This is a genomic window from Mycetohabitans endofungorum (assembly GCF_037477895.1).
Classification (GTDB): domain Bacteria; phylum Pseudomonadota; class Gammaproteobacteria; order Burkholderiales; family Burkholderiaceae; genus Mycetohabitans.
In genome coordinates this window covers 2130884-2188554 of sequence record NZ_CP132744.1, presented here as the reverse complement: position 1 = coordinate 2188554, position 57671 = coordinate 2130884, and the positions used below count along the sequence as shown (strand labels likewise).

Here is a 57671-nt window from a genome sequence, read left to right as displayed (position 1 = left end):
CGCGTCGGTGAGCCGGTTCGATTTTTCTGATGCAGACATTTCTCGCGTTTGTTGCTGCCCTGCTGCTGGTCTTTCTCAATGGTTTCTTCGTTGCCGCGGAATTCTCGCTGGTCAAGCTGCGCGGCACGCGGGTTGCGGCCATTTCCCGGCAATATGGCTGGCGGGGCCGCGTATTGTCGCGCGTGCATGCCCATCTGGACGCTTACCTGTCAGCCTGCCAACTCGGCATCACGCTTGCATCGCTCGGCCTGGGCTGGTTGGGAGAGCCGGCGTTTGCCCATTTGTTAGCCCCGCTGTTCGGCATGCTGCAAATCGTGCCGCCGCTTGCCGACGCAATCGCGCTGGCGCTGGCGTTCCTGATCATTTCGTTCCTGCATATCGTAGCGGGTGAGCTTGCGCCGAAATCGCTCGCCATTCGGATGCCGGAGCGCGCCGGCCTGCTGACCGCCGTGCCGCTATACCTGTTCTACTGGATCATGTATCCGGCCATTGCCCTGCTCAATGTTAGCTCGAACCGGATGCTCGCGTGGTTTGGCCTGTCGGACGCCGGGCAGGCTGAAGCCCCGTATGGTCGTGACGAGCTGAAGCTGATCGTGCGTGCGAGTCGGTCCCATCGGCAGTTCTCGAGCGACGAGCTTAGTACGTTGTCGCACTCGCTGGAGTTCGGCGAACTGACCGCATCCGACCTGATGCGTCCGCTGCGCGACGCGGTGAGCTTCAACGTGAGTCTGTCATTCGACGCGAATCTGGCGTTGGCGGCAAAGAGCCGCTACAGCCGGTATCCGCTCTTCGACGAAAGCGGCGACAAGGTGCTTGGCATGGTCGATGTGAAAGACTTGCTGTTTCGTCGTCTCGAAGGGCATACATCGCGCGACCTGCGCGAACTCGCGCGCCCCGTGCTCGAGGTGTTGCCTGAGATGCCCGCGCTCGAACTGCTGCGGCGCTTTCGCTCGGGTGCGCCTCACTTTGCGGTGATCGGGCGTCCCGGGCTGAAGCCGGTCGGCTTCGTCACGTTGCCGGACCTGCTTGCAGCGCTGGTGGGCCAAATCCGGGACGATACGCGCGCAACTGACGTTGAATGGCAACGGCAGCCGGATGGCAGCGTGATCGGTCGCGGCAGCCTGTCGATCGTTTCGCTCGAGCACCTGCTGGGCGTGGATTTTGGTGAGCAGTCGGCCGAGTCGGTCGGCGGCATGATCTTGGACAAACTGGGCGAATTACCGCAGCAGGGGCAGAGCGTGGACTTCGGCTCATGCCTAATCACCGTCAACGAACGAGTCGGTCCGCGAATCGTGACGGTTAAGGTCTGGCCGAAAACGCCGCAAGGTGCGACAGCTTAGCAGCGCCGATCCCATTGTCCGCGTCAGCCTGCCTGGTGCTTCACGCCGCCGCGGCAAAACCGACGCAGCGGCATCAGGCGGTCCTCGAACCCGTCGCGGCGCAGCAAATAATCGCGTATGAGGCCAAGCCATTGCCATGCTGTGCTCGATGCGCGCGCACTGGAGCCGGCGGAGCTGATGGTCAGGGTGCTCGCCGCTTTATGCCCACTGCCATCGGGAAACTACCTGAGGAGGTCGATCGGCCGTTGAGCGTGACGCGGAAATGGTTGCCGCGGGCAGTCCATGTGTCGAGCTGGAATACCGACGAAAGAAAAACCCCGTGAAACCTTGATCTCACGGGGTTTGTCCGAATACTGCGGCTTAGCCGAAATATCTGTTGGTGCCCGGGGCCGGAATCGAACCGGCACGCCTTGCGGCGGGGGATTTTCTTCCCACTTCGGCTTTCGCCGCCGCCCTCTCGAGAGAGGACGTTCGTGGTCTGGAGCACGCCTTCACCTTAGCCTTCTGGCCTTAGGTGCCCGCCGTCTGCTCTCTACACCTTCCAAGACACCTCTCGGCGCCAAGGCTTGGCTCGGCATTAGCTCGGACTTGCGTCCAGGGCCTTCACCGAGTTTGACGGGCTTCACCTCCAGGGTTTCCCCTGAAGGGCTCAAATTTGGTCTGAGTCCCCTGCGTCTACCAATTTCACCACCCGGGCAAAACGGTGAAGCAGTTTGCAACACTACTTCACATTCACTATCTATGAGTGATGCTAATCCGCGTAGGACCGAGGTCACCGCGCGACGCAAACCGTGATTATGTCGCAATTCGGCACGCTCGGCAAGCATGTCAACGCAGATGTTCGCTCACCTCACCCTTCATACGCATTGGCGTTGCCCCGCATCGCCTGTTCGACCCACTTGCGGTTCAGCGCCGGCGAGAGCAATTCGATAAATGTATAGACATAGCCGCGCAGGTAGGTGCCTTGTTTTAATGCAACCCGTGTGGTGTTGGTGCCGAACAGGCGACCAACGGGAATCGCGCGTAGCTGCCGGTCGCGCTCTGCGTTGAATGCGACGTCGGCCATGATCCCCACGCCCAGGCCTAGTTCGACATAGGTCTTAATGACATCCGCGTCGATCGCCTCGAGGATGATGTCCGGTGTGAGTCCGTGCAAAGCGAACGCCTGGTCGATCTTCGAGCGCCCCGCGAACGCGTTGTCATAGGTGATCAACGGAAATTGCGCGAGATCGTCCAGCGTGATCTGTTGCTTTCTGTCAAGCAACGCATGTTCGGGCGGCGTGACCGCCAAGTGATGCCACTGGAATGCCGGCAGCGAGACTAGGTCCTTATACGTCGAGACGGCCTCGGTCGCGATGGCCAGGTCGGCCTGGTCGTGCAGGACCATGTCGGCAACCTGGGTCGGGTTGCCTTGCAGAATGGACAGATGCACCTTTGGAAACCGTTTTTTGAACTCGGCCACCGCCTGTGGCAATGAATACCGCGCTTGCGTGTGGGTCGCGGCGATCACCAAATTGCCTTCGTCCTGCGCTGCGTAGTCTTTTCCGACCCTTCTTAGGCTTTCGACTTCTTGCAGGATTTTTTCCACCGAGGACAAGATGATCCTGCCAGGTTCGGTCAACGAGCGCACGCGCTTGCCGTGCCGGGTGAAGATCTCGACGCCAAGTTCGTCCTCCAACTCGATGATCGCCTTCGATACGCCAGGCTGCGAGGTGTACAGGGCTTTGGCCGCCTCGGTTAAGTTGAAATTCTGACGGACGGCCTCGCGCACGAACCGGAACTGATGCAGGTTCATATATAACCCCTCCGCATATAGACAGAATTTTTTAGTCGTTTGACGTATAAAGCGAGTCTATTACGATTTCCCCAGCTTTTCCAATATCGATATCTGTTTTTGTGCTTTGCAAATGGCGGATTATCTGAACGGGGCGGCGGCGCGCATGTTATCCGGGAAGAGTGGGCCGGCGCAGTGCACTGTCGGCGCGCAACGCACACGAAAGACTGGGGCCCTACATGTATCAATACGACCCGTACGACCAGACGATCGTCGACGAGCGCGTTCGGCAATATGCCGATCAGGTCCGCCGGCGTTTGTCCGGAGAACTGACCGAGGAGGAGTTCCGCCCGCTGCGACTGCAAAACGGGTTGTACATGCAGCGGCACGCCTATATGCATCGTATTGCGGTTCCGTACGGCAACCTGCGCAGCGACCAGTTGCGAATGTTGGCGCGCATTGCACGCGAGCACGATCGCGGCTACGGCCATTTCTCGACGCGCTCGAACATGCAGTTCAACTGGATCAAACTGGAGGAAACGCCAGAGATCCTGCGCAAGCTCGCGTCGGTGCAGATGCACGCGATCCAGACCTCGGGCAATTGCATCCGTAACATTACCGCTGACCAATTCGCCGGTGTCGCGCCGGACGAGATTGTCGATCCACGTCCATGGGCTGAGTTGCTACGCCAATGGTCCACATTCCATCCCGAATTTGCGTGGCTGCCGCGCAAGTTCAAGATCGCTGTTGCCGGCGCGACGCAGGATCGTGCCGCTGTGCAGTTGCATGACCTGGGCATTTATCTAAAGCGCGACGCCGATGGCGAGGTGGTGTGCAGCGTGCTGGTGGGTGGCGGCATGGGCCGCACGCCCATTCTGGGCACGATCATCAAGGAGGATTTGCCGTGGCAGCACCTGCTGACGTACTGTGAGGCCGTGCTGCGGGTGTATAACCGGTTCGGCCGTCGCGACAATTTGTTCAAGGTGCGGATCAAGATCCTGGTCAAGGCGCTGGGCAAAGACAAGTTCTCGCAGCAGGTGGAGCAGGAGTGGCAACACTTGAAGGACGGCCCCTCGACACTGACCTGCGACGAGGTGCAGCGCGTCGCGCAGCATTTCGTGCCGCCCCCGTATGAAAAGCTGTCCGATACCGACGCGTTGTTCGAAAAGCACTTGCTGGAGAACCGAGCATTCGCGCGCTGGGTCGAGCGCAATGCGCACCCTCATCGCGTACCAGGCTATGCCGCGGTGACGTTGTCATTGAAACCCGGCGCCATGTGGAAATATCAGCCGCCGGGCGATGTGACCGATACGCAGATGGAAGCGCTTGCCGATTGGGCCGATGCGTACAGTTTCGGTCAGCTCCGCGTGTCGCATGAACAGAACCTGATCCTGGCGAACGTGAAGAAGCGCGATTTGTATACGCTGTGGGAAAAGGCCCGCGAGATCGGCTGCGGCGCGCCGAACATCGGGTTGCTCACCGACATCATCGCCTGCCCGGGCGGCGATTTTTGCTCGTTGGCCAACGCGAAGTCGATCCCGATTGCACAGGCAATCCAGCAGCGCTTTGACGACCTGGATTACGTGTACGACCTCGGCGAGCTGTCGTTAAATATCTCCGGCTGCATGAACTCGTGCGGCCACCACCACGTCGGCAATATCGGCATTCTGGGCGTGGACAAGGATGGCGCCGAGTGGTACCAGGTCTCGCTTGGCGGCGAGCAAGGCAACGCGTCGGCATTGGGCCGGGTGATCGGGCCGTCGTTTGCGGCCGATGAGGTGCCGGAGGTCATCACTAAGGTGATCGATACGTTCGTCGAGCATCGCGTCGATGACGAACGTTTCATCGATACATATAAGCGGATCGGCATTGCGCCGTTCAAGGAACGGGTGTACGCGGCGCGCCAACCGGCGCACGCGTGAGGTGGAAGATGACTCAAGCCATTGAAAAAATCATCCGACAACGCCAGGTCGTGGACGACGACTGGAGCGTCGTGCGTGCCGCGCAGGACGGTTCGCTGCCGCCCGTCCGGTCATTGCCGGCGGGCCGCGTCATCGTGCCGCTGTCGTACTGGCAAGCCGAGCGCGGTGCGTTGCTCGCCGCGCGCGACAAGTCGCAGCGCGGCGTGTGGCTCGCGCCGGACAGCGAGCCGGCCGAATTGGCCGACGACCTGGAGCACATTGCGCTGGTTGCCGTGGACTTTCCGGTGTTCCGCGACGGGCGGGGCTACAGCATTGGGCGGCTGTTGCGCGAGCGCTATGACTGGAAGGGGCAGCTGCGGGCGATCGGTGATGTGTTGCGCGATCAACTGCTGTACCTATCACGCTGCGGCTTCGATGCGTTTGCGGTGCGCGCGGACAAGGACATCCATGACGCGTTGAAGGCGTTCGACGAGTTCAGCGTGCGCTATCAGGGTGCGTTCGACGAGCCGCGTCCGTTGTTCCGGCGCCGTGCGCAAGCCGCGGTGGCCAGCCACGCGGGCGCGGCGGGCCAGTCATGAGCGAAACTGTCGTCACGTTCGGGCGTGCGGCGCCGCGCGATCCGCTCGTACACGCCGAGCCGCTCACGCCGCAGCGCAAGCAGCGCATCGAGAAGCTCGATGCACTGCTCGCCACCGTTGTGGCGAGCCACACGTGTGTGAAGTTTGCCAGCAGCCTGGCCGCCGAGGACATGCTACTGACCCACGCGATTCTGTCGTGCAAACGGTCGATTATTATCTTCTCGCTGAATACCGGACGGCTGCATGCCGAGACGGTCGGCATGATTGAGCAGGTCCGGCAGCGCTATGGTTACGTCATCGAACAATGGCATCCGCAGCAGGATGCAGTCGACGCGTATGTCAGCGAGCATGGGCTAAATGCGTTTTACGACAGCATTGAGCTGCGCAAGCGGTGTTGCGAGATTCGCAAGGTCGAACCATTAAATCGCGCGCTGGCTGGCGCGCAAGCGTGGATGAGCGGACAGCGGCGCGAGCAATCGGTCACCCGTGCTCGGCTCCCTGAACGAGAGCAGGATGGGGTGCGCGGCATCGCGAAGTACAACCCGCTTGCCGACTGGACCGAGGCCGATGTCTGGGCATACCTGAAGGCGTATGACGTGCCGGTCAATCCATTGCATGCGCGCGGTTACCCAAGCATCGGCTGCGAGCCGTGCACGCGTGCGATCCGCGTTGGCGAGGGTAGCCGCGCCGGACGCTGGTGGTGGGAAAGTCGCGACTCGAAGGAGTGCGGGCTGCATCCGGGCGCGCCAGCCCAATCTTGAACCGAATCGAAGCATTGAGGACGACTATGAGCACGTTGCTCGAACCGACGGACATCACTCCCCGCCGCAACATGGCCACGCGCATGGACCACCTGGATTGGCTCGAGGCGGAATCGATCCATATCCTGCGAGAGTTGGTGGCCGAATGCGCAAGGCCGGCACTGTTGTTCTCAGGCGGCAAGGATTCAGTCGTCGTGCTGCATCTTGCACTCAAGGCCTTCGGCCTCGGCCCGGGGCGCCGCACGCAGTTGCCTTTTCCGCTGGTGCACATCGACACGGGACACAACTACCCGGAGGTCATTGCATTCCGGGACCGCCGCGCTGCGCAGATCGGCGTGCAACTGGTGGTGGGTCACGTCGAGAACTCGATCCGGCGCGGCACGGTACGGCTGCGGCGCGAAACCGATTCGCGCAACGCCGCGCAGGCGGTGACGTTGCTGGAGACGATCGACGCATACCGCTACGACGCGATGATCGGCGGCGCGCGCCGTGACGAGGAGAAGGCTCGGGCAAAGGAGCGGATTTTCTCGTTTCGGGACGAGTTCGGCCAATGGGACCCGAAAGCGCAACGGCCGGAGCTGTGGAGTTTGTTCAACACGCGCCTGCATCCGGGCGAGCACCTGCGAGTGTTCCCGATCTCGAACTGGACCGAACTTGACGTCTGGCAGTACATCGCGCGCGAAAACCTCGAGTTGCCGTCGATTTACTATGCGCACGAGCGCGAGATCGTGCGCCGCAACGGCCTGCTGGTGCCGGTCACGCCGCTCACGCCCAAGCGCGACGCAGAGACCAGCGAGTCCTTGCTGGTGCGATTTCGCACCGTCGGCGACATCAGTTGCACCTGCCCAGTCGCCAGCGACGCGGACACGGTCGAGAAGATCATTGCCGAGACCGCGGTGACGCAGATCACCGAACGCGGCGCGACCCGAATGGATGACCAAACCTGCGAGGCGGCGATGGAGCAGCGCAAGAAGCAAGGGTATTTCTGAGCGCCCGCACCGGTTCCCTGTCCCGATACGAATTGACGTAAAACACCATGAGCCTGAACCAGACTGAAGACCTCGGCGTACTGCGTTTCATTACCGCCGGCAGTGTCGATGACGGCAAGAGCACGTTGATCGGGCGCTTGCTGTATGACAGCAAGGCCGTGTTGTCCGACCAGTTGTCGGCGCTGTCGCGCGCGAAGAACAAGCGCGCCGTCGGCGAGGACATCGACCTGTCGCTGTTGACCGATGGGCTGGAGGCCGAGCGCGAGCAGGGTATCACGATCGATGTGGCATACCGGTACTTCGCCACGGCCAAGCGCAAGTTCATCATTGCGGACACGCCGGGGCATGAACAATACACGCGCAACATGGTGACTGGCGCGTCGACCGCGCACGCGGCGATCATCCTGGTGGACGCAACGCGGGTCAGCGTGGACGATGCGGCATGCACGCAGCTGCTGCCGCAGACCAAGCGCCATAGCGCGATCGTCAAGTTGCTGGGCTTGTCGCATGTGATCGTCGCGATCAACAAGATGGATCTGATCGAGTTCAGCGAGGAACGTTTCAACCAGATTCGCGATGCGTACGCCGAGCTGGCCGCGCAGCTGGGTCTGGCCAACGTGCGCTTTGTGCCGGTCTCGGCGCTCAAGGGCGACAACATTGTCGCCGCGAGCGAGCGCATGCCGTGGTATGCCGGCGAGCCGCTACTGGATATGCTGGAGTCGCTGCCGGTAGACCCGCAGGTGAACGCGGCGTTGCGTCTGCCGGTGCAGTGGGTTGCGCGGCAGGACGGCGCGCAGGCGGATGATTTCCGCGGTTACATGGGGCGCGTCGAATCCGGCGAGATCGAGGTCGGGCAGACCGTGACCGTGCTGCCGAACCCGCGCCGGGCGAGCGTGGCGGAGATCATCGCGCCGGTGCCAGGTGGCACCGCTTCGGTCGATCGCGCGTTTGCCGGCCAATGCGTGACGGTGCGTCTGGCCGAGGATATCGACGTATCGCGCGGCGATACGCTGGTTGCCGCGGACGATGTTCCGACGCCGGCCCGCAAGCTGCAGGCGGACCTGTGCTGGTTCGACGACGCGCCATTGACGCCGCAGCGCAAGTACCTGCTCAAGCAGACGAGCGCGACTGTGTTTGCGCGCGTTAGCGCGATCGAGCGGGTGCTCGATGTGCATACCTTGTCGCATGCCACCGGGCGGGAAGCATTGGCAATGAACGATATCGGCACGGTGTCATTGACGCTGCAAAAGCCGGTGGTTGTGGACACATATGATACCCATCCAGGTACCGGGGCGTTCGTGCTAATCGACGACGTGACCCACCATACGGTCGCCGCTGGCATGATCCGTGCCCATTCGGCGTGATATATCACATTGTGAGCCATTGATCGCGCGAACGGACAGGAACGATGATGGGCAAGGTGTACTTGATCGGTGCGGGACCCGGTGCGTTGGATCTCATTACGGTGCGCGGCGCACGCATTCTGGGCATTGCCGATGTGGTGCTGCATGATGCGCTGGTCGAGCCCGGCATGCTCGAGCACGCGCCGCAGGCCTCTAAGATTGCGGTCGGCAAGCGGTGCGGCCAGCGCTCAAGCGCACAGCATTTCATCAACAAACAGATCATCGATGCAGCGCGCGAACACGCGCTGGTCGTGCGGCTCAAGGGGGGTGACCCGATGTTGTTTGGCCGCGCCGATGAAGAAATCCGTGCGCTGGAGGCGGCTGGCATCGACTACGAGATTGTGCCCGGTATCACCGCTGCACTGGCCAGCGCGGCGACGCTGCGCCGCCCATTGACGCTGCGCGGTGTCGCGCGCAGCGTCGCATTCGCGACGCACAGCCGGGCGTCCGGGTCCGACGAGGTCCGCGAGCGCGTCAATGCGGATTCGCTGGTCTACTACATGGGGCGCGACAGTGCAGTGACGATCGCGCGACAACTGATTGATGCCGGCCGTTCGCCGCGCACGCCGGTGGCGATCGTCGAGGCGGCGAGCACCGAACGTGAGCGTACGCTGACATTGACGCTCGACGAGATGGCGCACGGTCGCGCACAGCTTTGGCTCGACCCATCCCAGCCGAGTCTGCTGATGATCGGCGACGCGTTTGCGCCGCGCGAGACTTTTGGTACAGGCGAGGCCATTGATACCGCATCGCAGGCACGGCCGGTCACACTGCCGGCGCTGCAGTTCGCTGCATGAGTCTTGCGCGCACCGCCGCGTAGCCATGCGCGCGGGGTGCTGCACGAGATCAACGGGATTCGCGCAGGGCGCGCTCGCAGTATCCCGCGAGCGCGTGCAACACCGCTTCGTCCTCGCCGACGGATGACGCGCAATCGATGTGCACGTGCGGATGAGTGGCGCGAGCTTGACTGAGCAACGCCGGCAAGTCGCGTTGCACGTGGCCGCCCTGGCCCATAAACATCGGCACGACAACGATCCGGTTGCATCCGTCGGCGACCTGCGCTGCAATCGCGGCCTGCAGCGGCGGTGTCATCCATTCCAGGAACGCGAGCGACACCGGGCCCTCGTCTTGCTGCGCACGGCGGCGCGCCCGCACGAGCGACGCGACCCGCTCGAACGGCTCGGCCCAGCGCGAATCACGCGCACCGTGGCCTAACAGAATCAATCCGCTGCTTGATGCTGACATGGCGATACTCCTGGTCGATCACGCACCGCGCTGGCACAATGGGGCTATCGAGATGACACCGGCGTGGGCATCAGTGGCGGTCGACCCAGCGCAGCGCAAGCAATCCCAACGCAAGATAGATCAGGCCAGGTGTTGCGGCTGTCAACGGCGCGGGCCAGGTGTTGAGCGTGCCGATGTGCGAGAACAGCGTGTTGAACAGCTGGAAGCTCATGCCGAGCATGATGCCGCCGAACACCTTGACGCCGACGACGCCCGCGCGCGTATGCAGGTAGGCAAACGGCAGCGACAGCACCAGCATCACGAATACTGCGAACGGATAGAGCAGCTTGCGCCACAGCGCAATCATATAGCGTTGCGGATCCTGGTGGTTCTCGCGCAAATGCTGCACGTACGAAAACAGGTTCGTCATCGACATCCGGTCCGGCGCAACCAGCAACACCGACAGGATCTGCGGTGTTAGCTCGGAGCGCATCTGGTACTCTGGCATCGAAACTTGTGCGGACTTGTACACGGGGTTGAGCACGTCCTTGGCTGTCGCGGCGGCCGGCGCCACATCGTGCAACTGCGTTTCCGTCACGCCCTTGAGTAGCCACTGGCCCGGTCGTACGTAGCGGCCGCTGTCGGCTGTGCGCACGTCCGCAAGACGGAACTGTGAATCGAATTCGTAGATCCGCACGTTCGAAATGGTCGCGTCCGGCTTTAGCTCTCCTACGTTCACGAAGCGCGTGACCTGCGCGGTGGTGCCATTGCCCGGCACCGTATCCTTGACCCACACGCCCGATTGGAAATTGCTCGATACCGAGGAGCCGAGCGCCTCCAGGCGCACGCGCTCGGACAACTGGTCGGTGTAGGGGCCGACGACTTCGCCGATCACGAAGGTTAGCACGACGATCGGCACGCCGATTTTCAGCAGGGAGCCGAGCGCGCGGTGCGTGGATAGCCCCGAGACGCGAAAAATCGTGAACTCGGAGCTGGCCGCCATCTGCGCGAACACATAGATCGCGCTGATTAGCGCAGCGACCGGAATGATCTCGTAGAACCGCGACGGCGTCTGCAGCATCACGCGCAGCACCGCATAGCTGAACTTATAGTTGCCGTGCCCGACGGAGTTCAGTTCGCTGATCAGGTCAAAGAAGAAAAACAACCCCGAGAACGCGAACAGGATGAACGCAAAGGTCAGGTAGACCTGCTTGGCGAAGTACCTTTCGTAGAGGCGCATCGGTCAGCCTCCGGACGCCGCGCGCAGCGCCGGGCGCCGCAGCAGTGGACGGTTGCGCACGCGCAACCAGAACACGAAGGCGACGATCGTCGAGACAATCACGTGCAGTCCCAGCAGCCCGGGCATGAACGCGATTTTGCCTTGCTCGACCCAGGCTTGAACCAGGTTCATTAGGTTCGAATACGTCAAGTAGATGAGCACTGCGAGCACCAGATTAATCGTGCGGCCGCGCCGCGGGTTCTGGTACGCGAGCGGAATCGCCAGCAGCATCAGGTTGAGCGCAGTCAACGGCAGGCCGGCCCGCCACGCGAACTCGGCCAGATTGGTCGTGTTCGGCTCGCGCAACAGCGTGGCCGTCGGCAGGCTGGTGGTCGTTGGCCGGTTCACCAGTTGTTGGCTCTGGATCTTGACCCCGTAGCGCGCGAATTCCATGATGCGAAAATCGGGCTTGCCCGGTTCGCCATCGTAGCGACGTCCGTTCTCCAACACGACGAAGCGGTCGCCATTCGGGTGGATCTCCGTATGGCCGGTCTTGGATACGACGACGTTGACCTTGCCGTTTTCCGTGCTCGTCACGAATACGTTTTCGACGCGTTTTTGATCGGGGCTCATCTTCTCGATGAAGAACACCCGATGGTTCGAGGCGGACTCGCGAAACTGGCCGGGCGCGAGCAGCGACACCTCGTCGCGCTGCTGGAAGCGCTCACGGATCAGCTTGCTTTGCTCGTTCGCCCACGGCCAGCCAACGAATGCAAAAAAGGCGATCAGTACGACGATCGGCGCCGCAAACGTCGCGATCGGTTTGATCAGCCGGGTCAGGCTCACGCCGGACGAAAGCCAGACCACCATCTCGGAGTCACGGTACCAGCGCGTAAGCACGAACAGGATCGACACGAACAGCGTTGCAATCAGCATCACCGCCACATAGCTGATCATCGTCAAGCCGATCAGCACGACGACGTCGCGAGGATCGATCTCGCCCGAGGCGGCAAAGCCAACGATGCGGATCATCATCGTCGTCAGCACGAGGGTGAGCAGCACGAGGAAAACCGCGCCGGCCGTATAGGCGAGTTCGCGCTGCAAGGAGCGTTCAAGGATCATCTGGTCACATCATGTTCGTGTCCCGGCTGCTGGCTTGGACCACGGTGGCGAGCCGGGATTGACAGCCCGTCCACAATGGGCGTTTCCATGCGCGTGACGCACGTGGACCGGTCCGTCGAAGACGGACATCCGGCGCCAGCAACGCCGCAGTAGAAAAAATAGCGGATAATTGCGGCTTGGTTTGACTAACAGCCCAGGATTCTAGCCAAGGACGAGCGCGATGGACTTTAGCACAAAAGCCTGTGATTGGAACAAAGCCGCGGACAGCGCCTTGCTCAACGCAAAGTCGGATTGCATCGTGGTCGGCGTATTCGATGCGCAGACGCTGTCCGGTGCCGCACAAAAGCTTGATGCCGCGACCAAGGGGCTGGTCAGCCGCCTGGTCAAGAGCGGCGACTTAGGCGGCAAGGCCGGCTCGACGCTAATGCTGCGCGAAGTGGCTGGCATTGGCGCGTCGCGCGTGTTGCTGGTGGGTTTGGGCAAGCAGGACGCGCTGGGCCCGAAGACGTTCACCGAGGCGGCGCGCGCGGCGTGGCGCGCGGTATTGGCCACGCGCGCAGCCAGCGTGACATGGGCGCTCGCGCAGGTGGCGGTCAACGACCGCGATGCCAGCTGGAGCGCGCGCATGAGCGCGTTGACGCTGCGCGAGCTAACCTACCAATATACGCAGACCAAGTCTAAGCCGGCGGCCGACGCGGCCAATGGCGGCGCAGTGAAAAAGGTGATCGTGGTCGTGGACCCCGCACACGAGAAGGCGGTGCGCGTCGCGTTAAAGGAGGGCGTGGCGATCGCCAATGGCATGGATCTGACCCGCGAGCTGGGCAACCTGCCGGGCAATATTTGCACGCCGACGTACCTGGCCGGTGTCGCGAAACAACTGGCGAAGGACTGGAAGCTCAAGGTCGAGGTGTTGGGCCCGAAGCGGATCGAGGCGTTGAAGATGGGCTCGTTTCTGTCGGTCGCCAAGGGCTCGGCGCAGCCGCCGCAATTCATCGTGCTGCAGCACCAGGGCGCTGGGGCGAAGCAGGCGCCGGTGGTGCTGGTCGGCAAGGGCATCACATTCGACTCGGGGGGCATCTCGATCAAGCCGGGTGAAGGCATGGACGAGATGAAGTACGACATGTGCGGTGCCGGCTCGGTGCTCGGCACGTTCCGCGCGATTGCCGAGATGGGCTTGAAGCTGAACGTCGTTGGCCTGATCCCGACTTGCGAGAACATGCCGAGCGGCAATGCGAACAAGCCGGGCGACATCGTGACCAGCCTGTCCGGCCAGACGATCGAGATTCTGAACACCGACGCCGAGGGGCGGCTGGTCCTGTGCGATGCGCTCACGTATGCGGAGCGCTTTAAACCGGCCGCCGTGATCGACATCGCGACGCTAACTGGCGCCTGCGTGATCGCGCTGGGGCACCACAATAGCGGCTTGTTCTCGAAGGATGACGCGTTGGCCGACGCGCTGCTCGCGGCCGGCCGCCGCGCGTCGGATCCCGCGTGGCGGTTGCCGCTGGACGACGAATACCAGGAGCAGCTGAAGTCGAATTTCGCGGACATGGCTAACATTGGTGGGCGGCCAGCCGGCAGCGTGACGGCCGCGTGCTTTCTCGCACGTTTTGCGCAAGCTTACCCGTGGGCGCACCTGGATATCGCCGGCACCGCGTGGAAGAGCGGCAGCGCAAAGGGCGCAACCGGACGCCCCGTGCCGCTGCTCACGCAATTTTTGATCGATCGCGCGAAGTGATGCCCGCCGAAGCGTACCGTGTCGCATCAATAAACCAGCGAGGCTCGGGCTGCCGATGACCCGTGTGGACTTTCACACCCACGTCGCGGATCCACTGGGCTATGCGTGCCGGCTGGCGCGCAAGGCCTACCAGGCCGCGCAGCCGCTCGTCGTGCTGGGCGAGCCCGCCGTGCTGCGCGCCTTCGACGAGCGGCTGTGGACGTTTTCGCCGCTGGACTTCATCCCGCATTGCATGGCCGGCTCGGCGCTGGCTGACGAGACGCCGGTGGTGCTGACCACCGACCTGGATCAGGCGCCACACTACGCGATCCTGCTCAACCTGGGCAGCGCGGTGCCGCCGCAATTCGCGCGTTTCGAGCGGTTGCTCGAGGTTATCGGCAATGACGAGCACGGGCTCGCGGCCGGGCGCGAGCGGTACCGTTTCTATCGGGACCGCGGCTACACGTTGAACATGTATAAGCAAGGCGAGTGACGGATGCTGGTTCGGCGCCGCAATCCGTATTGACCACGGAGTGGACCATGACTGACCCGATCGACGAATCCATCCCGGTGCTGACCAACGTGCTGGTCAGTGGCGCGCCCGAGATGGCCCGCAGCCGCGCGCAATGGCTCGTCGAGCGGTGCACGATGAAACCGGCGTGCACCCCTGCGTCCCGTATCGATGCCGATTTTGTGCCGGTGCCGCAGGACGGCGGATGGACTGCGCCCGACGTGGACCGTATCGTCGAACGGCTGCGTGCTCGTCTGGGCGCGTACCTGACCGGCGAGGGACGCGATGCGATCGAGGCGCGCTGCCGCGAGGCGTTCGCCGAGCATGCGGGTTGGCTCGTGAGCCAGGTCACGCGCGAAGTCGTGCTGACGCTCGAAACAGAATTGGAGCAGTGGATGCACGATGCGCTGGATGCCGAGATCGAGCAGCGCGCCGACCAGCACTGAACCGATGCCGCGGGCTATTGCAGCCGGAGGGTCCACGCGGCGAGTGCGGCCGCCTGCGCATCGGTGATCTGGGTATTGGCCGGCATCAGCACATTGCCCCACGTGCCTGCGCCGCCATCGAGGATCTTGTGCTGCAGCCGTACCGAGGCGTCCGGCTGGTGGGCATAGTGCGCAGCGATCTCCCGAAATGACGGCGCTAGCATCCGATGCGTGACGCGATTATACGGGTCCCGGCGCGGGACCGCCGGAACCTGCGCTTTGCGGCTCAGCCGGTGACGGCGCCTTGGTCGGCCGGGCGCGCGAGTTCGGCATACTTGGCAAGCACGCCGCGGGTATAGCGCGGCTTGGGCTGGGTCCATGCGGCGCGGCGGCGCGCCAGTTCGACCTCGTCAACGTTTAATTGCAGCAGCAGCTTGTGTGCGTCGATCGTAATCGAGTCGCCTTCCTGCACCAGCGCAATCGTGCCACCGGCGAAGGCTTCCGGCGCGACGTGGCCGACCACCATGCCCCAGGTGCCGCCGGAGAAGCGTCCATCGGTGATCAGCCCGACGGATTCGCCCAGCCCTTTGCCGATGATGGCGGAGGTCGGCGCGAGCATTTCCGGCATGCCGGGCCCACCCTTGGGGCCGAGATAGCGCAGCACCATCACGTCACCGGCCTTGATCCGGTCCGCCAGAATTGCCTCGAGCGCACTCTGCTCGTCATCGAACACACGGGCTGGCCCCGTGATGACGGGGTTTTTCAGGCCGGTGATTTTCGCGACCGCGCCAGACTCGGCCAAATTACCTTTCAGGATCGCCAGATGCCCCTCGCTGTACAGCGCCTTATCGATCGGGAAGATCACCTGCTGGTCCGCGCGGGGCTGGCTCGGCACGTCTTTCAGTGCCTCGGCGATCGTTTGGCCGGTGATCGTCACGCAGTCCCCATGTAGCAGGCCGGCGTCCAGCAGGATCTTCAGCACTTGCGGAACGCCGCCGGCGCGATGCAGGTCGGTGGCCACATATTGGCCGGACGGCTTCAGATTGCAGATCACCGGCACACGCTTGCGGATGCGCTCGAAGTCATCGATCGTCCACTCGACCTCGGCGGCGTGCGCGATGGCCAGATAGTGCAGCACTGCGTTCGTCGAGCCACCGGTTGCCATGATCAGCGATACGGCGTTTTCGATCGATTGGCGCGTGATGATGTCGCGCGGCTTCAAGTCATTTTTCACCGCTTCGACGAGCACGCGCGCCGATTCGGCGGCGGATGCGACCTTCTCGTCGTCCGGATTGGCCATCGTCGACGAGTACAGCAGCGACATGCCCAGCGCCTCGAATGACGAGCTCATCGTGTTCGCAGTGTACATGCCGCCGCACGAACCGGTGCTCGGACACGCGTTGCGCTCGACCCCATCAAAGTCCTCCTGCGTCATGCGTCCCGCGGTGAACTCGCCGACCGCTTCGAACGACGACACGATAGTCAAATCCTTGCCCTTCCAGTGACCCGGACGGATCGTGCCGCCGTAGATATAGATGCCCGGCACGTTCATCCGGGCCAATGCCATCATGCCACCCGGCATGTTCTTGTCGCAGCCGCCGATGACCGCCACGCCATCCATCCACTGCCCCTGCACGCAAGTCTCGATGCAATCGGAGATCACTTCGCGCGACACCAGCGAGTACTTCATGCCTTCCGTGCCCATCGACATGCCGTCCGAGATGGTCGGCGTGCCGAACGTTTGTGCATTGGCGCCGGCGTCCTTGATCGCGCCGACTGCCGCGTCGGCGAGCCGTTGCAACCCCGCGTTGCATGGCGTGATCGTTGAGTGACCGTTGGCGATGCCGATCATCGGCTTGTCAAAATCTTCCTTCTTATAGCCGAGCGCGTAATACATCGAGCGGTTCGGCGCACGGGCGACGCCTTGAGTGATGTTCTTCGAACGACGGTTGTATGGCATGGTGGGGAAACTCCTATGGCTTTGTGTAACAGCATGCAGTGGCGCGAATCAAATGTCCAATATATTATTTGAAGCTAATAAAGTCATAAAATGTATCAGTTTCCATTCCGCCTTCACCTATGTCCTTCGATTTGCGCCAATTGCGCTACTTTGTCACGCTGGCCGAGGAACAGCACTTCAGCCGGGCGGCGGCCCGTCTCGCGATGACGCAGCCGCCGCTGTCGCAGGCGATTCGTTTGCTGGAGGACGCGCTCGGCGTGCGTTTGTTCGAGCGCACCAAACGCTCGGTCGAGCTGACACCGGTGGGCGCCGCGCTGCTGCCCGAAGTGCGGCGGGTGCTGGCCGCCGCCGATGCGTTGGCGCCGCTCGCGCGCAGTCTGGCGCAGGGCGAGACCGGGGTGCTCGCGTTGGCGTTCGTGTCGAGCGCCGACTATGGGCTGCTGCCCGGTCTGTTGCGGCAATTCGGTGAACGTTTTCCGCGCGTCAGGCTCCAGTTGCTTGAGGCGACCAGTGACGTGCAGATTGACGAACTGGTGGCCGGACGCATCGACGCGGGCATCGTAATCCCGCCGATTCCGCCCCGTCATGCGGCCGCGCTGTCATATCTGCCGATCGCGCGTGAGCCATTGATCGTCGCCCTGTCGTGCGAACTGGCCCAGGCGCTGGACACGGCGTACAACCAGGCGGAAATCGAGCTGGCGCAGTTCGCCGACGTGCCGCTGGTGATTTTCCCGCGGCGTTTGGCGCCCGCGTTTTATGACATCATAATGGGCTGCTACAAGGCTGCGGGCATCGTGCCGCGGATCGGCCAGGAAGCGATCCAGATGCAGACGATCGTCAGTCTTGTGTCGGCCGGCATGGGCGTCGCGTTGGTGCCGCAATCGCTTCGCAACTTGCGGCGTACGGGCGTCGTCTACCGAGCGCTGCGCGGTGCGCTGCCGGTCGTCGAAACGGGCCTAGTATGGCGCACAGGCGATGTCAGCCCAGTACTGGCGGGCTTCATCGACGTCGTGCGCGCGCATGCGCTATTGACCCCCTGACATCCTACTGACCTCAGATTCCTATCGTGCTGATTCATCCGAATTTCGACCCCGTTGCGTTCCACCTCGGTCCACTCGCGGTGCGCTGGTACGGGTTGATGTACCTGGTCGCGTTCATCGCGGCGATCGTTGTCGGCCGGTTGCGGCTGCGCCTGCCGCATGTCGCGGCGCAAGGCTGGACGTTGCGCGACATCGACGACATGCTGTTCTATGGTGTGCTAGGCACGATCCTCGGCGGCCGCCTCGGCTACGTGCTGTTTTACAAGGCCGACTTCTACCTGGCCCATCCGGTTGACATCTTCAAGGTCTGGGAAGGCGGGATGTCGTTCCACGGCGGCTTCCTCGGCGTGACGCTCGCGATGCTCGTGTTCGCGTACCAACGCAACCGCACGTGGCTGCAGGTCACCGATTTCGTCGCGCCGATGGTGCCGACGGGGTTGGCAGCCGGCCGGTTCGGCAATTTCATCAACGGCGAGCTGTGGGGGCGCGTCACGGCGCCAGATGCTCCGTGGGCGATGGGATTCCCCGGCGCAGTCAATGAAGATCTGGGGTGGCTCGCGTCGCATCCGCTGCAAGCCGCGCAATGGCACTTGCTGGACGTGTTCCAGCGCTACTCTATGCTGCCGCGTCATCCGTCACAGCTTTATGAGATCGCGCTGGAGGGCGGTGTGCTGTTCGTCGTGCTCTGGTGCTTCGCACGCAAGCCGCGTCCGGTCGGCGCCGCCTCGGCGGTCTTCCTGCTCGGCTATGGCATGGCGCGCTTCACGGTCGAGTTTGCGCGCGAGCCGGACGACTTTCTCGGATTGCTCGCGTTCAATCTGTCGATGGGGCAGTGGCTTTCCCTGCCGATGATCGTGGTTGGCGCACTGGTGCTCGTCTGGTCCTACAGGCGCAATGCGCGTCTGCCCGGTGTCCGCTCGGCGGACTCGGCCGGCTGACGCACGCTGCGCACAGCCCACGCTCATGTGCCCGCACAGCCCATACTCATGTGCCGGCGCCCGCGACACGCGTGCGCGGCGAGGGCGGGCAGCGGCCGGCCGGCGATGATACGTCAGCATCAGCGCGTCATCTGGATCGAACCGGATACTTCGACCGTCACCGTGCTTTTGCCCGCCTCGATCGGCAGCGGCGCTGCGGCCTTCGCATCGGTCCTTGTGGGCGTGGCCATCAACATGAACGGCCGCGGGCTAGCGCCGGCTCCCTGGTTAATGCGCACTTCCCGAATCGTATAGCCGCCATAGCCGAAAGCCTGCGCGGCGGCTTGCGCCTGGTCGCGGAACGCCGCAATGGCACCCGAGGTCAGCTTGGTTTCCGCGTCGCGGCGCGCCTGCGGTGATAACGAGAACGCCACATTGTCCACTTGCATCGTGTTGCTCAACTGGCCCGCGAGCCGCGACGCGGCACCGAAGTCGCGCGACTCGAGCACGATCTCGGTTCGACCGCGCCAGGCGGCGATTTTGCCGTCGCGGCTAGTCGATGGATAGATCGTGAAGGCGCCGGTTTGCACGGTCACTTTGTCGTCGCTCCGCGCCTGCCGCAGCGCCTCGTCGGCACGTTTGTTCAGCGCCCGGGTCAGGGTGGCGGCATCCTGGCTCTCCTGCTCATAGAACAGCGTGATGCGCACGACGTCCTCTTGCACGTCGATGCTTCGCTCAGCGCTCAGCGATAGCACGCCGGACGGCGGTGCCACTGGCGCGGCCTGCGCAAGTGCGGCGCCGGGCGCCAGGCCCAGCGTCAGCGGAACACTCGCAAGCGCGCATGCGGCCACGATGCCGCGCATTCGACGCGCGACGTGCCGCGAGGGTAGGGACTGATTCATCATTCTTGGACTCCCAACGAGATTGTCGGCTCCAGCGCAGCACGCGCGGCGGACTGTGCTCTATTAGGCAATACGTGCGGCGGACCGTGCCCTATTAGTTGAGCGTGCGCGATGCGAAGTTCCGTGAAACGAAGGCCAGGTTGCACCGCGCCGGCTTTGAGCGGGCGTGGCGCCTCGCGATCTCGCTATTCGGCCTCAGCCAGCGTATCGGTGATATAGCACCATTGATCGGGCGTAACCGGCGTGATCGACAGACGGTTGCCGCGCGCCAGCACCCGCATGTCCGCCAGCGCGGTGTGCGCGCGCAGCTCGCCCAACGGAATCAGTCGTAGCTTCTTGACAAAGCGCACGTCGACCAGAAGCCAACGTGGTGCATCGCAACGCGACTTGGGATCGTAGTAAGGACTAGCGGCATCGAATTGTGTCGGGTCCGCATAGGGGCCGGAGGCGACTTCGGCCAGGCCCGCGATGCCGGGTTCGGTACAACTGCTGTGATAGAACAGCACACCGTCGCCGGGCTGCATGCTGTCGCGCATGAAATTACGCGCTTGGTAATTGCGCACGCCGGTCCACGGCAACGTGCGGGTAGGGGACGCGGCCAGATCGTCGATGCTCGCTTCGTCGGGTTCGGACTTCATCAGCCAGTAGCGCATCGCCGTGGGACGCTCGAATAAAAAACGGCATCGAACCGAAGTTCGATGCCGCCGAATAAAGTCCCCGCCTTGGCCGCTAGGCCGGCATCCTGAACCTGAGGTTCAGAATTGGTCGCAGTTAGCAGCACTTCGGGTACGTCAGACAGAGTGACGCGCACGCCCATGCTACAAATTTCCGCAACCGTGCACATGGCATTGGTTCAAGGAATCTATGACCTTGGCGAACCAGGCAGGGAAGCCAAAAAACGTATAAGCCGTATCGCTCGTGAACCGCAGGCTGCCTAAACAACGCAATGTGGCGCAACCTATGCTTGCGTCAGATCATGCTGGCGGATAACTGCCGCAAGCTGTTCATTCATTTGACGCATTGTACGCTGGATTTCCTCCGCGGGGAATGCCTCACCGTGTCGCACGCTCTTTTGCAATTGCAGCAGTTCGGAGGCGATCGACAGGGCGGCCATCACCGCGATCCGGTCATGGCCGCGCACGCTGCTCGCGGCGCGGACCTTGTTCATTTCTCGGTCCACGCGCTCGGCCGCTTCGTGCAGCGCGGACTCGTTTTCGGGCGAGGTGGCGAGCCGATACGATTGGCCGAGGATCGACACTTCGATCTGTTTCATCGTCATGCGGTTTCTCCTTGGCGCTCGTCCCCAGATGCGGGTGACGGTGACGGTACGTCACTGGCTTGTGATGGCTGCACGTCGAGCGGGGAATCCGGCAATCGCGTGTGCGGTAGTTTTTCCAGGATCGCGTTCAAGCGGACCTGGGCATCGTCAATCTTTGCGGACAACGCGTCGCGTTCGATGTGCAGCGCGTCGCGTTCGCGCTGCGCCTGTTCGAGTTGTGCTCGCAGCGCGTCGCGTTGCGCACGCGCGGCCTCGAGTTGCTGTTCGACGGCTAGCCGCGCTTGACGGTTCCGGTCGCTGATCTCGATCAGCCGACCGATGTTCTGGGACAAATTTTCAAGTTCGGTAAGCATCGTTGCGTCCTCTGCAGAAACGGCATTTTAGCGCGGTTCTGGCGGCATTCGACGCCTAAGCTCGTATCCAGACGTAACAGCGGCGTGTTCCGGCCATTGACGCCTCGCATGGCGCTACCTACACTTGCGGCACTTTCGGTGCCCATGCGCACGGTTCATGCGCGGGGTTAAACGGGAAACAGGGAGCGAAGTTCGCCACGAACCGGCCAACCTGTGCTGTCCCCGCAACGGTAAGCGACCCGCTTTTTGCACATCGAACCGCCCACCGCCGCATGCGTCAGCGTACGGCGGTGCGTGCCACTGCGCGTAGAGCGTGGGAAGGCCGGGCCGATGCGTCGCTAGCCCGGATACCGGCCGAGAGCGCGAAGCGCATGGTGTGGCCGTGGATTGCTACGCCGCGCTTTATCGTAGCGCATGGCCCGCGGGGGACGGGCGTCGCGCAGTCGCACAACAAGGAAAACATTATGCGTACGCCTATTGCAGCGGCAGCGCTGCTCGCGTTCGCCAGCTTGCCGCACGTCGCCACGGCGCAGCTTGTCCAGACCCTCGACGATGACCGCGGGACAGGCTCGCGCGCAGACAGTGACCTCGTCGGCCCTGTTACACGCTTTGGCATGGTGGCCAACGTTGATTCAGCGAAGGATGCCGACACTACGGCACACACCGACACTGCGGCATACACCGGCATTACAGCACACATCGACACTACGGCAAACGCCAACCCTGTGGCATATACCCACACTGTGGCGAATGCCGGCACTGCTGTGAGCACCAGTGCCTCGGCAACCGAAGCCCGGTCTTGCACTGGCGATGACCCGGTGCGGCGCGGCGCGCTGGTGCCGATTGTGGTGAGCGCCGCGCGCAACGCGCAGGCGTTGCCGGACGCGCTGCCGCAAACGACGCTGTTCGACCGGCGTGCCATTGAGGACAGCAGCGCGACGGATCTAGCCGGGCTGCTGCAATTCGCGCCGGGTGTGCAGATCACCCGCAACGGCGGCGCGGGCCAGACGGCGGGGCTGTTCATGCGCGGCGCGCCGATCGCGCAGACATTGGTGATGATTGACGGCGTGCGCGTGGACTCCGCGGCGCTGGGCGCGACGCAAATCGCTCAGATTCCATTGGATCAGGTCGAGCGCGTCGAGGTCGTCAACGGCAACGTGTCGGCGCTGTACGGATCGAGTGCGATTGGCGGCGTCGTGCAGGTATTTACGCGTGACGGCGGTAATTATCCGCCGCGCTTTACGCTGGATGGCGAGTATGGCAGCTATCGCACGCAGCGCCAGCATGCGGGCGTGAACGGGGCGCTCGATGTGGCCGGCGCGACAACGTTTAGCGTCGATGCGTCGCGCATGAAGACCGATGGTTTTTCTTCGATTGATCCGAACCGGGCCCCGGTGAATCCGAATGCGAACGGCACGTTCAACGAGAGCGTGAGCGCGTCGCTGAAGCACCGCTTCAGTCCAGGCTGGGACGCGGGTATCCGCTACTTTCAATCATTCTCGAAGACCAGCTTCGACAATCCGTTCGGCATGCCAACCGACTTGAACAAAGAGCGCGATCGCGTCGGGCAAGTGTCCGTATTCGTGAACGGCGGCCTGACCGAGCGTTGGAGCACGCATCTGAGCGTCGCGCAGGGCACTGACCGCTCGCAGATCTTCGTCAACGGGCAGCAGACCAGCCGCTACGACACGACGAACGGCCAATTGGACTGGCAGAACGACTATGCTATCGCCGCTGGCCACAAGCTGGTGTTCGGCTACCAGCACATCAATCAGGACCTGGACGCGTCGGACTTCACCACGCCCGCGCGGCGCGTGAATTCCGGCTACGTCGGCTATAACGGCGAGCTGGGCCGCAACGAGATGCAATTCAACCTGCGGCGCGATCAGTATTCGGATTTCGGCGGCGCCAACAGCTACTTCGTTGGCTATGGTTACCGATTCACCGATCACTGGAAGGCCATCGTCAACTATTCCGATGCATTTCGCGCACCGACCTTCAACGACTTGTATTTTCCCTTTTCCGGCGATCCGAGCTTGAAACCGGAGCAGGCGCATTCGCTCGAAACGGCGTTGCAATATGCGTCGCCGGCGCTTGGCGTGGCGCGCGTCACCGCGTTCCAGACCCGCTATCGGAATTTAATCCAGTATGCGCTTGCGGACCATGGGCGGTATGTTGCGCAGAACGTGGGCCGGGCAAAAGTCCAGGGTATCGAGGCCTCATGGTCGGGCCAGGTGGGCCGTACCGACGTGCGCGCCAGCTTCACGTTCCAAAATCCTGTCGATGAGGTTTCGGACCGGGATTTGACGCGGCGGCCGCGTCGCTTTGCCACCGTGTCGGCGAACCACAGCTTCGACGGTTGGCGGATCGGCGGGCAATGGCTGTTGACTGGCGCGCGCCACGACAACGGCCAGCCGATGGGCGGATATGGCGTGGTCAATCTGAGTGCCCGATACAATATCACCAAGTCTTGGTATGTCGCGGCGCGCGTCGAGAACCTATTCGATAAGGATTATGAGACGCTCTATACGTACAACACGCCAAAGCGTGGCGCGTATCTCACGCTGGGTTGGCAGCAGCAATAGCGTGGGGCGCGCGGATCATGGGCGCAGGGTCTAGCGGCAGCGCCCGCCCGATGTCGCCGCGCCGTGCGGCGGCGATCTGGCTCGCACTGGCCGTCGCCGCCGGCTTGCTGCTGGTGATCTCGCTTGCTACAGGCAGCGTGCGGATCGCGCCAGCGCGCGTGCTCGCCGCGTTGGCCGGCAGCCCCGGCTTTGACGCGGATATCGTGCGCGCGCTGCGGCTGCCGCGCTCGCTCGCGGGCTTTGCCTGCGGCGCGCTGTTGTCGCTGGCCGGCGCGTTGCTGCAAGTGCTGTTGCGCAATCCGCTCGCCGATCCGTACGTGCTCGGCGTATCGGGCGGCGCGGCGGCATTCGCGGTGGCTGCGATGTTGCTGGGCGTGCCATGGTGGGGCACGCAGGTGGCCGCGTTCGCCGGCTCGCTGGTGTCGATGGGCATCGTGTTCGGCCTTGCACGCCGCACATTGTGGCTGGGTGAGCCGCGCGACGCATCGCCGCGGCTGCTGCTGACCGGCGTTGTCGTGGCCGCGGGCTTCAGTGCGGCCACCGCGTTAATGATGACGTTTAGCCCCGAACGCACGTTGCGCGGCATCGTGTTCTGGCTGCAAGGCGATTTGAACGGCGCCGGCATGCCGTGGTTCGCGCTGGCCGTGCTGGTGATGCTGGTCGCCTTGTGCGTGCCGGCCACGCGCCAACTCAATGCGCTGGCCCGCGGCGATCAGTTTGCGCAGGCGCTGGGCGTGCCGGTCGTCGCGTTGCGCGCGCGCGTTTATGTGATGGCGTCGTTGGCTGCTGCGGCGGCTGTCACTACGGCCGGCACGCTCGGCTTTGTCGGTCTGGTGGTGCCGCACTTGGTGCGGCTGACGTGGGGCAACGACCAGCGTATGCTGGTGCCCGCGTCGATGCTCGGCGGCGGCGCGGCCGTGATGGGCGCGGACCTGGTCGCGCGCAGTGCCTTCGCGCCGACGCAATTGCCGGTGGGCGTGGTGACCGCGTTGGTCGGCGTGCCGCTGTTCCTCTGGATGCTGTTGGGGTGCAGGCGATGAATCGAGCGGGTGGGCTGGGGCCGGCGCCGCTGAGCGTACAGGCACTGACGCTGCAGGTGGGCGGCCGCACGCTGCTTGATGCGCTGTCGCAGCGCTTTGAGCCCGGCGAGCTGTGGTGCCTCGCCGGACCGAACGGCGCTGGCAAGTCGACCTTATTGATGACCCTTGCCGGATTGCGTGCACCCACGCGCGGCAGCGTCGTATTCGATGGCGTGCCACTCACCCGGTGGCCGGTCCATCGGCTCGCGCAGCATCGGGCATGGATGACCCAGCAGCTTCACGATGCGTTCAGCGCAACGGCCCTCGATACCGTCCTGCTGGCACGCTATCCCCACCTGTCGGGTTGGGGCTGGGAGCGCGACGTGGATCGCGCCGCGGCATATGAGGCGCTGGCGGCGGTCGGCCTAGCCGGGTTTGCCGCGCGCGACGTGCTGTCGCTGTCCGGCGGCGAGCGGCAACGTGTGGCCCTTGCCGCTGCCCTCTGCCAGGACGTGCCGCTGCTGTTGCTGGACGAGCCGTTGGCGCACCTGGATTTGCACCACCAGATCGATGCGGTGACATTGCTGGCGAAATGGGTCGGTGCAGCGCCCCGCACAGTGGTGTTCTCGTGCCACGATCTTACGCTGGCAAGGCGGTTTGCAACGCACGCGTTGTTAATCGACGGGCGTGGGCGCGCGTGGGCTGGGCCCGTGCGTGACGTGCTGACACCAGTTCTTGCCAGTCACGCGTTTGGCTATCCGCTGGTGCTGTTGCGCGACGGCGCGAACGAGGCGCTGATACCCGCGCTGGCGCCGGCGCGGGGCGATGCACCTGTTTTAAGTGGGCGAGATGGCGATGATCTCTGGTGATGCGCCCGCGGCAATCGAGCCGCTCGCCGGTGATCCGCGTGACGGAGCGCGGCGTTGCACCGTCGGGTGCCCGTCTCGCTTCGCGTTGGACGTTGGGCTGCTGGCACCGTTAGGGACGAAGTAAGCCGTCAGGGTTTCGTGCCGGGGCGCGCTGGCGGGCTTGTTCTAACGCCTGGCACAATAACGCTGTGGCGTCGGCCAACCGCGGGCCGGGACGGCTGATCAAGTCCGCGTCGACGGTGAACAGGTTGTCGCGCGCGACCGCGCGCATGCCCGGCCAGCGCTGCCATCGGCGCAGCGCCGAGTCGTCGCCGCTTGGATCCGTGGACTGCGCGACCCGGTGCACCCGTGCAGGTTCCGGCCGCGTGGCAATGATCGCGTCAGGATCGACTGCGATGACCGCTTCGGTTGACACCGTCGGCACCCGTTCGTTCAGCGAGCCAAACAGATTACGTCCGCCGCAGACGGAGAGCACGTCGCTGATGATATGCGTACCGTTCAGTGTCATCAGCGGGTCATCCCATACCTGGAAAAAAACTGAAACGGGTGGCCGGCTCGCGTAGCGCTGTTGCAGCGCGGCAATACGCGTATCGAATGCCCGGGCGGCCTCGCGCGCCTGCGGCTCGGTGCCAAGCAGTGTGCCCAAGCGGATCAGCGTCGAGCTGATGTCGGCCAGCCGATGCGGTTCACTGTAGAACAGCGGTACGTGTAGTGACTGCAACCGTTCGATCTGGCGCTGTGGATTGCCGTGCCACCAGACGACGATCAAATCCGGGTGCGTGGCCGCAATCCGTTCGAGGTCCAGTGTCGTGTTGCTGCCGATGATCGGCACGTCGCGAGCGGCGCTCGGGTAATCGCTGAAGCTGACCGTGCCGACCAGCCGGCTGCCGCCGCCGGCTGCGTAAATCAGTTCCGTGATGCTGGGCGCTAGGCTCACGACGCGCCGTGCCGGCGCATTCAATGTCACGCGCGCACCGCTGTCGTCCAGCACTTGCACTGGTGCGGCCGCGCAAGATACGGGTGTGCCGGCGCCCGACAGCGCGAGCAGCAGACTGACCAACACGCCGCTTGCGCGCCGTGTGCGGCGCTGGGGCCGCACGACAGGAGACCGGTGGGCGATCATGCCTTCACCGTGATTGGAATTCCGGCAGGTGCGCAACGCACGCATAGCCGCATGCGGTGTTTGCCAGCCCGACGACCGTGGCAGCATGCCAATACCCGTTCGGCGCGGGCAGCTCCGCGCGCACTGTCAACTCGGCGACCAAGCGGCCCTGCTGCAACTCGCGCACACGCACGCCGAGCAACTCGGGGAGCCGGCCTTGCTGGCGCGCCGCCAGCGATTCGATAGAAACGTCCGGGCGCAATGAACTCATTAAAGATCCGGAAAGAAGTGCCGAATGGGTCAAGTTCTTTGATAATACCTGGATTCGGCTGAGTAATTGGATAAGCCTAACGGCTATGTCAAGCCATTGATCCTGGGGGAATTCATGACGGTCATCGTTGTCGCTAATCCCAAAGGCGGTGTGGGTAAGAGCACGCTGTCGACGAATCTAGCGGGCTATTTTGCATGGCGCGGCGAGTGGGTGGCGCTCGCCGACCTGGACAAGCAGCAATCATCGCGATCATGGCTGGACCTGCGGCCCGACACGCTGCCCAGGATCGAGCCGTGGGACATGAGCGGGGAGCGCAATGCCCGGCCGCCAAAGGGATTCGAGCATGCGATCGTCGATACGCCGGCCGGTTTGCACGGCCCACGCCTGAACCTGGCACTGTCCGTCGCCGACAAGGTGCTGGTGCCGCTGCAACCGTCGATGTTCGACATTCTCGCCACGCAGCACTTCCTGCAGCGACTAGCGCAGGAGAAGGGCGGGCGCAAGGGCGGCATCCAGATCGGTGTGGTCGGCATGCGCGTGGACGCTCGCACCCGTTCGGCGGAGCAGTTGCATCGATTCGTCGACGGGCTCGGCCTGCCAGTGCTTGGCTACCTGCGCGATACGCAAAACTATGTGCAACTGGCCGCGCATGGCCTGACGCTATGGGATGTGGCGTCAAGTCGGGTCGACAAGGACCTGGAGCAGTGGCAGTCGGTCGTCGCGTGGGCCGAGCAATGAGCTGCAGGGAGGGCGCGGGACGCCCGGCCGCATCGCTCAGCGCGCGTCCCAGTTCTGCGTCGGTACGTGGTCCCGGGCGCTCTTGATCGTATTGCGTTCGTCGCAGAACACCAGGTTCGGCTTGAAGCCATGACGCACGTCGGCGTCGTCGACCAGCGCGAACGCGGCGATGATAATGAGGTCGCCCACCTGCGCGCGGCGCGCGGCGGACCCGTTCAGCGAGATCATGCCGCTGCCCCGTTCGCCGCGGATCGCGTAGGTGGTCAAGCGCTCGCCGTTATTGATGTTCCAGATGTCGATCTGCTCGTTTTCCGCGATGTTGGCGGCCTCGAGCAGATTTTCGTCGATGGCGCAGGAACCTTCATAGTGCAATTCACAGTGCGTGACGGTGGCGCGGTGAATCTTCGATTTGAGCATCGTACGTTGCATGGGGGGCTCCAGTAATGGGGTCTCCGGTACTGCGGTGTGCACCGCGTCGTGCGTTGCGGTTAGGGCACGGCGCGCGAGCAAAGGGGCCAGCGAGTCGGCGTGGGCGGTCAAATCTCCAGGTTATCAATGAGCCGGGTCGCGCCAAGCTGCGCGGCGGCGAGTACGACCAGTGGTTCATGCCCTTCGTGCGGTTGCGGCGAGCGCAGATTGGCGCGCTTGCGAATCGCAATATAGTCGGGTTTCCAGCCGCGCTCGATTAACGTCTCGAACGCGGCTAGCTCAATCTTGGCGAAATCGCGGTGACCCGCGAGCACGCTCTCGCGCACCTGCTGCAGTGTACGATACAGGGTTGGCGCCTCGGCACGCTCCGATGGCGTCAGATACACATTGCGTGACGACAGCGCGAGCCCGTCCGTGTCGCGCACCGTCTCGGCGGCGACCACTTCAATGGGCAGCGCGAATTGCTCACACATCTGTCGCACGATCATCAACTGCTGGTAGTCTTTCTTGCCGAACACCGCGACACGCGGCTGCACGCACGACATCAGTTTCATCACGACCGTGCAGACGCCGTGAAAGAACCCCGGTCGGAACTCGCCCTCGAGAATGTCACCCAGATCATGTGGCGGGTGCACGCGATATTCCTGCGCACGCGGGTACATGTCCTGCTCGGTCGGTGCAAATAGCACGTAGACGTTTTCCCGCTGTAGCTTGTCGATGTCGGTCTCGAGCGTGCGCGGATACTTGTCGAAATCCTCGTTCAGCCCGAATTGCAGTCGGTTCACGAAGATGCTGGCGACCACTGGGTCGCCGTGCTGGCGCGCTAGGCGCATCAGCGATAGGTGTCCTTCGTGCAAGTTGCCCATCGTGGGCACGAACGCGACGCGGTTCTGCCCGCGCAGCTGGTCGCGCAATTCGTTGATCGAGCTAATGACTTTCATGTAAGCGGAAAAGGATCGCTGAGCGGATCCTTAGGTCGGTGAGTACGCCAGCCGGACGTAGATCGGTGCGAACGGCTCGGCCTGCGTGATCTCGAGCAACGATTCGCGGGAGAGCTCCAGCATCGCAATGAAGTTGACGACCACCACGGGCACGCCACGCGATACATCGAACAATTCGGTGAATTCCATGAAACGCGCGTGCTGTAGCTTGCGCAGGATCTGGCTCATGTGCTCGCGCACCGACAGTTCCTCGCGGGTGATCTTGTGATGCTGCACGAGCTTGGCGCGCTTGAGCACGTCGGCCCATGCGCCGCGCAGGTCGTCCGCGTTGACGTCCGGCCAGCGTGGCGCCAGGTTTTGCTCGATATATACCTGCGCGCGCAGGAAGTCACGCCCGTGCTGCGGCAGGCGGTCCAACTGTTGCGCGGCAAGCTTCATTTGCTCGTACTCGAGCAGTCGGCGTACTAATTCGGCACGCGGGTCCTCGACATCCTCGCCGGTGTCGGCCTGTTTCACCGGCAGCAACATGCGTGACTTGATTTCGATCAGCATGGCCGCCATTAGCAAGTATTCGGCCGCCAACTCCAGGTTCGTCGCGCGGATCTGGTCGACGTAGCCCAAGTATTGCGCGGTGACGTCCGCCATCGGAATGTCGAGCACGTTGAAATTCTGCTTGCGGATCAAGTAGAGCAGCAGATCGAGCGGACCCTCAAATGCTTCCAGAAAGACTTCGAGCGCGTCCGGCGGGATGTACAGGTCTTGCGGCACCTTGAACAGCGGCTCGCCGTATAGGCGAGCGAACGCGACGCCGTCGAGCGTGCCCGGCGTCGAGTCGGTGGCCGGCGTGTACAGCGCGACCTCGGATGCCTGCTGGCCCGGGTCGTCCGGTGCCGGAACGGCGCTCACGTCAGAAATTCTGGTAGTACACGTAGGGTGTCTGCGGCACGCGTGCCTGTTGCTGGCGCGTGCGCTCGTCCAGATCGATCGGCGCTTTGTCCCACAGCAGTGCGCGGCCGTTGCGTTGCTGTTCCTCGAGTTCCGGATGTTGCTGCTTGAGCTGGGCCAGGAATTGGCTGATGTCTGATTGATACATGACAATACTCCGCAAACCAAAAAATCCGATTCCAGATTTTACCGCAAGCTTCCGGACTCGGAACAAAGGGGGCGGGCCGCCTCTCCAATGGCGCAACCCGGCCCGCCCGCGCCAGCGCATTGCGTCATTCATGCCTGAGTGCCTGGCGCGTGTGATATGTTCCAATATAGGTTTGCCACTTCGCGCTACCGACGCTGCGACGTTGACCGCCATGTTCATCGACGGAGTTCGATTTGCCACGTAGTTCTTCTGGGCTGCCTTGCGGTGTTGCCCGGCGCGCGCGAGCAATATACACGCGAGTGCACGCGGTGCGCTGGGCGCTGCAATGCGCCATAATGGTCATGCCACTGATGACGCCTGGCGCCGCCCTGGCCAAGTACGACGTGGATATTGACGCGCCGTCCTATGCACTGCGTAAGCTGCTGCGGGCTCACCTGGATGTGTCGCGTTTCGCTAAGCGAAATGACATCTCGGACGAGCAATTTGAGTTTCTCGTGACGGCGGTACCGCAGCAAGTGCGCGACCTACTGTCCACTGAAGGGTATTTCGAGCCGGTGGTGCGCACCGACGTGCGCGCCGATAAGCGTCGCGCGGTGACCGTGCATGTGGAGCCGGGCCCGCGCACGCACGTGTCGGCGGTCGAGTTGTCGTTCACTGGGCCGATGCTGACCGAGGCGCCCGAAAAGGAAAAGGCGGTACGCAGCGCATTCGGGCTGACAAGCGGTGAGCCGTTTACGCAGACGGCGTGGGACGAGGCCAAGAAGGCCTCGCTTAAGACGCTGCAGTCGCACCGCTACCTGGGCGCGACGATTGCGCGTTCGCAAGCGCGGATCAATCCTCGTACTCATGAGGCAAGCTTGAGCATCACGTATGAGAGCGGGCCGACGTTCACCATTGGGCCGCTGGATGTGTCCGGCACGCGGCGCTATCCGCAATCGATTATCACGAACGTCAACCCGCTGGGTCCGGGCGAAATCTACAGCGCCGAGCGCATCGCCGAACTGCAGCGGCAGGTGCAGAACACGCCGTACTATGCCAGCGTTGGCATTTCAGTCGATGACGACGTCCGCCAACCGCAGAACACGCCCGTGCACGTTAAGGTCAGTGAATACCAGTACAACGCGGTGCGTACTGGCATTGGCTATTCGTCCGATACCGGCGGACACATCCAGGGGGCATACTCGTACCTGGACATGTTCGGCGTTGCCTGGCCCTTCAGCTTCTCGGGCCGGTTGGACCAGACGCAGCAGTACGGCCAGGTGCAGCTGTCGATGCCGCCGGGACCGCGCGCGTGGACCAACACGCTGCTCGGCTCGTACACGCGCACCGACGTGTCGGGCACCGATATCCATAGCGCGCGGGTCGGCGCGCAGCGCACGCGCACGTCGCAAAATATCGACTACAACTACCAGGTGCTGTTCTACCTGGATCGTCTGGACCAGAATAGCGCCGGGCCCACCGTGAGCCGCGCGCTCGTGCCGGCGTGGTTGTGGACCCGGCGTAACGTCGACGATCCGGTGTTTCCGCGAGCGGGCAACCTGCTGCGCCTAGAGGCCGGTTTGGCGATCAAGGGCGTGATGACGGATCAGACGTTCGGGCGGGCCTACGCGAACGCACGGCAGTACGTGCCGATTGGTCGACGCGACATCGTGCTGCTGCGGCTGCAAGCCGGTGGCGTATTCACGACCGGCGGCTCGCGCGGCATACCGGCATCGTTGCTGTTTCGCGCCGGCGGCACGGAGACGATACGCGGCTATGGCTACGACAGCATTGGCAACAATGTGGGCGGCTCGGTGCTGCCGACCAAATATCTGCTCAGCGGCGCCGCCGAATACCAGCACTGGTTCAACCACGACTGGGGCGCGGCGGCCTTCTGGGATATCGGCACGGCGACCGACAACTGGACCGAAAAGTTTTTTTACCAGGGTGTGGGCGTCGGCGCACGCTGGCGCAGCCCCGTCGGGCCAATCAATGTTGACCTCGCATATGGCCTGCGCAACCATAGCTGGCGCCCCTATTTGACGCTGGGCATCGCGTTCTGATTCACCTTGCGGCACTACCCGATTCTTGACGCATGAGCGACGACGACCACCAGCCTGCCGACCGTGAACCCTCCCGCCCCGGCGGCGAGCCGCGCACCAGTGGCGCTGCCGGGCAGCACGGCGATCGCGCACCAGGGCGGCGTGGCCGCGGCCGGCGCGTGCTGCGCTGGGCCAGCGGCCTGGGGTTCAGTCTCGTGCTGGCGGTGGTCGCGTTGCTGGTGGCTGTGCATACCGAACCGGGCACGCGCGCGTTGTGGCAGATCGCGAGTCGGGCCACGGCGGGTGCGTTCTCCGGGACACTCGACGGGGGTACGCTTGCGCACGGGCTGCGAGCACGTGACGTCAGGTGGCAGCGCGGGGGCACGGATATCCGGCTCGATCGTATCGACGGACAGTGGAGGGTGACGCACCTACCGTGGCGATTGTCCATCCAATCGCTAAGAATTGGCACGGTCGAGGCTCGGCTCGCCCCGGCTGGTCAACCCGCCACGCGTGCGACGCTGCCGCAGCGGTTGACCGTGCCGCTGCAGGTGCAGATCCATTCACTGGACGTGGCCGCGATCCGCCTCCACGAGCCGGGATCGACGATCGAGCTATCGGCATTGCACGCGCACGGCAGCAGCGACGGGCGGCGTCATCATCTTGTGCTCGACAGGCTGCAAACTCCGTATGGCCCGCTCCATGCGGACGTGGCGCTAGACGGCGTACGGCCGTTCGCCGTGCGTGGCGAGACAGGGCTGTCAGGCCAGTTCGGCGGGCATGAGATGCGGCTTGGTGTGCAGGTGTCCGGTTCGCTGCAGGCGCTCGTCGCCGACATGCAGGCGAGCGGTATGCAGTCGAACGGCTTGCAGTTGAATGGGGTCGCGCACGTGGAGGCTACCCCATTTGCCGACGTGCCGTTGAAGGTCGTCACGCTCGACGTCGACCGTCTCGATCCCCGAGCCTTCAATCCGGGCGCACCGCATGCGGACCTATCGATACGCGCCCGCTTGCGGCCGGTCGAGCCCGCGCCGCGCGCTCAGGCGCGCGGCGCCGCTGCCCCCGACATGCCGCTGGTCGTCGCTGGTGAAGTATCCGTCGTCAATGCGGTGCCCGGGCTACCCGCACAGCAACGCCTGCCGCTGATCGACGCGCGTACCAACGTGCGCGTGGACGCGAGCCGGCAAATCCTCTCCGCGCTGAAGGTCCGTCTGCTCGGCGGCGCGACGGTGAGCGGAGCGGGCGCGCTGGAGCATGGTCGTGGCCGTGTTGAGCTGTGCACGTCCGACCTGGATCTGAGCGTGTTGAGCGCCACGTTGCGCACGACCCGGCTTGCCGGACCCATCGGCGTCGAGCTCGATGCCGCTCGTCAGCAGGTGCAGGTTGATCTGGCGGACGCCGACGCCAAGCTGCGTGTGCAGGGGGCCGTCGCGATCAATCCCAGGCAGCTTGCGCTAGAGCGCGTGAGACTCACGGCGGGCGACGGGCACGCGGAGCTTGCCGGTGTGCTGCGTCGAGATGAGCACTCCAACTACGAATTGAAGGCCACGTTGGCGGCGCTCGATCCGTTCGCGTTGTTGGCGCGTGACAGCCTGCAGACAGGCCGCACGGGTGGACCGGTTCCGTACAACGGCAGCCGCATGGTGCCCAAGGCTGCCGGCAGCGGTACGGGCAAGGCCGCCGCCAAGGGTGCCGGCAAGCGCGCCGCCCAGCGGTTCGATGCGCGCGTGACCGGCACGCTCAACGCAAAAGGCGCATTGACGCCGACGCTGACCGTCCAGGCCGACTTTGCGGTGCGCGATAGCGTCTACAACGGCTTGCCGCTGAATGGCGGCGGGACGCTGGCGCTGGCCGGCACGCGGATCATGTCCAGTGACGTGCACGTGAGCGTGGCCGGCAACGACATCCAATTACGCGGCAGCTTCGGCGCAGCCGGCGACCGGTTGCTGTTCCATGTCGATGCCCCGGCGCTAGAGCGGCTTGGTTTTGGCATGGCGGGCGCGGCGCACGCCAAGGGCGACGTGACCGGCTCGCTCGCGCATCCGAATGTGGTCGCCAGCTATCAGGCAGACGGCGTGGTCATGGGCGGCAACCGGATCGGCCATGCCGCGGGCCGTATCGAGTTGCGCGACGGGGCGCAGGGCGCGATGATCGCGACCCTTGACGCGCGAGCGGTAACCACGCCGCAGGTGCGGTTCAATGCGCTGTCGCTACGGCTGGATGGGGTGCGCGCGCACCACACGTTGATCGCCAGCGGGAACGGCAGCGTCGGTGGACAGCCGGTCGATTTCAACGTGGCGGCAAGCGGCAAGCTAACCGACGCGCGGGGCGGTATCGGCTGGGATGGCACGATCAGACAACTGGAAAACCGCGGCCTGCCCGAGGTCAAGCTGGCCGCGCCGGCGACCGTGAGCGCCAGCGCCGGGCATTGGGTGATCGGCGCCACGCGCTTGAGCGTGGAGCGCGCGTTGCTGGACTTGAAGTCGTTTCAATATGCGGGCGGGCGTTTGCAATCGAGCGGCTCGCTGGCGCATGTCGACGTGGCGCGCCTGCTGCAGCTTCGCGAGCAACTCACGCACCAGCAGGCGTCGTTCAGGACCGATTTGGTGTTCGATGCGCAGTGGGACGTGTCGTTCGGGCCGCGCGCCGCGGGCTATGTGCAGATCAAGCGGCGCTCAGGGGACGTCACGATTGATGCGGGACGCGGCATTGCGTCGCTGGGCATCAGCGACGCAATGGCACGCATTGACTTTGCAGCGGGCCGCCGCCTGAATGCGACGGTCCAAGCGGTGGCAGAGCGCCTTGGCACGCTGGAGGCGACGCTGCGCATGCCGGTTGCCATGCAGGACGGTGTGCCGGTGGTGGCCGGCGACGCACCGCTGGACGGCACGGTTGTGCTTGACCTGCCGTCGCTGCGTACTACCGGCGGGCTGCTCGGACCAAGCTACCGGCTCGATGGGCAGATGTTACTGAAGCTGGCGATCGCGGGTCAGGTATCGCACCCGAAGGTCTCCGGCACGCTGACCGGCGATGGCTTGTCGGCGACCGTTGTTGACCAAGGCATCACGCTCAAAGACGGTATCGTGCGCGTGGTGCTGACCGAGAACCAGGTCGAATTCCGACAGGTTCAGTTTCATGGCGCTCAAGGCACGCTGCGCGCCACCGGCAACGTGATGCTCGACCAACAGAACCCTGATTTGAGCGCGCATATCGTGGCCGATCAGCTCGAGCTGTTCGCGTCGCCGTATCGCCAGCTGTCGTTGTCCGGTGATGCGACGGTGGCCAATGCCGGCGCGCAGGGCGGGATGGCGATCAATGGCCGGTTTTTTGTCAACAAGGCACTGTTCGATTTGCCGGAGCAATCGGCGCCAAGTTTGTCCGACGACGTCGTGATCGTGCGACCGGACGGCACGGTCGAGGACGAGCACGCTGCGGCGCGTGCCGACGCCGGCAAGCCGGCGGGCCCGTTCGCGCCACGCGCCAACATTGACGTCGACCTGGGTCAGAATTTTCGCTTTCGCGGCGCTGGCGCCGATTTGGGGCTGCGTGGTGTGATCAACCTCGTCAGCGCACCGAACCAGCTGTTGCGTGCCGTGGGCAACGTGCGGGTCGTGGAAGGGTCCACCTATACCGCGTTTGGCCGCAAGCTGGGTATCGAGAACGGCTATTTCACGTTTAATGGGCCGGTTAACGACCCGGGTATCAACATCCTCGCGATGCGGCGCAACCAGGAGATCGAAGCCGGTGTACAGGTGACCGGCACCGTGCAGTCGTCCAAGGTCAAGCTGGTGTCGGAGCCCAACGTGAACGACAACGAGAAGCTGTCATGGCTGCTACTTGGGCATGGCACCGATACCGGCGCGAACCTTGGGCAGCAGAGCACGATGAATGCGGCGATCGCGCTGCTGGGCAGCGCGACCGGCAAGCGGATCGCGCAAACCTTTGGACTGGACGAAGTCTCGGTCGGCCAAAGTGAGGTCGGCCTAACAGATCCGCAAGTGGTGACGCTCTCGAAGGCCATCACCGAGCGGCTCGTGCTCGGCTACGAGCAAGGCATTGAGACGACGAACAACGCGTTCAAGGTGACGGTGAACCTGTCGCGGTTCTGGGCCATCATGTCCTACGCCGGCACCTATAACGGCGTGGACCTGCAGTTCACCCGTCGCTTCGACGGCTTTTGGAAAAAGTAGCGGCGCGCAGTGCGCGCTAGTGCGCTATTTGACCCGCATGCCGGGCTTTGCACCGCTGTGCGGCTCGAGCACGTAGATGCCGGGTTCCTTTTTCTCATCCGCCGCCGACGCGGCCAATACCATGCCTTCGGACACGCCAAACTTCATCTTGCGTGGCGCGAGGTTCGCGACCATCACGGTCAGCTTGCCGATCAGTTCCTCGGGGCGGTAGGCTGCCTTGATTCCAGAGAACACATTGCGCGTGCTCGCTTCGCCCACGTCCAGGGTCAGTTGCAGCAGTTTGTCGGACCCTTCCACCGCTTTGCAGTCGACGATGCGCGCAATGCGCAGGTCGATCTTGGCAAAATCGTCGATCGTGATGAAGCGCTCGCCGTTTGCCGACGTGTTGTTGGCGCCCAACGACTTGGCCGTGCCCGCCGCGGTGGCGGCCGTGGTCGCGTTCGGCTGCAATGACTGGCGGTTGGCGGCAAGCAGCGCGTCGATCTGCTTGGGGTCCACGCGCTGCATGAGGTGCTGGTACGGCCGGATCGGCCGCGCTGACGACAGCGGCACTGTGACGTCGGCCCATGTGAGCGGCTCGATCGACAGGAATGTTTCGACCGATTCGGCGAGCTTCGGCAATACCGGCTTGAGCGCCAGCGTGAGCAACCGAAACGCCTCAAGGCTGACGCTGCACGTCTCGTGCAACGCCACCGCATTGGCGGGATCCTTGGCCTGTTCCCAAGGCTTGGCGGCATCCACGTACGCGTTGACGGCATCCGCCAACTCCATGGTCTGGCGCAGTGCGCGGCTGTATTCGCGGCCTTCGTAGTGCGCCGCGATCGTCGGGATCGCGGCGCGCAGCCGGACCAGCAGCGGATGGTTCATCGCGCTGTCCTGCACGCGTGCATCGAACCGCTTGACCAGGAAACCGGCGGCGCGGCTCGCGATGTTCACGTATTTGCCGATCAGGTCGCTGTTGACGCGCGCCTGGAAGTCATCGAGGTTCAGATCGATGTCCTCCATCGTGCTGTTAAGTTTCGCGGCGAGGTAGTACCGCAGCCATTGCGGATCCAAACCGGTCGTGATGTAGCTGTTCGCGTTGATGAAGGTGCCGCGCGACTTAGACATTTTCGTGCCGTCCACGGTCAGGAAGCCATGCGCGAACACGTTGGTCGGCGTGCGGTAGCCGGAAAATTGCAGCATCGCAGGCCAGAACAGCGTGTGGAAATACAGGATGTCCTTGCCAATGAAGTGGTATTGCTCGGTGGTCGAATCCGGACGGACCCATTCGTCGAAATCCAAGCCGCGACGCTCGCATAGGTTCTTGAAGCTTGCATAGTAGCCGACCGGTGCATCGAGCCACACGTAGAAATACTTGCCGGGCGCGCCCGGGATTTCGAAGCCAAAGTACGGCGCATCGCGCGAGATGTCCCAGTCGGCGAGCTTCGCGTCGTCGTCCTCGCCGAGCCACTCGCGCATCTTGTTGGTGGCTTCCTGCTGCGCGAGCTGGCTGACCCAGCCGCGCAGGAAGGTCTCGCAGCGCGGATCGGACAGCTTGAAAAAATAGTGCGTCGATGTTTTTTTCACCGGCGTCGCGCCGGACAACACTGAATACGGTTTGACCAGTTCAGTTGGCTGGTACGTCGATCCACACACCTCGCAACTGTCGCCATACTGGTCCTTCGCGCCGCATTTCGGGCATTCACCTTTGATGAAGCGGTCTGGCAGGAACATCTCCTTGACCGGGTCATACGCTTGTTCGATATCGCGCGCCGCGATCAATCCGGCATCGTGGAGTGCGGTGAAAATGCGCTCGGACAACGCCCGGTTCTCGTCCGAGTCCGTCGAGTAATAATTGTCGAACGAGATGCCGAAATGGTCGAAATCGCGCTTATGCTCTTGCCAGACGCGCTCGATCAACTGCCGCGGCGTGATGCCCTCGGACTGCGCGCGCAGCATGATCGGCGTGCCATGGGTATCGTCCGCGCCGACATAGTACACCTCGTGACCGTGCATTCGCATCGCGCGCACCCAGATGTCGGTCTGGATATATTCAACGAGATGGCCAATGTGGATCGGGCCGTTTGCGTACGGCAGCGCGGAGGTGACGAGCATGCGGCGCGGCGCGCCGGCGGAGACGGGAGCTGACATGGCGGATAGAGCGTTTGATTCGACGAAAACGGGATGGAGCGCCGATTTTAGCAGGCGCGACTGCGATGACACGGTCGCGACAGTGGACGCGCGAAGCACGCGCGGGCCCACATTGTCCGCGCTTTGCCGCAGACTGGCGGGCGCAGGCGGTCATCGTGCAATGCTAAAAAAAACCGGGGCTTCGAGCCCCGGAGCAACAACGACAAGAGGAGAATGGTGACGCAACGGTATCGCCGTCACGTACCATATAAACAGACATCGAATCAGCTACGAAGTTCGAAAAAATTTCGAGATTTAACAACGATCCGTCTGCCGCCGCGTGTCGCGGCGGCAATCATCACGGTGGCAGAAAATTAGGGCGCATCATCCGCGCGGTTGTGAGGTGGCCCGCAGGTAGATCTCCACGCGCCGGTTCTGTGCGCGGCCAGCCTCCGTGCTATTGTCCGCAATTGGTTGCGTCTGTCCGCGGCCTTCGGCGGCCAGCCGTTGCGCGGCGACGCCATGCTGCGCCAGGTATTGCGCGACGCTTTGCGCACGTTCTTGCGACAGCGTTTGATTGTACCGCGGCTGGCCGGTGCTGTCGGTGTGTCCGACCACGTGTGCCACCAACTCGGGATGCTGGGTCAGCGTCTGCGCCACCTGGTCGAGCACCAGTGTGAACGAAGGTTTGATTGCGTAGCTATTTGTGTCGAACGAGACCGAGCTCGGGATATTGAGCTTCAGCGAGCCATCCGGTTGCTCGGACACTTGGGTGCCGGTGCCCGCGGTGACACCCGACAGTTTGTGCTTGATCGCCTGCCAGTTGTACCCGGTGATGCCTCCGACCGCGGCGCCGGCCGCAGCGCCGATCGCCGCCCCGTTGCTGCCGCCGAAAATTGCCCCGAGTCCGGCGCCGGTGGCCGCGCCGACGCCGGTGCCAACCGCCGCGTTGCTGCCTTGCGGCGTCTGGCAGCCGGCCAGCAGCGCGCCTGCGACTGCGAGGACCGACACTTGCAGCGGAAGGCGGAAGGTGAGTTTCGCGTTCATATGACACCTCATGGGTTAGGTTGATTGGGCCGATAGTAGAACGATGTGCATGGCACACCGTCGGGAGCGATGCTTGCGTGCGGCATTTAAGCGTGATCTTCCGACGAGCGCGCCCGCAGCATCGCAGGCTTCATGCCACTACAATGTCGAAACAGCTGCCGATCGCAGAGCGTGCCGCGGGAAGCGCCGTTTGGCAACGCCACGCAACAATTTTTTGCAACTTCTGGTATGAGGTTCGACGCGACCCCGCACGCAAGGTTCGATGCACGCGGCAGGCGTTGGGTGATCGGATGGAACACTTCAAGTAACGGAGCAACGATGACAATCGACAGGGCCCAGATCGACGCCGTGCTGCACGGCGTGATCGACCCGAACACCGCAGAGCCGATAACGGCGGGCAAAGGGGTGCGCAACGTCGCGATTGACGGCGACACGGTATCACTCGAGGTCGTGCTGGGCTATCCGGCCAAGAGTCAGTATGCACTGATCCAAGCGCGTGTCGAACAAGCGCTGCGCGCCGTGCAGGGCGTGGCGCATCTGCACGTGACGGTATCTCACCAGATCGTGGCGCACGCGGTGCAACGCGGCGTGCAATTGTTGCCGAACGTACGCAATATTGTCGCGGTCGCCTCTGGTAAGGGCGGGGTTGGCAAGAGCACCACGGCCGCAAATCTCGCGCTTGCGCTGGCTGCCGAAGGCGCGTCGGTTGGCGTGCTGGACGCGGACATCTACGGCCCATCGCAGCCGACGATGCTTGGCATCAACGGCCGTCCGGCGTCCGAGGATGGCAAGACGATGATTCCGCTCGAAGGCCATGGCGTACAGGCTAACTCGATCGGCTTCCTGGTCGAGCAGGACAATCCGATGGTGTGGCGTGGGCCGATGGTCACGTCCGCGCTCGAGCAGTTGCTGCGGCAGACGAATTGGCGCGACCTGGACTATCTGATTGTCGACATGCCACCCGGCACCGGCGATATCCAACTCACGCTCGCGCAGCGGGTGCCAGTGACCGGTGCAGTGATCGTCACGACGCCGCAGGACATTGCGCTGTTGGACGCGCGAAAGGGTCTGAAAATGTTCGAGAAGGTCGGCGTGCCGATCCTAGGCGTCGTCGAGAACATGAGCATCCATATCTGCTCCCACTGTGGCCACGCCGAGCCGATCTTCGGCGCTGGCGGTGGCGAGCGCCTTTGCGCACAGTATAGCGTGCCGTTCCTGGGCAGTCTGCCGCTGGATATCGGCATCCGCGAGCAGGCCGATGCGGGACGTCCGACGGTGGTCGCCGACCCGCATGGACGCATCGCCGGCCTGTATCGCGACATGGCCCGCCAGGTCGCGCTCCGGATTGCGAAGCTGTCGCGCGACATGAGTTCGAAGTTCCCGACCATCGTCGTGCAGAACACCTGACATGGCTCTGTGACATCCTCTATGGCGGCCGCCCCGCTAGATGGGCCAGACGCGGTATCATTGCGGCTTGTTCAGTACCCTGAGGCTTAATGGAACCGCGATTGGGATGGCGTCTTGTCGGCACGATGATTACGCTGCTTGCGACTAGCGTGATGCTGGTCGGTTGTGCGTCGATCTTCGGCAGGCACGACAAGCGTGCCGACGTTCAGATCGTGCCGGCGGCTGGCCATGCCGCACGCGGCACGGTCACGTTGATCGAGCATGCCGATGGTGTGCAGGTGACCTATAACCTCAGTGGGCTGCCGCCGGACAGTGATCATGCGCTGCAGATCCATGAGCGCGGCGACTGCCATTCGCCGGGTGCTGCAGGCGGGGTGTTCAGCCCTGGGGCCGAGCGCCTGAAGCAAGGGATTAGGCTCGAAGGCGACCTGGTGAACCTGCACGCGGACGCGAACGGCGTGGCGGCCGGGTTCATCGTGTCGCCGTACGTATCGCTCGACGGCGTGCGCTCGGTGGTCGGCCGCGCGCTGATCGTGCACCGCGACGCGCAGGACTATTATGCGTTTCCGCCGCGCGACGCTGGTCCCGCGCTGGGCTGCGGCATCATTCGCAGGTAATGGCCACGCTGCGATGAAATGGCCCCACTACGATGAGGCGGCGGCGCCCCGCTCCGTTCGCTCGTTTTCAACCCGCGGCCCTGCCGCCTTTCGATTGCACGTATGACGATCAAATCCGATAAATGGATCCGGCGCATGGTCGAGCAGTACAGCATGATCGAGCCATTCGCGCCGGATCAGGTGCGCGTTGCGCCGGATGGTCATAAGATTGTCAGCTACGGCACGTCGAGCTACGGCTATGACATCCGCTGTGCGGACGAATTCAAGATCTTCACTAACATCAACTCGACGATCGTCGATCCGAAGAACTTCGACGAGAAGTCCTTTGTCGACTTCAAGGGCGACGTGTGCATCATCCCGCCGAACTCGTTTGCGCTGGCACGCACCGTCGAGTACTTTCGCATTCCGCGCAACGTGCTGACCGTGTGCCTGGGCAAGTCCACGTATGCGCGCTGCGGGATCATCGTCAACGTCACGCCGTTCGAGCCCGAATGGGAAGGGCACGTGACACTGGAGTTCTCGAACACGACGCCACTGCCGGCGAAGATCTACGCGAACGAGGGCGTGGCGCAGGTACTGTTCTTCGAGAGCGACGAAGTCTGCGAGACATCCTATGCGGACCGTGGCGGCAAGTACCAGGGCCAGCATGGCGTCACGCTGCCCAAGACCTGAGTTGTCGCGCGCCGCCGCGCCACGCAGCGCGGCTCAATCCGGCATATCACGGCCGCTGCATACCCGAACGGTAGAGTGCAGCGGTTTGTTTTTGGAGAATCACCGATGAAGTTTCGTTACCCTGTCGTCATCATCGACGAGGATTTTCGCTCGGAGAACATCTCCGGCTCGGGTATCCGCGCGCTTGCCGAGGCGATCGAGCGCGAGGGGGGCGAGGTGCTCGGCCTGACGAGCTACGGTGATCTGACCTCGTTCGCGCAGCAGTCCAGCCGCGCGTCTTGCTTCATCCTGTCGATCGACGACGACGAGATCGCGCTGGTCGATGAGGTTGCCGCGACGCACGACCAGGTGCCCGATCTCGCCCACGCGATCCTGGCGCTGCGCTCGTTCGTCGCCGAGGTGCGGCGTCGCAACGCCGATATCCCGATCTTCCTGTACGGCGAGACGCGCACGTCGCGTCATATTCCGAACGACATCCTGCGCGAATTGCACGGCTTCATTCATATGTTCGAGGATACGCCTGAGTTCGTTGCGCGGCATATCATCCGCGAGGCGAAGGTGTACCTGGATTCGCTGGCGCCCCCGTTCTTCAAGGAACTGGTCAAATACGCGGACGAAGGTTCGTATTCGTGGCATTGCCCGGGTCACTCCGGAGGTGTCGCGTTTTTGAAGAGTCCGCTTGGCCAGATGTTTCACCAGTTCTTCGGCGAGAACATGCTGCGCGCGGACGTGTGCAACGCGGTGGACGAACTTGGGCAACTGCTGGACCATACCGGGCCGGTGGCCGCGTCCGAGCGCAATGCGGCGCGCATCTTCAGCGCCGATCACCTGTTCTTTGTGACTAACGGCACGTCCACGTCGAACAAGATCGTCTGGCACGCCACCGTCGCGCCGGGCGACATCGTCGTGGTGGACCGCAACTGCCACAAGTCGATCTTGCACGCAATCACGATGACCGGCGCAATCCCGGTCTTCCTGACGCCCACCCGCAACCATTTCGGCATCATTGGGCCGATCCCGCGCGATGAGTTCCAACCGGAGAACATTCGCCGCAAGATCGACGCGAATCCGTTCGCGCGCGAGGCGCTCGCGAAAAACCCGAAGCTCAAGCCGCGGATTCTGACGATCACGCAAAGTACCTACGATGGTGTCGTCTACAACGTCGAGATGATCAAAGACCTGCTTGGCGACACGATCGACACGCTGCATTTTGACGAGGCCTGGCTGCCGCACGCCGAGTTCCACCCGTTCTACCAGGACATGCATGCGATCGGGCAGAACGCCCGCCGGACCGACGCGCTGGTGTTCGCGACCCATTCGACGCACAAGCTGCTGGCCGGCATCTCGCAGGCATCGCAGATCCTGGTACAGGATTCGCAGCTACCGCGCTTTGACCGGCATCGCTTCAACGAGGCGTACCTGATGCATACGTCGACCAGCCCGCAATACGCGATCATTGCGTCGTGCGATGTGGCTGCGGCGATGATGGAGCCGCCCGGCGGCACCGCGCTCGTCGAGGAGTCGATTGCCGAGGCGCTTGATTTCCGTCGTGCGATGCGCAAGGTCGATGCCGAATATGGCAACGATTGGTTCTTCAAGGTGTGGGGACCCGATCAGCTGGTGACCGAGGGTATTGGTTCGCGCGAGGACTGGATGCTGCGGCCGAACGACCGCTGGCATGGTTTCGGCAACCTGGCCGAAGGCTTCAACATGCTGGACCCGATCAAGGCGACGATCATCACGCCCGGGCTGGACGTGGACGGCGAGTTTGGCGAGGCGGGCATTCCGGCGGCGATTGTCACCCGTTACCTGGCCGAGCACGGCATTATTGTCGAGAAGACCGGACTGTACTCGTTCTTCATCATGTTCACGATCGGCATCACCAAGGGCCGCTGGAACTCGATGGTCACCGAGTTGCAGCAGTTCAAGGACGACTACGATCGAAACCAGCCGCTATGGCGCGTGCTGCCGGAATTCGTCGCGCAGTATCCCATGTATGAGCGCGTCGGGCTGCGCGACCTGTGCGAGCAGATTCACAGCGTGTACCGTGACAATGATATCGCGCGGCTGACGACTGAGATGTACCTGTCCAACATGGAACCGGCAATGCGTCCGACCGACGCGTTTTCGAAGATTGCGCACCGCGAGATCGACCGCGTGCCGATCGACGACCTCGAGGGCCGCGTCACCAGCATTCTGCTCACGCCGTATCCCCCGGGTATTCCGCTGCTGATCCCGGGCGAGCGGTTCAACGAGACCATCGTGCGCTATCTGAGGTTCGCGCGTGACTTCAATGCACGGTTCCCCGGCTTTCATACCGATATTCACGGGCTGGTCACCGACGTGGTCGGCGGCAACGTCGAATACTTTGTGGATTGCGTGCGGCCGTGAGCGGCGCGCCGGCCATCGGCCGGCGGGCGGCACCGATGGCACGGTAGGTGCCCGGTGGCACCGATGGCATGGCAGAGCAGATGTCCGGCGGCGCGATAGGCGGGCAAGGTAGGTGATTGACGGTGCGACAGGCGGGCAGTGTTCGATGGTGCGATAGTCGGCCAATAGCCGCGCGCCGCCGCTACCGAGACAGCGCGGCGCGTGCTGTCGCGATCGCGGCGCGCACTTGCTGCGGCGCCGTGCCGCCCACGTGATCGCGGCTGGCGACCGAGCCTTCCAGTGTCAGACAGTCGAATACGTTGTCGCCCAGCAGCGACGAGACTTTCGGCAGCTCGGCGCGCAATTGGTCAAGCGTCAGGTCCGCCAGGTCACAGCGCCGGTCCACGCAGACTCGTACCGCATGCGCCACTGCTTCGTGCGCGTCGCGAAACGGCAAGCCACGCTTGACGAGGTAATCGGCTAGGTCGGTCGCAGTCGAAAAGCCCTGCAGCGCCGCGGCGCGCATCGTATCCGGCTTGACTGTGATGCCGGCGACCATTTCGGTGAAGATGCGCAGCGTGTCGGCCACCGTGTCAACGGTATCGAACAGCGGCTCCTTGTCTTCCTGATTGTCCTTGTTGTACGCGAGCGGCTGGCCCTTCATGAGCGTGAGTAGCGCGATCAGGTGCCCGTTCACGCGGCCGGTCTTGCCGCGCGCAAGCTCAGGCACGTCGGGGTTTTTTTTCTGCGGCATGATCGACGAGCCGGTGCAAAAACGGTCGGCCAGGTCGATGAAGCCGACCCGCGGGCTCATCCACAGCACCAGCTCCTCGGATAGCCGCGACACGTGCGTCATGACCAGCGCCGCGGCCGCCGTGAATTCGATCGCGAAGTCCCGGTCCGACACCGCATCGAGTGAATTCGTGCAGACGCCGTCGAAACCGAGCGTCCTGGCGACTTGCTCACGGTCAATCGGATAGCTGGTCCCCGCGAGCGCCGCAGCGCCCAACGGCAGCCGGTTGACCCGCTTGCGGCAGTCGAGCATCCGCTCGGTGTCGCGTGCAAACATCTCCACGTACGCGAGCAGATGGTGGCCGAAGGTCACCGGTTGCGCGACTTGCAGGTGCGTGAAGCCCGGCAGGATCGTGTCGGCATACCTTTCCGCGAGGTCGAGCAGCGCGCTTCGCAAATCCTTAAGCAGCGCGCTGATCCGGTCGATTTCGCCGCGCAGCCAGAGCCGGATGTCGGTGGCGACCTGGTCGTTGCGCGAGCGCCCGGTGTGCAGCCGCTTGCCCGCGTCGCCGATCAGCGCGGTCAGCCGGGCCTCGATATTCAGGTGGACGTCTTCGAGGTCCAGCTGCCATTCGAATTCGCCGCGCTCGATCTCGCCGCGGATCTGCTCCATGCCTTTGCGGATTGCCGCGACGTCGTCGTCGCTGATAATCCGTTGCGCACCGAGCATTGCCGCGTGCGCGAGCGAGCCTTCGATGTCGACGAGCGCGAGCCGCTTATCGAAGAACACGGACGACGTATAGCGTTTGACAAGCTCGGACATCGGCTCGGAAAAACGCGCCGACCAAGCTTCGCCCTTTTTGTGCAATTGGGAAGTCATGACAGGATGCCGCAATAGTGGAGGGTGCCGCTTGCCGCACGGCCGTGCGGCAAAGACAAACATTCTAGCATCGCGGCAGTGTGGCGCCGGCGTCGTGCGCGGCGGCCGCGGCGGTGGCTTCGCAGCGCGGCTTGTGTTGTGCGATTAGCACCACGAGTTTCATGTCGTCGCGCTGGGCCGGCACGAAGGTGATCTGATCGTAGGCGATGCGCCCGCGCGCCGGATGGTTGAACTCGCGCCGGCCGCCCTCGCGCTCAAACACGTCCTGCGATGCCCAGAAGCGCGCGAACGGATCGCATTGCGCAATCAGCGCGTCGAGTAGCGCGCGCGTGGGTGCGTCGTTCAGGTGTCGGATCGAGTCGGCGCGGAATTCGGCGACGAGCCGGCGTGCGCGCCTCTCCCAGTCGACGATCAGCGTGCGCGCAGCCGGCGATGTGAAGGTATAACGCAGCAGGTTGGGGCCGTTGCCTTGCGCGTCCTGGGGAACCAGTACGCCGGCGGTCGCGGCCGGCTTGGCTGCGTCGAGCCAGCCGATGAACAATTCCGCCGCTGCCGCGTTCCAGGCGAGCGCATTCCACCGCGGATCCAGCACGTAGGTGGGGGCGGCGATCAGCCCGACGCTCGCCAGCAGCGCCGCGGGCACGTCGGCCGTGCTCGCGTCCGGCTCGGCGGGATCGCGCTGCGCGGCAAGCTCGAACAGATAGGCCCGTTCCGCGCGCGACAGCCGCAACGCGACGGCAATCCGCGCCAGCGCGTCGGCGGATGCCGACACGGGACGGCCCTGCTCGATCCACGTGTACCACGTGGCGCTAACGTCGCACAATTGCGCCACTTCCTCGCGTCGCAAACCCGGCGTGCGGCGCCGCGTCCCGCGCGGCAGCCCGACGTCGGCCGGCGTGAGCCGTTCACGATGTGAGCGGATAAAATCGCCGAGCGCGCGCGCGGCTGACGCGTCGGCGCGCGGAGCGGATTCGCGAGTGCCGCGACGCGCGGCATCTAATGCAGCAGGCAAAGCGGTCGTCATGATCCGGGAGGTCATCGGTACTAGGATGGCGAGCGATCTTGTACTGGTATAACGCAGATGCGTATTGTACAGACTCACGCCGTAGCGCCGGCCTGCCGGCGTCAGCCCGTGTTGCGCAACCCTGCGGCGATTCCGTTGATCGTCAAGTGAATGCCGCGGCGCAACCGTGCGTTCGTGGTGCCCGCGCGGTGCCGGCGTAGCAGTTCGACCTGCAAGTGGTTCAGCGGATCGAGGTACGGGAAGCGGTTCTTGATCGAGCGGGCGAGCAGCGGATTGTCCGCTAGCCGCGATGAATGGCCGGTGATCTGTGCGAGTGCGTCCGCGGTGCGATGCCATTCGGCAACGATCTGACCGAATACCTGTTTGCGAAGCTTCTTGTCCGACACCAGGTGTGCATAGCGTGACGCGACCGCCAGATCCGACTTGGCGAGCACCATGTCCATGTTGGAGAGCAGGTTTGAGAAGAACGGCCACGTCTTGACCATTTTGCGCAGCAGCGCCACGCGCTTTTCCCGGTCCACTGCATCCGGCGCGGCATCCAGGTACGTGCTGATTGCGCTGCCAAAGCCGTACCAGCCGGTGAGCAGCAGACGGCATTGACCCCACGAGAAGCCCCATGGAATCGCGCGCAGGTCCTCGATGCGGCGATGCTTGGGATCGTGCAGCTTGCGCGACGCGGGGCGGCTGCCGATATTGAGTTCCGCAATCTCGGCAATTGGCGTGGATTCGAAGAAATAGTCGGTGAAGCCCGGGGTTTCGTAGACGAGCGCGCGGTAGGCCGACATCGCCGCGTCCGATAGCGTCTGCATCAGCGCCTCGAACTGCGGCAGCGCACGGGGCGACTGGGCATGTGGCTGCAATGTCGCCTCCAGCGTCGCGGCAATCACGGTTTCGAGATTGCGGCGGCCAATTTCCGGATTGCCGAACTTGCTGGCGATCACCTCGCCCTGCTCGGTCAACCGGATCTGCCCATCCACCGTGCCCGGTGGCTGCGATAGGATCGCCTGATAGGTCGGGCCGCCACCGCGCCCGACCGTGCCGCCTCGGCCGTGAAACAGTCGTAACCTTACGCCGTGCTCACGGAACAGCGCGACCAGCGCCAGTTCGGCCCGATACAGTTCCCAGTTTGACGTGAGGAAGCCACCGTCCTTGTTGCTGTCCGAGTAGCCGAGCATCACTTCCTGTTCGCCGCCCTGGTGGCGTACGATCGACTCTATGCCTGGCAGCGCCAGCAGCGCTTCCATGATGCGCGGCGCGTGACGCAGGTCGGCGATGGTCTCGAACAGGGGAATCACCATCAAACTGACGCGCGGCGCATTCTGCCCAGCATGGGTTGCGTGCTGGCCGTTGCCCCCCTGTGGGGCCGCGGCGGGCAGGCTGCCGTGCATCAGGCCGGTTTCCTTTTGCAGCAGCATCACTTCAACCAGGTCCGATACGGTTTCGGTATGGGAGATGATGTAGTTGCGCACGGCCCGCTCGCCAAAGCGCTGCCGTATCGCACGCGTGGCCTCCAGCACGGCAAGCTCGCTGTGCACCAGTGGCGAGTACGCTGCGTACGGCAGGCGCAAAGCGCGCGGCTGCGCCAGTTCAGCCAGCAGCAGCGCCAGCTTGTCGTCTTCGGACAACGCGGCATAGTCGTCGACCACGCCGGCACGGGCAAACAGCTCGGTCAGCACGGCTTCGTGAATATCCGAACTTTGCCGCAGGTCGATGCTCGCAAGATGAAAGCCGAAGACTTCGACCGCGCGCGCGAGCGGTGCTAGCCGGGGGGCGGCGAGCGACGCGCCATGGCGCGCCTGCAGTGAGTCGATCAACACCTGCAGATCGGCGCGAAATGCATCGGGCGACGCGTAGGGCACCGCGTCGCGGTGTTCGCCGCGGATCGAGACGGCTGCGTCGCCGAGTAGCGCGCGTGCGGTGGCGGCCAGCCGCGCATAGATGCCGATCAGCGCGCGCCGATACGGCTCGTCCACGCGGTGCGGCGAAATATCGGGTGAGGTATCCGCCAGTTGCTTCAGCGCGTCGCTGGAGCCCGCCAGCAACTCGGAGACGGACAGCTCCGCGCCGAGCCGGTGCACCTGCTCCAAATAGTGTTGGAAGATCACCGCCGCCTGGCGCGTGATCGCCCGCTCGAGCGTGGCCGCCGTTACGTTCGGATTGCCGTCGCGGTCGCCGCCGATCCAACTGCCCATCTGAAAGAACGGAGGCAGTCGGATGGGCAGGCCGTGCTCGGCCAGTGCCTGTTCGATGTCTGCATACAATGCCGGGATCTCGTCCAGGAAGGTCGCTCGATAATATGACAGCGCGTTTTCGATCTCGTCGGCGACCGTAAGCCGCGAGCCACGCAGCATGCGGGTCTGCCACAGCGACGTGACACGGGCGCGCAGCAGCGCTTCGTTGGCCGCGCGCTCACGCGCGGTGAGCGGCTGGTCACGCTCGGCCAGCAAGCGTGCGATGTCGTGCTGCGCGTCTAGGATGCTTTTGCGCTGCACCTCGGTGGGATGCGCGGTGAGCACCAGCATGATCAGCCCGGTGTCGAAGAATGTCTTCAGCGCGGACAGCGATTCACCGCCGCTTGTGGCCAGCCGCGCAAGGGCGTATGCGACGGTGCCTGCCTGTGGGGCGGAGCCGGCCAGCGCATGGATGCGCCGGCGGCGGTTATGGTGGCGATCTTCGGCGATGTTTGCTAGATGGGAGAAGTAGCTGAATGCGCGCACCACGCTGACCGTTTGCTCCGGTGTGAGACCCTTGAGCATCTTGTCTAGCTTCTTGGCTGCGTCGATGTCGTCCTCGCGGCGGAATTTCACCGCTAATTGTCGGATCGTCTCGACTACGTTGAATACGGCGTCTCCCTCTTGCTCGCGGACCACGTCGCCAAGCAACCGGCCAAGGAAGCGGATGTCCTCGAACAGTGGCCCGTCCTTGTCCTCGCGGGTGCGACTGCGCGTGGGCGATGCCGCGGCGTGCGCCGGCGGCGTCGCCGCAGTCGGGGTCGGCCGTGCGGGGGTGGCGTGGGGGGTGGCAGAGGCGGTCTGGGCGTTGCGGCGCGCGGCAGTGGCCGATCCAGAAGTAGTCACAAGCAATTCCCCAAACTGGCGATTGAAGGGTTCCGGCATCCGCGCGTAGTATCGGGATGCCGAAGGGTGCGTGCTACCATTTGATTCGTTATCACATCCCGATTGGGTACGAGGTCGACTTGAGTCTCGAGATGCAATGCGCGATACCGCCCGCGACGCTGGTGATCGCCTCGCGTGAGAGCCGGCTTGCGCTGTGGCAAGCCGAGCATGTGGGCCGTGCGCTGCACAAATTATATCCGTCTTGCGACGTGAAGATCCTCGGTATGACCACCCGTGGCGATCAAATTTTGGATCGCGCGCTGTCTAAGGTGGGCGGCAAGGGATTGTTCGTCAAGGAATTGGAGAATGCACTGGCGGATGGCCGCGCGGACCTGGCGGTTCACTCGCTCAAGGACGTACCGATGACGCTGCCCGATGGCTTTGCGCTGCCGGTTGTCCTCACACGGGAAGACCCGCGTGATGCGTTCGTGTCGTCGCAATTTACCTCGTTGGCGCAATTGCCGGCAGGCGCTGTGGTAGGGACATCGAGCCTGCGCCGCGAGGCGATGTTGCGCAGCCGCTATCCGCATCTGGTGATCAAGCCGCTGCGCGGCAATCTGGACACCCGGCTGGCCAAGCTCGACCGCGGCGACTACGCGGCGATCATCCTCGCGGCCGCCGGGCTCAAGCGGCTTGGCCTCGCAGCGCGGATCCGCACGCTGCTGGACCCCGCTGATAGCCTGCCGGCGCCCGGGCAGGGGGCGCTCGGCATCGAAATCCGTGCCTCACGCGCCGATCTGCACCAGTGGCTCGCGCCATTGCGCGACATGCGCACGGCGCTGGCCGTGGAGGCCGAGCGGGCCGTATCGCGCGCGCTCGGCGGCAGCTGCGAGGTGCCGCTCGCCGCGTATGCGCAGTGGCAGGGCGACGTGCTGCAACTGCGGGCGTCGGTCGCCACGCCCGACGGCAGCCGTGTGCTGGCCGCGCATGGCAGCGCGGCGCCGACGGATACGGCCGGTGCGCTGGCACTCGGCCTGCACGTGGTACAGCAGTTGCAAGCGCAGGGCGCGATGCAGATCGTGCAGCAACTGCTTGACGCGTCGCGCGGCGGAACCGCGTGATGGGAGGAGGCCAATCGTGACGCAGACGTCGCTTCCTTCTACGTCGCAGTCGGCGGCCGCGGGCGAGGCCGGCGCTCCTGTCGAGGCACGTCCGACCGTGGTGATCACGCGCCCAGCGGGACAGAGCGCTGAGCTGCTGACCGCGCTTGCCGCGGCTGGATTCGAAGGCTTCGAGTTTCCGCTGATCGATATTGCCGACGCGACGGACAATGCGCCGCTGGTCGACGGGTTGCTCGACCTCGAGCGTTATGCGCTGGCGGTATTTGTGTCGCCGAATGCGGTGGATCGCGCATTCGCGGCGCTCGCTGCGGCTCGGCCGAAGGCATCGCCAGAAAGCGCATCCCCGGTGGACGTACCGCCCGCGGATGCATTGTCGGCTGATACGTCGTCAACGGATGTGTCGTCAATGGATACGTCGTCGGCGCATCCGTCGGCCGCCGCCGTGCCGCCGCTCGCTTTCTTGTGGCCGACCACGGTGCCGGTCGCTGGCGTGGGTCCGGGCACGGTGCGGGCGTTGGCGCGCCATGGCGTGCAGCCACACACGCATCGGATCATCGCGCCCGGCGATGCGGTGCGCGTCGCGCTGCAGGCGCCGGTGCACGATGGCGGCAAGGACGGCGGCGCGGGCGCTTCCCATACTGGCGAGCCGCCGCGGCTCGACGATACCCCGGCGGCGCAGGTCTCGTCCGATTCGTATGCGAGCGGGGATGCGCCGCGCTACGATTCCGAGGCGTTGATCGGCGCGCTCGCCACGGCCTTTGCGCCGCACGGGCTCACTGCGCTACAAGGGCGGCATGTGTTGCTGGTGCGCGGCGACGGCGGCCGTGAGTTGCTTGCTGATACGCTGCGTGCGCATGGCGCGATCGTCCAGACGCTCGGTGCGTACCAGCGACGGCTGCCCGAGCCGAGCTTTGATGCGTGGCAGCGCGTGCACGCGCTGCTCGCTGACCAACCGCACGCCTGGGTATTGACTAGTTCGGAAGGCGTGCGCAACCTGGAAGAGTTAGCGCGCGAGCATCTGAATCGCGACGAGATTGTCGCGCTCAAGCGCGCACCGATTGTCACACCGCATCCGCGCATCGGCGAAACGGCGCGCAAAGCGGGTTTTGATACGATTACCGTGTCCGGCGCAGGCGATCAGGCGATCGTCAGCGCATTGCGAGCGGTGTTTTCACCGATCACTCAAGCAGCGTCCTTCTCGAAGACTCAATCGCAATCGGCTCAATCACGCATGACAGATTCTAAAGATTCCCAGCCAGCACCGGGTGTGGCCCCACACGCGGCGCAACCGGCGCGCCCTGCCGCGGCCAACGTCCCACCGGCTGCATCTTCCCCTCCGTACGAATCGAAGCGTCGCCGTCGCTCAGCCAGCACGGTGCTCGCCTGGATCGTCGCGGTGGTGGTGCTGGCAGGCGCGGGCGCGGGCGGCTACGTGCTCGAACGCAAGATCGAGCGGCTGCAGCAGCAACTTGCCGTGCGCCAGCAGGCGAGCGACATGCAAAGTCGCGACACCCTGCTCAAGGCCAACGAGGCCGCGAGCGCGGTACGCCAACTCGATTCGCAGCTGGCCCAACTCGCCGGCCAGGTCGGTGACGTGCAGACGCAGCATCAGACCCTGCAGGCGTCGTTGCAGGATTTGGCAAAGGACCGCGACGATTGGACCCTGGCCGAAGTCGAGCAGACAATCTCGTCTGCCAGCCAGCAACTGCAATTAACTGGCAATGTCGGCTTGGCGTTGTTCGCGTTGCAAAGCGCGGACACGCGGCTCGCGGCATTGACAGGTGCGCAAGTCATCGCGGTGCGCAAGGCGATCGCGCAGGACATCGATAAGCTGAAGGCTGCGCCCAGCGCCGACCTGGCGGGACTCGCCATCAAGCTTGACGACGTGATCGCGCAGGTTGATACCCTGCCGTTGGCCGGCGAGGCGCCGGCTGCGCCGCTCAAGCCGCGTGCTGGCACGCCGGCGGACGTGGCGAAGGAGGCCGCCGCCCATGGCGAGCCGCGCTGGAAGGCATGGTGGCATACATTCTCGGCCGGGGTGATGGCACAACTGACCGGTCTCGTGCAGGTGCGCCGCATCGACAACGCGGACGCGATGCTGGTCGCACCAGACCAGGGCTATCTGTTGCGTGAGAATGTAAAGCTGCGGCTGCTGTCTGCGCGCATCGCGCTGCTCTCGCGCGACGAGAAGCTGACAAATGCGGACTTGCAGGCCGCGCAGCAGGCGCTCGCGCGGTACTTTGATCCGTCGGCCCAGGCCACGCGCAACGCGCATGAGTCGCTCGATCAGGTACGAAAAGGTGCGGCGCACATCGAGCTGCCGAACCTGGATGCGAGCCTGAATGCAATCCATCAGAACAAGAGCCGAGGCTGAACGATGGCAATTCGAGCAATCTTGTGGCTGATGGTGCTGTTTGCGACCGCCGTGCTGCTGGCGATCGTCGGCACGCACGGCGCGGGGCAGGTGCTGATCGTCTGGGCGCCCTATCGGATCGATATCTCACTGAACCTGTTCGTGGCGGCGCTGGTCGTGTCGTTCATCGTGTTCTATATCGTCGTGCGCTCGATCCGCGCGGTGCTGAGAATGCCCGAACGGGTCGCGGCGTACCGGGCACGCGTGCGGCTTGCCAATGCGCACCAGGCGCTGCGTGAGGCGATCGGCAGCTTGTACGCGGGTCGTTTTTCTCGTGCGGAGAAAGCCGCACGCGAGGCCAGTGCATTTGACGCAAACAAGGCGCCGGCTGGCCTGATCGGTGCAGCCGCCGCACATCGCATGCGCGAATTTGCACGTCGCGATGAATGGCTGGTGCAGGTGAGTGGCAACGATTGGCAAGAGGCGAGGTTGATGGCCAGCGCCGAATTGCGCGCGGATGCGCGTGATGCCGACGGGGCGTTGGCGGCATTGACCGAGATGCGTGCACAGGGTGGACGGCGCATCCATGCGTTGCAAATCGCGTTGCGTGCGCAGCAGCAGCTGAAGAACTGGGCGGAAGTGCTCAAACTGGTGAAAACCCTGGAAAAGCGCGAGGCGATCCACCCGGCGGTGTCGGTGCACCTGAAGCAACTCGCCGCTGAGCATCTGCTGCGCGATCAGCGTCACAACCCCGATGCGCTGCTGCAACTATGGCAATCGCTGAGTGCCGCCGAGCGCCAGTCGCCCCGCATCGCGGATTTGGCCGCAGAATTGCTGATCGAGCTGAACCGCCCGGCCGATGCGCGCAGGATCGTCGAGGAGGCGCTCGCGCATCACTGGGATCCTAGGCTGCTGCGCCGCTACGCCGACTGCGCGGACGACGATCCGTTGCCGTTGATCCAGCGTGCAGAAGCCTGGCAGAAGGAGCGCCAAGAGGATCCCGACCTGTCCTTTACGCTGGGACGTTTGTGCCTGCAGCAAAAGCTGTGGGGCAAGGCACAAGCATTCCTCGAGCAGGCGCTCAAGCTCGCCGCGGACAACGAACCGCTGAAAATCCGAGCGCACCGGACGCTCGCACGCCTGCATGAGCAGTTGGGCAACGCGCAGCAGGCCGCTGAGCACTACCGCGCCAGCGCCATGGCGATGAATGTCGTCTAGCTGGCGCCGCGACGACGGTCGGATTCGGCCGTTGGCGGATCGTATGCACGGGTTGCCAGGGACGTCCGTATTCGCCTGTTGACGGCAGCCGCATTCAGTTGCTGGCACGCCCGCCATGTTGACTCGCTAGCGATGGCAGTATGCTTGGTTGGCGATGGCAGTATGCGTGGCGCCGGCGACGGCTGTCCTGTGCCGCCGCGCCCACTAGCGTGAGCTCCTTACGCGATCGCAGCAGGTCGGTTGATATAATCGGGTTTTCGCTTCCACCGTTTGTTCTATCGTTACCAGGAAATTCGACATGAGCTTCGATCACGTCCCGCCAGGCAAGGACCTGCCGCACGATTTCAACGTCATCATTGAAATTCCGGCGCAAAGCGACCCGGTCAAGTACGAGGCGGACAAGGAGCTGGGCCTGCTCGTCGTAGATCGTTTCATCGGCACCGGCATGCGCTATCCGGCCAACTACGGGTTCATCCCGCAAACGCTTGCCGGCGATGGCGATCCGGTCGATGTGTTGGTGATCACACCATTCCCACTGCTGGCGGGTTCAGTCGTGCGCTGCCGCGCGTTGGGCATGCTGAACATGACGGACGAATCCGGCCAGGATGCGAAGCTGATTGCGGTGCCGGCTGACAAGATCTGCCCGATGACTGCGCACCTGAAATCGGCCGACGACGTGCCGGCTTATCTGAAGGACCAGATCAAGCATTTCTTTGAGCAGTACAAGGCGCTCGAGAAGGGCAAGTGGGTCAAGGTCGAAGGCTGGGAAGGTATCGAGGCCGCGCACAAGGAGATTACCAACGGCGTCGCGAACTTCAATAAGCCATAAACGACGCGCCGTACCGGCGTGCGCTGGCCGGCTCGCCTGGCGACGACAACCCGCCGCGGTCGGACCGACTCGGCGGATTTTGGGCGGGCGTAACGCGTTCGCGTAGGGCTTCTGCGACCGCGCCGTCCGGCGGGACCGATCTGATCTGCTTAGGCAGCCTCGGCTTCGACCGTTTCCGGCATCGCGCTAGCCAGGATCATTGCGTCGACGTTGCGGGGGCTCGGCTCGCGTTGCGCCGGTCGGTACACGAGATCACCGCGCCGTACCGGCTGGCCGCTCAGCGCGCATTGGCCGTCCTTTTCCGCTCCCGCCAGCCGCCAACCCTGATAACCATAATGACAGGTTGCCGCATCGGACCAGTACACAATCGCGGTCACGCTGCTAGGCCGGTCAAGAATGCGAATGGTCGGTTTGCCCGCGGCCATGTCGGCATGTTGCCGGTCTAGTGATACCACAGTGGTCTCTTTGCTGCGCTGAGTCAAACGAGCACGGCGAGCCGTCTTTGACGGAAAAGGGGCAGCAACATGGCAATCTGCGGCAGTTTTGCGCACCCGTGTGCCGAGACAGCGGACGGTTTGCCGCCAAGGATCCGCGCGTTTTGCAAAGGCAGTCATGGCAATTGTTCCGTGCATTCTCCAGCACAGACGTTACGCCACAGACCGATGCGGATAAAGATCAATATTGTGAATTCACTGTCTTATTTGCGCAAACAATCGCTGTCGGATGTAGCGCAGGGCGCTTAATTTGTCCGGCCAACGCACCGGGCCCCATTCAACTCGAAACGGCGAACCCGGCGCGGATGTCTGCGTTAAAAATAGGTTGATCAGTGAGGAGGATCGACGGCACGCTCAGCGTTGCCGATACGCTCCTGGCATCTGCAAAGACGGATTGTCCTTATCCTCTGGCTCGAGGAGGGCTGCGCCTTGGGCCACCAGTTTCGCCGCATCCAGGCTCGCCTTGGAGAGATGCTCGGTGATCTTATTGTCGATTTTGCGCTGTATGGTGCGTCCTCTTTCTTTGAGGGCAGGCGTGTGAGTCAGATGACGTGTCGGGCAGCGCGCGCAGCCCTTGCGCAAGCGCGCGTTTCTCGTGTGCAGGTAATCGCTTCACCCGGTATTCGGTCCGACACGCCGTTGAGCGGTCGGCCATTATGAACGTGGCTAGTAGTCGCACTGGTTTGTGCGCACGCGTGTAACGTGCGCCAGTGCCGTCGACATGCTTGGCGTAGCGGGCCTGTACATTAACGGCAATGCCGGTGTAAATGCTGCCGTTCGCGCATTCAATCAAGTATAGGTGCCAGGCCATGTCAGCATGCCGCTTGAGCACTGCACCGAAAAGGATCGTGTTCGCGCAACTCGTCCATATAACGGTGGATGCCGCCGGCCTCGCTGTCGAGAAAGCGTGCGACCGCATCCGCGAAAGCCGGGTGGGCGAGCCAATGCGTCGAGTGGGTTAGAGTGGGCAGGAAGCCACGAGCCATTTTGTGCTCCCCTTGCGCGCCGCCCTCGAATGCGGCGACGCCCGCCTCGATGCAAAACT

General features: G+C 63.7%; 50 protein-coding genes, 1 other RNA gene, 1 pseudogene and 1 riboswitch (1 of these 53 cut by a window edge). Of the genes and pseudogenes, 26 read left to right on the top strand and 26 right to left on the bottom strand.

All coding sequences use genetic code 11. The annotated features are described in order from the left end of the window. Positions 1–29: 29 nt before the first annotated feature. On the top strand, positions 30–1340 hold the full coding sequence (locus RA167_RS09560) for a hemolysin family protein (RefSeq protein ID WP_076785363.1): 1311 nt from the start codon (positions 30–32) through the stop codon (positions 1338–1340). Between the two features lie 850 nt (positions 1341–2190). Here the strand turns inward: RA167_RS09560 and RA167_RS09555 are convergent. Continuing rightward, positions 2191–3135: a CysB family HTH-type transcriptional regulator gene (locus RA167_RS09555; RefSeq protein WP_076785362.1), complete on the bottom strand. Its 945-nt coding sequence runs from the start codon at positions 3133–3135 to the stop codon at positions 2191–2193. Between the two features lie 218 nt (positions 3136–3353). Here RA167_RS09555 and RA167_RS09550 point away from each other — a divergent pair, with 218 nt between their 5' ends. Genes RA167_RS09550 through cobA form a run of 6 tightly spaced genes read left to right on the top strand, consistent with a single transcriptional unit; the run spans position 3354 to position 9564 of the window. After that, positions 3354–5036: a nitrite/sulfite reductase gene (locus RA167_RS09550; protein ID WP_076785361.1), complete on the top strand. Its 1683-nt coding sequence runs from the start codon at positions 3354–3356 to the stop codon at positions 5034–5036. A gap of 8 nt (positions 5037–5044) precedes the next feature. Then, the gene (locus RA167_RS09545) at positions 5045–5614 is read left to right on the top strand and encodes a DUF934 domain-containing protein (protein ID WP_076785360.1); all 570 of its coding nucleotides are present in this window, start codon (positions 5045–5047) and stop codon (positions 5612–5614) included. Beyond that, positions 5611–6375: a phosphoadenylyl-sulfate reductase gene (locus tag RA167_RS09540; protein WP_139336992.1), complete on the top strand. Its 765-nt coding sequence runs from the start codon at positions 5611–5613 to the stop codon at positions 6373–6375. The genes RA167_RS09545 and RA167_RS09540 overlap by 4 nt, the downstream gene beginning before the upstream one ends. Positions 6376–6401: 26 nt before the next feature. Beyond that, entirely contained in the window at positions 6402–7364 is a 963-nt protein-coding gene (cysD, locus tag RA167_RS09535) for a sulfate adenylyltransferase subunit CysD (protein WP_076785359.1), read from the top strand. Between the two features lie 47 nt (positions 7365–7411). Continuing rightward, a complete protein-coding gene (locus RA167_RS09530) occupies positions 7412–8728 on the top strand; it encodes a sulfate adenylyltransferase subunit 1 (protein WP_076785358.1) in 1317 nt (438 codons plus the stop codon). A 47-nt stretch (positions 8729–8775) separates the two neighbouring features. After that, positions 8776–9564 carry a uroporphyrinogen-III C-methyltransferase gene (gene cobA / locus RA167_RS09525; protein WP_083705978.1) on the top strand — a complete coding sequence of 263 codons (789 nt, stop codon included), beginning with the start codon at positions 8776–8778 and terminating at the stop codon, positions 9562–9564. Between the two features lie 49 nt (positions 9565–9613). Here the strand turns inward: cobA and RA167_RS09520 are convergent, their stop codons facing one another. The 3 genes from RA167_RS09520 to lptF form a co-directional block, all read right to left on the bottom strand. Continuing rightward, complete coding sequence (locus RA167_RS09520) at positions 9614–10012, bottom strand: sirohydrochlorin chelatase (protein WP_076785356.1); 399 nt, start codon at positions 10010–10012, stop codon at positions 9614–9616. Between the two features lie 70 nt (positions 10013–10082). Continuing rightward, positions 10083–11231, bottom strand: a complete 1149-nt coding sequence (gene lptG / locus RA167_RS09515) for an LPS export ABC transporter permease LptG (protein WP_076785355.1) — start codon at positions 11229–11231, stop codon at positions 10083–10085. A 3-nt stretch (positions 11232–11234) separates the two neighbouring features. Further along, positions 11235–12332: an LPS export ABC transporter permease LptF gene (gene lptF, locus RA167_RS09510; protein ID WP_076785354.1), complete on the bottom strand. Its 1098-nt coding sequence runs from the start codon at positions 12330–12332 to the stop codon at positions 11235–11237. 220 nt (positions 12333–12552) lie between these two features. Between lptF and RA167_RS09505 the strand changes: the two genes are divergently transcribed. Genes RA167_RS09505 through RA167_RS09495 form a run of 3 tightly spaced genes read left to right on the top strand, consistent with a single transcriptional unit; the run spans position 12553 to position 15006 of the window. After that, a complete protein-coding gene (locus RA167_RS09505; protein WP_076785353.1) occupies positions 12553–14070 on the top strand; it encodes a leucyl aminopeptidase in 1518 nt (505 codons plus the stop codon). 55 nt (positions 14071–14125) lie between these two features. Next, the gene (locus RA167_RS09500; protein ID WP_076785352.1) at positions 14126–14542 is read left to right on the top strand and encodes a DNA polymerase III subunit chi; all 417 of its coding nucleotides are present in this window, start codon (positions 14126–14128) and stop codon (positions 14540–14542) included. A 47-nt stretch (positions 14543–14589) separates the two neighbouring features. Further along, positions 14590–15006 (top strand): DUF2486 family protein, encoded by a 417-nt coding sequence (locus tag RA167_RS09495; RefSeq protein ID WP_083706076.1) that lies wholly within the window; start codon positions 14590–14592, stop codon positions 15004–15006. Positions 15007–15020: 14 nt separating this feature from the next. Here RA167_RS09495 and RA167_RS09490 read toward each other — a convergent pair whose 3' ends face one another. Continuing rightward, complete coding sequence (locus RA167_RS09490) at positions 15021–15209, bottom strand: c-type cytochrome (protein WP_076785350.1); 189 nt, start codon at positions 15207–15209, stop codon at positions 15021–15023. A gap of 62 nt (positions 15210–15271) precedes the next feature. After that, positions 15272–16945, bottom strand: a complete 1674-nt coding sequence (gene ilvD / locus RA167_RS09485; protein WP_076785349.1) for a dihydroxy-acid dehydratase — start codon at positions 16943–16945, stop codon at positions 15272–15274. Between the two features lie 119 nt (positions 16946–17064). Between ilvD and RA167_RS09480 the strand changes: the two genes are divergently transcribed. Then, the gene (locus RA167_RS09480; protein WP_076785348.1) at positions 17065–17985 is read left to right on the top strand and encodes a LysR family transcriptional regulator; all 921 of its coding nucleotides are present in this window, start codon (positions 17065–17067) and stop codon (positions 17983–17985) included. A 26-nt stretch (positions 17986–18011) separates the two neighbouring features. Continuing rightward, positions 18012–18923 carry a prolipoprotein diacylglyceryl transferase gene (gene lgt / locus RA167_RS09475; RefSeq protein WP_076785347.1) on the top strand — a complete coding sequence of 304 codons (912 nt, stop codon included), beginning with the start codon at positions 18012–18014 and terminating at the stop codon, positions 18921–18923. Positions 18924–19042: 119 nt separating this feature from the next. Here lgt and RA167_RS09470 read toward each other — a convergent pair whose 3' ends face one another. The 5 genes from RA167_RS09470 to RA167_RS09450 all read right to left on the bottom strand — a co-directional run bounded on the left by RA167_RS09470 (position 19043) and on the right by RA167_RS09450 (position 21436). Beyond that, positions 19043–19765: an SIMPL domain-containing protein gene (locus RA167_RS09470; RefSeq protein ID WP_076785346.1), complete on the bottom strand. Its 723-nt coding sequence runs from the start codon at positions 19763–19765 to the stop codon at positions 19043–19045. Between the two features lie 224 nt (positions 19766–19989). Next, positions 19990–20457, bottom strand: coding sequence for an EVE domain-containing protein (locus RA167_RS09465; RefSeq protein WP_076785345.1), 468 nt, complete (start codon positions 20455–20457; stop codon positions 19990–19992). A gap of 57 nt (positions 20458–20514) precedes the next feature. Then, a non-coding RNA gene (ssrS, locus tag RA167_RS09460) (6S RNA) lies at positions 20515–20696 on the bottom strand. A gap of 66 nt (positions 20697–20762) precedes the next feature. Further along, positions 20763–21083 (bottom strand): cell division protein ZapA, encoded by a 321-nt coding sequence (locus tag RA167_RS09455; RefSeq protein ID WP_076785344.1) that lies wholly within the window; start codon positions 21081–21083, stop codon positions 20763–20765. Next, positions 21080–21436, bottom strand: a complete 357-nt coding sequence (locus RA167_RS09450; protein ID WP_076785343.1) for an ATPase — start codon at positions 21434–21436, stop codon at positions 21080–21082. The genes RA167_RS09455 and RA167_RS09450 overlap by 4 nt, the downstream gene beginning before the upstream one ends. A 119-nt stretch (positions 21437–21555) precedes the next feature. After that, positions 21556–21809, top strand: a riboswitch (cobalamin riboswitch). Positions 21810–21900: 91 nt separating this feature from the next. Here RA167_RS09450 and RA167_RS09445 point away from each other — a divergent pair. The 3 genes from RA167_RS09445 to RA167_RS09435 are packed head-to-tail and all read left to right on the top strand — an operon-like array spanning position 21901 to position 25909. Beyond that, a complete protein-coding gene (locus tag RA167_RS09445) occupies positions 21901–24021 on the top strand; it encodes a TonB-dependent receptor plug domain-containing protein (protein ID WP_076787365.1) in 2121 nt (706 codons plus the stop codon). 17 nt (positions 24022–24038) lie between these two features. After that, the gene (locus RA167_RS09440; protein ID WP_237573807.1) at positions 24039–25061 is read left to right on the top strand and encodes a FecCD family ABC transporter permease; all 1023 of its coding nucleotides are present in this window, start codon (positions 24039–24041) and stop codon (positions 25059–25061) included. Beyond that, the gene (locus tag RA167_RS09435; RefSeq protein WP_076785341.1) at positions 25058–25909 is read left to right on the top strand and encodes an ABC transporter ATP-binding protein; all 852 of its coding nucleotides are present in this window, start codon (positions 25058–25060) and stop codon (positions 25907–25909) included. Before RA167_RS09440 ends, RA167_RS09435 begins: the two co-directional genes overlap by 4 nt. A 109-nt stretch (positions 25910–26018) precedes the next feature. Here the strand turns inward: RA167_RS09435 and RA167_RS09430 are convergent, their stop codons facing one another. Both RA167_RS09430 and RA167_RS09425 read right to left on the bottom strand, forming a co-directional pair. Continuing rightward, positions 26019–27032, bottom strand: a complete 1014-nt coding sequence (locus RA167_RS09430) for a cobalamin-binding protein (protein WP_083705977.1) — start codon at positions 27030–27032, stop codon at positions 26019–26021. A gap of 19 nt (positions 27033–27051) precedes the next feature. After that, positions 27052–27282, bottom strand: a pseudogene (locus RA167_RS09425) (PaaI family thioesterase); the annotation flags it as partial. Between the two features lie 114 nt (positions 27283–27396). Between RA167_RS09425 and RA167_RS09420 the strand changes: the two are divergent. Then, positions 27397–28020 carry a ParA family protein gene (locus tag RA167_RS09420; protein ID WP_076787361.1) on the top strand — a complete coding sequence of 208 codons (624 nt, stop codon included), beginning with the start codon at positions 27397–27399 and terminating at the stop codon, positions 28018–28020. A 36-nt stretch (positions 28021–28056) separates the two neighbouring features. On the opposite strand, the gene panD is transcribed toward RA167_RS09420, so the two are convergent. The 4 genes from panD to RA167_RS09400 all read right to left on the bottom strand — a co-directional run bounded on the left by panD (position 28057) and on the right by RA167_RS09400 (position 30483). Then, positions 28057–28449: an aspartate 1-decarboxylase gene (gene panD / locus RA167_RS09415; protein ID WP_076785339.1), complete on the bottom strand. Its 393-nt coding sequence runs from the start codon at positions 28447–28449 to the stop codon at positions 28057–28059. 107 nt (positions 28450–28556) lie between these two features. Then, positions 28557–29390, bottom strand: coding sequence for a pantoate--beta-alanine ligase (panC, locus tag RA167_RS09410; protein ID WP_076785338.1), 834 nt, complete (start codon positions 29388–29390; stop codon positions 28557–28559). A gap of 30 nt (positions 29391–29420) precedes the next feature. Then, on the bottom strand, positions 29421–30296 hold the full coding sequence (locus tag RA167_RS09405; RefSeq protein ID WP_076785337.1) for a segregation and condensation protein A: 876 nt from the start codon (positions 30294–30296) through the stop codon (positions 29421–29423). Position 30297: 1 nt separating this feature from the next. Beyond that, complete coding sequence (locus RA167_RS09400) at positions 30298–30483, bottom strand: DUF3460 family protein (RefSeq protein ID WP_076785336.1); 186 nt, start codon at positions 30481–30483, stop codon at positions 30298–30300. Positions 30484–30818: 335 nt separating this feature from the next. On the opposite strand from RA167_RS09400, the gene RA167_RS09395 reads away from it, so the two are divergent. After that, positions 30819–32525: an autotransporter assembly complex protein TamA gene (locus RA167_RS09395; protein ID WP_237574224.1), complete on the top strand. Its 1707-nt coding sequence runs from the start codon at positions 30819–30821 to the stop codon at positions 32523–32525. A gap of 32 nt (positions 32526–32557) precedes the next feature. Continuing rightward, positions 32558–36694: a translocation/assembly module TamB domain-containing protein gene (locus RA167_RS09390; RefSeq protein WP_076785334.1), complete on the top strand. Its 4137-nt coding sequence runs from the start codon at positions 32558–32560 to the stop codon at positions 36692–36694. 24 nt (positions 36695–36718) lie between these two features. Here RA167_RS09390 and metG read toward each other — a convergent pair whose 3' ends face one another. Continuing rightward, a complete protein-coding gene (metG, locus tag RA167_RS09385; RefSeq protein WP_076785333.1) occupies positions 36719–38827 on the bottom strand; it encodes a methionine--tRNA ligase in 2109 nt (702 codons plus the stop codon). Between the two features lie 363 nt (positions 38828–39190). Further along, positions 39191–39853 carry an OmpA family protein gene (locus tag RA167_RS09380; RefSeq protein WP_076785332.1) on the bottom strand — a complete coding sequence of 221 codons (663 nt, stop codon included), beginning with the start codon at positions 39851–39853 and terminating at the stop codon, positions 39191–39193. A gap of 318 nt (positions 39854–40171) precedes the next feature. Here RA167_RS09380 and apbC point away from each other — a divergent pair, with 318 nt between their 5' ends. The 4 genes from apbC (at position 40172) to RA167_RS09360 (ending at position 44940) form a co-directional block, all read left to right on the top strand. Continuing rightward, positions 40172–41260, top strand: a complete 1089-nt coding sequence (apbC, locus tag RA167_RS09375; protein ID WP_076785331.1) for an iron-sulfur cluster carrier protein ApbC — start codon at positions 40172–40174, stop codon at positions 41258–41260. 89 nt (positions 41261–41349) lie between these two features. Continuing rightward, positions 41350–41877, top strand: coding sequence for a superoxide dismutase family protein (locus RA167_RS09370; RefSeq protein WP_076785330.1), 528 nt, complete (start codon positions 41350–41352; stop codon positions 41875–41877). Positions 41878–41979: 102 nt separating this feature from the next. Further along, positions 41980–42549, top strand: a complete 570-nt coding sequence (gene dcd / locus RA167_RS09365; RefSeq protein WP_076785329.1) for a dCTP deaminase — start codon at positions 41980–41982, stop codon at positions 42547–42549. Positions 42550–42654: 105 nt separating this feature from the next. Continuing rightward, positions 42655–44940 carry an arginine/lysine/ornithine decarboxylase gene (locus RA167_RS09360; RefSeq protein ID WP_076785328.1) on the top strand — a complete coding sequence of 762 codons (2286 nt, stop codon included), beginning with the start codon at positions 42655–42657 and terminating at the stop codon, positions 44938–44940. A 181-nt stretch (positions 44941–45121) separates the two neighbouring features. Here the strand turns inward: RA167_RS09360 and argH are convergent, their stop codons facing one another. The 3 genes from argH to ppc form a co-directional block, all read right to left on the bottom strand. After that, on the bottom strand, positions 45122–46531 hold the full coding sequence (argH, locus tag RA167_RS09355; protein ID WP_076787360.1) for an argininosuccinate lyase: 1410 nt from the start codon (positions 46529–46531) through the stop codon (positions 45122–45124). 64 nt (positions 46532–46595) lie between these two features. Beyond that, positions 46596–47555: a helix-turn-helix transcriptional regulator gene (locus tag RA167_RS09350; protein ID WP_076785327.1), complete on the bottom strand. Its 960-nt coding sequence runs from the start codon at positions 47553–47555 to the stop codon at positions 46596–46598. Positions 47556–47656: 101 nt separating this feature from the next. After that, the gene (gene ppc / locus RA167_RS09345; RefSeq protein WP_076787356.1) at positions 47657–50632 is read right to left on the bottom strand and encodes a phosphoenolpyruvate carboxylase; all 2976 of its coding nucleotides are present in this window, start codon (positions 50630–50632) and stop codon (positions 47657–47659) included. A 131-nt stretch (positions 50633–50763) separates the two neighbouring features. Here ppc and hemC point away from each other — a divergent pair, with 131 nt between their 5' ends. From hemC to ppa, 4 genes are all read left to right on the top strand, one after another. Continuing rightward, on the top strand, positions 50764–51732 hold the full coding sequence (gene hemC, locus RA167_RS09340; RefSeq protein ID WP_139337138.1) for a hydroxymethylbilane synthase: 969 nt from the start codon (positions 50764–50766) through the stop codon (positions 51730–51732). Positions 51733–51748: 16 nt separating this feature from the next. Beyond that, positions 51749–54106 carry a fused uroporphyrinogen-III synthase HemD/membrane protein HemX gene (gene hemDX / locus RA167_RS09335; protein WP_139336991.1) on the top strand — a complete coding sequence of 786 codons (2358 nt, stop codon included), beginning with the start codon at positions 51749–51751 and terminating at the stop codon, positions 54104–54106. A 3-nt stretch (positions 54107–54109) separates the two neighbouring features. Beyond that, complete coding sequence (locus RA167_RS09330; RefSeq protein WP_076785326.1) at positions 54110–55303, top strand: heme biosynthesis protein HemY; 1194 nt, start codon at positions 54110–54112, stop codon at positions 55301–55303. A 298-nt stretch (positions 55304–55601) separates the two neighbouring features. Beyond that, entirely contained in the window at positions 55602–56132 is a 531-nt protein-coding gene (gene ppa / locus RA167_RS09325; RefSeq protein WP_076785325.1) for an inorganic diphosphatase, read from the top strand. Positions 56133–56281: 149 nt separating this feature from the next. Here ppa and RA167_RS09320 read toward each other — a convergent pair whose 3' ends face one another. From RA167_RS09320 to RA167_RS09305, 4 genes are all read right to left on the bottom strand, one after another. Continuing rightward, positions 56282–56587, bottom strand: coding sequence for a DUF3331 domain-containing protein (locus tag RA167_RS09320; RefSeq protein WP_235090117.1), 306 nt, complete (start codon positions 56585–56587; stop codon positions 56282–56284). A 393-nt stretch (positions 56588–56980) separates the two neighbouring features. Further along, complete coding sequence (locus RA167_RS09315) at positions 56981–57208, bottom strand: hypothetical protein (protein ID WP_217697105.1); 228 nt, start codon at positions 57206–57208, stop codon at positions 56981–56983. Next, positions 57111–57437 carry a GIY-YIG nuclease family protein gene (locus tag RA167_RS09310; RefSeq protein ID WP_083705976.1) on the bottom strand — a complete coding sequence of 109 codons (327 nt, stop codon included), beginning with the start codon at positions 57435–57437 and terminating at the stop codon, positions 57111–57113. Before RA167_RS09310 ends, RA167_RS09315 begins: the two co-directional genes overlap by 98 nt. 1 nt (position 57438) lies before the next feature. Beyond that, positions 57439–57671, bottom strand: partial view of a GNAT family N-acetyltransferase gene (locus RA167_RS09305; RefSeq protein ID WP_076785323.1) — the final stretch only. The gene runs 1003 nt beyond the window's last position; the window shows 233 of its 1236 coding nt (coding positions 1004–1236); its start codon lies beyond the right edge, outside the window; it ends in the stop codon at positions 57439–57441.

Bases quoted from the DNA above. Each gene is read 5' to 3' on its own strand.
- RA167_RS09435 (WP_076785341.1), top strand. From the start codon at position 25,058: ATGAATCGAGCGGGTGGGCTGGGGCCGGCGCCGCTGAGCGTACAGGCA.
- RA167_RS09470 (WP_076785346.1), bottom strand. From the start codon at position 19,765: ATGCGCGGCATCGTGGCCGCATGCGCGCTTGCGAGTGTTCCGCTGACG.
- RA167_RS09495 (WP_083706076.1), top strand. From the start codon at position 14,590: ATGACTGACCCGATCGACGAATCCATCCCGGTGCTGACCAACGTGCTG.
- RA167_RS09440 (WP_237573807.1), top strand. From the start codon at position 24,039: ATGGGCGCAGGGTCTAGCGGCAGCGCCCGCCCGATGTCGCCGCGCCGT.
- RA167_RS09530 (WP_076785358.1), top strand. From the start codon at position 7,412: ATGAGCCTGAACCAGACTGAAGACCTCGGCGTACTGCGTTTCATTACC.
- RA167_RS09505 (WP_076785353.1), top strand. From the start codon at position 12,553: ATGGACTTTAGCACAAAAGCCTGTGATTGGAACAAAGCCGCGGACAGC.
- lptG (WP_076785355.1), bottom strand. From the start codon at position 11,231: ATGCGCCTCTACGAAAGGTACTTCGCCAAGCAGGTCTACCTGACCTTT.
- RA167_RS09395 (WP_237574224.1), top strand. From the start codon at position 30,819: ATGGTCATGCCACTGATGACGCCTGGCGCCGCCCTGGCCAAGTACGAC.
- RA167_RS09400 (WP_076785336.1), bottom strand. From the start codon at position 30,483: ATGTATCAATCAGACATCAGCCAATTCCTGGCCCAGCTCAAGCAGCAA.
- argH (WP_076787360.1), bottom strand. From the start codon at position 46,531: ATGACTTCCCAATTGCACAAAAAGGGCGAAGCTTGGTCGGCGCGTTTT.
- ilvD (WP_076785349.1), bottom strand. From the start codon at position 16,945: ATGCCATACAACCGTCGTTCGAAGAACATCACTCAAGGCGTCGCCCGT.
- RA167_RS09465 (WP_076785345.1), bottom strand. From the start codon at position 20,457: ATGCGCTACTGGCTGATGAAGTCCGAACCCGACGAAGCGAGCATCGAC.
- lptF (WP_076785354.1), bottom strand. From the start codon at position 12,332: ATGATCCTTGAACGCTCCTTGCAGCGCGAACTCGCCTATACGGCCGGC.
- cysD (WP_076785359.1), top strand. From the start codon at position 6,402: ATGAGCACGTTGCTCGAACCGACGGACATCACTCCCCGCCGCAACATG.
- ppa (WP_076785325.1), top strand. From the start codon at position 55,602: ATGAGCTTCGATCACGTCCCGCCAGGCAAGGACCTGCCGCACGATTTC.
- panD (WP_076785339.1), bottom strand. From the start codon at position 28,449: ATGCAACGTACGATGCTCAAATCGAAGATTCACCGCGCCACCGTCACG.
- RA167_RS09390 (WP_076785334.1), top strand. From the start codon at position 32,558: ATGAGCGACGACGACCACCAGCCTGCCGACCGTGAACCCTCCCGCCCC.
- apbC (WP_076785331.1), top strand. From the start codon at position 40,172: ATGACAATCGACAGGGCCCAGATCGACGCCGTGCTGCACGGCGTGATC.
- hemC (WP_139337138.1), top strand. From the start codon at position 50,764: ATGCAATGCGCGATACCGCCCGCGACGCTGGTGATCGCCTCGCGTGAG.
- RA167_RS09380 (WP_076785332.1), bottom strand. From the start codon at position 39,853: ATGAACGCGAAACTCACCTTCCGCCTTCCGCTGCAAGTGTCGGTCCTC.
- panC (WP_076785338.1), bottom strand. From the start codon at position 29,390: ATGAAAGTCATTAGCTCGATCAACGAATTGCGCGACCAGCTGCGCGGG.
- RA167_RS09310 (WP_083705976.1), bottom strand. From the start codon at position 57,437: ATGGCCTGGCACCTATACTTGATTGAATGCGCGAACGGCAGCATTTAC.
- RA167_RS09350 (WP_076785327.1), bottom strand. From the start codon at position 47,555: ATGACGACCGCTTTGCCTGCTGCATTAGATGCCGCGCGTCGCGGCACT.
- cobA (WP_083705978.1), top strand. From the start codon at position 8,776: ATGGGCAAGGTGTACTTGATCGGTGCGGGACCCGGTGCGTTGGATCTC.
- RA167_RS09430 (WP_083705977.1), bottom strand. From the start codon at position 27,032: ATGATCGCCCACCGGTCTCCTGTCGTGCGGCCCCAGCGCCGCACACGG.
- RA167_RS09480 (WP_076785348.1), top strand. From the start codon at position 17,065: ATGTCCTTCGATTTGCGCCAATTGCGCTACTTTGTCACGCTGGCCGAG.
- RA167_RS09555 (WP_076785362.1), bottom strand. From the start codon at position 3,135: ATGAACCTGCATCAGTTCCGGTTCGTGCGCGAGGCCGTCCGTCAGAAT.
- dcd (WP_076785329.1), top strand. From the start codon at position 41,980: ATGACGATCAAATCCGATAAATGGATCCGGCGCATGGTCGAGCAGTAC.
- RA167_RS09445 (WP_076787365.1), top strand. From the start codon at position 21,901: ATGCGTACGCCTATTGCAGCGGCAGCGCTGCTCGCGTTCGCCAGCTTG.
- RA167_RS09450 (WP_076785343.1), bottom strand. From the start codon at position 21,436: ATGCTTACCGAACTTGAAAATTTGTCCCAGAACATCGGTCGGCTGATC.
- RA167_RS09520 (WP_076785356.1), bottom strand. From the start codon at position 10,012: ATGTCAGCATCAAGCAGCGGATTGATTCTGTTAGGCCACGGTGCGCGT.
- RA167_RS09360 (WP_076785328.1), top strand. From the start codon at position 42,655: ATGAAGTTTCGTTACCCTGTCGTCATCATCGACGAGGATTTTCGCTCG.
- RA167_RS09420 (WP_076787361.1), top strand. From the start codon at position 27,397: ATGACGGTCATCGTTGTCGCTAATCCCAAAGGCGGTGTGGGTAAGAGC.
- RA167_RS09550 (WP_076785361.1), top strand. From the start codon at position 3,354: ATGTATCAATACGACCCGTACGACCAGACGATCGTCGACGAGCGCGTT.
- RA167_RS09490 (WP_076785350.1), bottom strand. From the start codon at position 15,209: ATGCTAGCGCCGTCATTTCGGGAGATCGCTGCGCACTATGCCCACCAG.
- RA167_RS09560 (WP_076785363.1), top strand. From the start codon at position 30: ATGCAGACATTTCTCGCGTTTGTTGCTGCCCTGCTGCTGGTCTTTCTC.
- RA167_RS09330 (WP_076785326.1), top strand. From the start codon at position 54,110: ATGGCAATTCGAGCAATCTTGTGGCTGATGGTGCTGTTTGCGACCGCC.
- RA167_RS09370 (WP_076785330.1), top strand. From the start codon at position 41,350: ATGGAACCGCGATTGGGATGGCGTCTTGTCGGCACGATGATTACGCTG.
- RA167_RS09545 (WP_076785360.1), top strand. From the start codon at position 5,045: ATGACTCAAGCCATTGAAAAAATCATCCGACAACGCCAGGTCGTGGAC.
- RA167_RS09500 (WP_076785352.1), top strand. From the start codon at position 14,126: ATGACCCGTGTGGACTTTCACACCCACGTCGCGGATCCACTGGGCTAT.
- RA167_RS09540 (WP_139336992.1), top strand. From the start codon at position 5,611: ATGAGCGAAACTGTCGTCACGTTCGGGCGTGCGGCGCCGCGCGATCCG.
- RA167_RS09455 (WP_076785344.1), bottom strand. From the start codon at position 21,083: ATGACGATGAAACAGATCGAAGTGTCGATCCTCGGCCAATCGTATCGG.
- metG (WP_076785333.1), bottom strand. From the start codon at position 38,827: ATGTCAGCTCCCGTCTCCGCCGGCGCGCCGCGCCGCATGCTCGTCACC.